This is a genomic window from Actinoplanes sp. NPDC023801, assembly GCF_040639655.1.
Classification (GTDB): Bacteria; Actinomycetota; Actinomycetes; order Mycobacteriales; family Micromonosporaceae; genus Actinoplanes.
In genome coordinates, this window is the sequence record NZ_JBFAAI010000022.1 from 55892 (window position 1) to 112502 (window position 56611).

A 56611-nucleotide genomic window follows, 5' to 3' on the forward strand; every position below is an offset into this window, starting at 1 on the left:
GACCTGGCCGCCGCCGAACCGGCCGCGCCCGCCTGCTGACCTCATGAACGACGATGGGTCGGCCACCCGGTGAAGCCGGGTGGCCGGCCCATCTAGTCGTAGGGCCGACGGGACTCGAACCCGCACTGTCACGGACCTAAACCGTGTGCCTGCTGCCAAAATTGGGCTACGGCCCCTCAGGGAATAAATGTACACATCCTATCGGCCTACTTGTCGAGGCGGGAGCCGTCTGCCTAGTGGAAGCCCGGTCGGAGTGACTGCCTCGTCGTCGTAGACGACCTCGTCATCGTCCTGGCCCCCTGTGCGCCTGCTGTTGGCGTATGTCGCCGTCTGGCTGTGGCAGTTAGGGCAGAGGAAACGCAGGTTGCGCGGGCGATTGTCGAGGAAGTTCCCGTTTATGTGATCGACGTGAAGCGTCAGGGGTCGACCATTCCAGGACGTACCGCATCCGCACTTCTCGCACTGCTCCGGCAGGCCGATCTGAACCAGGGCGACCCGCAGCCGCTTCCCCGGCACCCGGAGTGCGCCCTCTGCGAGCTGAGTGAGGCGCTCCTGTGGAGGCATGTTCCACACACCGCGATCACCCCGGTTGTGGGCCTTGCCGGTGAAGTGCGATGTGTCGATGTGGAAGCGTTTCAGTTGCCGGCTCACATGTGCATGAGAGCCGCCGCTCTGCCGGACGCCTAGAAGCCGCAGGACGCCGGCGATACTGGCGGACTGCTTCGCCGCCGCGGCGAGAACCTCGGCCGTGTACTTGGTTCTACCTGACATGCGAACAGTTTACCCACGACAGTTGTCGCTCAGCAACATGTCACGATCACAGGCCCTGTGATGGGGCGCCGGACGCTGGATCGCCGGACGGTGGTGTTTGCCGTGCTGGAAATCGTGCACGGCGGCCGCCTTGCGGGTTGGTACCGCATGACGACCGCCGTGAGTTCCGGGTTTCGCTGGCCGGGAGGGGTTTGCGAATCGTCCTCACCATCGGCCGGGCTTGCCCGGAGTTAGGGCTTTCCGCTGACTTTTTGAGTCAGCGGGACGGTGTTCAGTCCAGGCCGAGGTCGCGGCGCAGTTTAGCGACGTGTCCGGTGGCCTTGACGTTGTAGAGGGCGTGCTCGATGACGCCGTTCTCGTCGATGACGAAGGTGGAGCGGATGACGCCGGTGACGGTCTTGCCGTACAGCTGCTTCTCGCCGAAGGCGCCGTAGGCGGTGAGGACACTCTTGTCCTCGTCGCTGACCAGGGGGAACGTGATGGCGTCGTGCTCGCGGAACTTGGCGAGCTTGGCCGGCTTGTCGGGGGAGATGCCGACGACCTCGTATCCGGCGGCCTGGAGCGAGGCGAGCGAGTCGCGGAAGTCACATGCCTGTTTGGTGCAGCCGGGCGTCATGGCGGCCGGGTATGCGTACAGCACGACCTTGCGCCCGCGCAGGTCCTTGAGGGTGAGGTCGTCGCCGGTGTCGGTGGGGAGGGTGAAGTCGGGCGCGGCGTCGCCGGCACTGAGACGCACGTTGTCTGTCATGGAACCGACCCTAGTGCGGATCATCCGGCAATTCGTTGGGTGCTCCACAGGCGTCGCGCGGCGGTGAGGTCGCGGGGCCATTCCTCGCCGCGGCGGGTGAAGGTGCGTTCGGTGATCTCGTAGTCGCCGACGAGGCGGTGGAATTCGGCGAGCACGTCTTCTTCGCGGAACGGTTTGCAGGAGAAGATGTTGACGAAGATCTCGCGCAGGTGCGGGTATGTGTGCATGGCGGCGTGGGATTCGGCGAGGATGACGACGGCGGATTTCCCGGCTTTTTCGAGCGGGCCGTTCTCGGTGGCGACGAGGGGGCCGGCGATGACCGTCATGCCGATGCGGGTGACCAGGTCACGCATGAAGTGGGTGAGGGCGGCGTCGTCGTCGAGGAGCCGGGTGTCGGCTATCCCGGACAGCCGGAGTGTGAGTTCGTCACCGTAATGGTCCATCGCTCCTCCTCGAACAATTGCCATAACCGAACGTTAGCAATTGACGACGCTCCGTGGCTATTTCCTTCCGTGCCAATCCTGGAGCGCAGTGGATTCCGTTTCCGGAGCCATTCCCCAACCCACTTTCGGGTACGAGCGTCGCCCGCCCGGAACGGAAACGGCACCATTCAGCAGGGTGTTCTGCGCACCGAGTACCAGCCTCCGCGTGATTCTCCGGACGCCGTACGGGATGGCACAGGTGTGGTGGGCGCCAGTACGCTGCGCGGCACAAGGCTCGAGAGTGGAGATCAGCGCGATGAGCGAGGTTACGGACCCCACGACCCCGGCGGGCACCACCACCGTCTCCAGCGAGGTCGTCGAGAAGATCACCGTCGCGGCCGCGAAGGCCGTGCCCGGTGTCGCGGAACTGGGCGGTGACGTGGCCCGGTTCTTCAACAGCGTTCTCGACAAGGTGGGCCTCGACAAGGTCGGCGACGCGAGCCGTGGCGTGTCCGCGAAGGTGAACGGCAGCGACGTGACGGTGAACGTGGTGCTGGTCCTGGAAGCCGGGCGGGTGGTTGCCGAGGTCACCGCGGCCGTCCAGCAGGCGGTCACCGCGGCCCTGCAGGGGTACGGCCTGAACGTGCTCGCCGTCAACGTGAACGTGGACGACATCGCGGGCGTCTGAGCGTCCGTCACCGGGAGCAGTGGTCCGGGCCGGGGTCACGGGAGCAGGCGTCCGGCGTGATCGGGAGCGGGGCTTCGGGTCCGCGGTCAGGCGCCCTGGGCGCCGGGACGGGTTCGGGCAGGGCGGCGCGCAGGCGCAGGACTCCGGTGACGGCGAGCCCGGCGCCCACGCCGACCGCGACCGCCACGGCGGCCCGGGGGAACCAGCCGGGGCCGGCCGTCGGGACCACGGCGGCGAAGAAGACGTCGGCACCACCGAAACCGGCGAAGGCGGCCAGCACGAAGCCGGCGAGCGTCAGATAGAACGGTGGGTGCCGCCACGCGGCCGCGCAGGCGAGCAGGCCGGCGAGGATCGGCACCCCGGCCCAGCCGGCGCCGTCCAGGGCGCTCGTCACCACGTACGCCAGGGTGGTCAGACCGCCGAAGAGCGCGAGCGGACCGGCGGATCCGGGCCACCGGTGTGCGATGAAGGCCACGGCGAGGCCCAGCAGCGCCGCGCCGGTCCACCAGGCCCAGGCCACCGGGGGTGGCTCGTAGCCGAGGGTGCCCTGGATCTCGAAGGTGCGCACCTGGTCGCGCAGCGGCACGCTCCATTCGCGCAGGCGGTGCGGCCGGTCGGGTGCGGCGGTGACCTCGGCCGGCAGGGTGGCCTCGGTCCATCGGGTGCGCTGGTCGTGCCAGCGGACCTCGGTGTCACCGGAGACCTTGCGCCAGGTGGGCGCGGTGGTCGGGTCGGCGGCGGGTGGGACGGGGGTCTCGCCGGTCAGGGTCTCGTTGAGGTACGTCGCAGGCGAGGCGGTGTTCTCGTAGGTGCCGTCGGGCCGCACTTCGAGGTAGGGCTCGCCGGAGTAGCCGAGGATCTCGACGGCCCGTCCGCTGTCGTTGCGGAGTTCCAGGCGGGCGCCGCCCTCGACGACCCGGACGGTGACGCCGTCCATCGGATTGCTCAGGCCGGTGACGGTGACCCGGTAGTCGCTGACCGAGGTGGTGTCGCCGGCGTGCGCGAACGCGGGGGTGGCCGGCGTGAGGATCGCACCGGCCACCGCGAGGATCGCGCTGAGGAACCGTCTCACCCGGCGACCTTCTTGACGGCCTCGATGACGGCTTCGGTGGTGGGGTTGGTGATCTGTTCCCCGTTCACCACGATCGTGGGGGTGCCGCTGTAGCCCTTCGCGGAGAACTTCTCGGTCGCCTGCACCGCCCATGGCTTGTAGGTTCCCTCGTTGACCGCGTCGACGAAAGTGGCGTCGGTCAACCCGACGGAGGCCGCCAGCTCGATCATCTTGGCGTCGGTGAGGCCGGTGGTGTTCTCCTCGGGCCGGTTCGCGTAGAGCGCGTCGTGGAACTCGGTGAACTTCCCGGCCTGGCCGGCGGCCGCGGAAGCGGCGGCGGCCCGGGTGGAGTACTCGGTGCCCTTCGAGAACCGGTCCAAGATCGCCACCGGGTGGAACCGCAGGGTGATCCGGCCCTCGCCGGCGAGCTGCTTGAGGGCGGGCCCGGTGGCCTCCTCGAAGGTGCCGCAGGCCGGGCACATGAAGTCCTCGTAGACGTCGACGTTGACCGGGCCGCTGCCGACGGCGAAGGCGGTCCCGTCGTCGACCGCCGCGCTCGGTGTGACGAGTTTGCCCTCGTCCTGCCCGCTGAGGGCGGTGTAACCGATCAGCCCGGCGACGAAGAGGACCAGGACCACCGCCACGGAGGTCCAGAGAGTCACGGCGCGGCGCCGTTCGGCCGCCTTCTGACCGGCGACCACCTGACGCGCCATGGCGGCGCGGTCCTTGCCCTTGCTCATCGTTCCCCCAGCAGCAGACCGTCGAGTGAGAACCGGGTCCGGGGCCGCCGGATCAGCAGCCCGGAGAGTGCAACGAACGCCACGTCGCGCAGGATGTCGACGCCGTACGCGGTGCTCTCGCCGGCGCCCAGCTCGCCACCGGCGCTGAAGCAGCCGCAGTCGATCCGCAGGCCCTTGGCCCACGCCCAGGAGATGCCGGCGATGAAGATCACCATGAGAACCGCGGAGATGACGGCGGTCAGCCGGGTCGCGAGGCCGATCAGCAGGAGCAGCCCGAGGGCGATCTCGAGGAACGGCTGGATCGCACCGACCACCTTGGCGGCGTCGTAGGACATCAGCTGGTAGGCGTTGACGGCCCGGGCTGACGCGGCCAGGTCACCGACCTTGAGCCCGCCGGCGATCAGCCAGACCGCGGCCAGGGCCAGCCGGGCCGCCGTGGAGATCCACGGCCAGGCGGCGGCCATCCGGCTCTGCCGTGCGGTTTCCATGGTCACACCTTGATAGTCGGAGTCCGTCGCGCTCCGGTTCCCGGCCATTTTGTCTCGGATGGGCCGGACGGGAGAAAGGCCGGAAGTCCTAACTTGCCCGGGCTTGTGCCACGGCGGTGATGAGCTCGTCGCGGGCGCGGGCGACCCGGGAGCGGATCGTGCCGACCGGAACGTCCTCCACCTCGGCGGCCTCCGCGTACGACAACCCGAGCACCTGGGTCAGCAGGAACGCGGTCCGCCGGTCGTCGCTGAGCCGGCTGAGCAGGTCGGCGCTGCTGAGCCGGTGCGCCGGGTCGGGCACCGGCACCTCGGTGAGGGCCTGCGCGGCGAGCCGGGTGTCGAGCCTTCGCCGGCGTACCACCGAGCGCAGGTGGTCGGCGCAGGTGCGACGGGCGATGCCGAGCAGCCAGGTCCGCACGCTGGACCGGCCGGCGAAGGTGTCGAGGGCCCGGAACGCCCGCAGGAACGTCTCCTGGGTCAGGTCGTCGGCCGAGCCCGGGTCGACCAGTGCGGCGGTGAACCGCCAGACCTCCGTCTGGGTGGCGCGCACGAACGCGGCCTGTGCCGCCCGGTCGCCGTCGCGGGCCGCGAGGGCCAGCGCGGTGGTCTCGTCCGTCTCTCCGTCACCTGCCGTCACGAGGCGTCATGGTACGCGGCCCGCAGTCCTCAGCGCGGATCTGGAACCATGCAGGGATGCCAGTCATGACCGTGGACCGACGCCGGGTGACAACTGTGCTGGTCGGGCTGCTGATCGGAGTCTTCGGGCCGCTGCTGGCGGCGGCTCCGGCCAGTGCCCACGCCGCCCTGACCGCCAGCGACCCGGCCAACGGCTCGGTCGTCCCGGACGCGCCGAACCGGGTGACCCTGACGTTCAGCGAGTCGGTCCAGCTGATCTCCGGCAAGATCCGGGTGCTGGCGCCGGACGGGTCCCGTGCCGACCAGGGCGAGCCGTCGGTGAGCGGCTCCGAGGTGACGATCCCGCTGCGTTCGGGCGGCGGACGGGGGACGTACCTGATCAGTTACCGGGTGACCTCGGCGGACAGCCACCCGGTGGCCGGCACGATCACCTACTCGGTCGGTGCGGCCTCCACGCCGCCGGCCGCGGACGAGGATGCCGACGTCGCGGTCGACCCCGTGGTGAAGGCTCTGATCCCGGTCGCGAAATATCTCGGTTACGCCGGACTCATCCTCCTGGTCGGCCCGGTGCTGGTGCTGGCGCTGCTGTGGCCGCACCGGCTCGATCGCCGCGGACCCGGCCGGCTGATCTGGACGGGCATCGGCCTGGTCGTCGGCAGCACCCTGCTCGGGTTGTGGCTGCAGGCGCCGTACACGCTCGGCGCCGGCCTGTTCGACGTCACGGTGAGTGACATCCGCGAGGTGCTCGGCAGCACCTTCGGCGCCGTCATGCTGGTCCGGCTCGGGGTGGTCACGGCGGCCGCCTTCCTGTTGCGCCCGCTGCTCGTCGGCCCCGGCGGCGGGGAGTCCCGGCTCGACCTGGCGCTGCTCGGCGTCCTCGGGGTGGCGGCCCTGGCCACCTGGCCGTTGACCGGTCACCCGGCGGCTTCCCCGGTGGCCGGTGTGTCGGTGGTGATCGACGCGCTGCACCTGGGCGCGGCGGCCGTCTGGGTGGGCGGTCTGATGATGCTGCTCGGGTTCCTGCTGCCCCGGGCCAACGGCCGCGAACTCGGCGCGATCCTGCCGATCTGGTCACGCTGGGCGATGGCCGCGGTCGGTGCGCTGATCTTTGCGGGAATCGTCCAGTCGCTGATCGAGGTGTCGAAACTCGACGGCCTGCTCAACAGCAACTACGGGCGGATGATCCTGGCCAAGGCCGGTCTCGCGGCCGTGGTGATCGGCATCGCGGTCTTCTCCCGCAAGCTGGTCAACTCGCGGGCGGCCGAGGACTCGCCGGGCCCGCTGCGCCGGATCGTGCTGGCCGAGCTGGCGATCATCGCTGTCATCCTCGGTGTGACGTCGTTCCTGGTCCAGGAGCCGCCGCCGAGGACCGTACAGGCCGCCGAGATCGGTAACACCACCACCAGCACGGTCTCCGAGACGCTGACCGCCAAGGACATGTCGCTCCAGGTGAGCATCTTCCCGGCCAAGGTCGGCAACAATTCGATCCATCTGTACGCCTACACGCTCGACAGCAAGCCGCTGCCGGTCGTCGAGTGGAAGGCGACCGCGTCGCTGCCGGCCAAGGGCATCGAGGCGATCGAGATCCCGCTGCTGCGGATCACCGACTTCCACGCCATCGGTGACATCGCGCTGCCGCAGGCGGGGGAGTGGACGTTGAAGTTCACCGCCCGGACCAGTGAGATCGACCAGAACAACCTGACCATGACCGCCAAGATCTCCTGACGTACGACCGCCTTTCACATCTATCGGGGGCACACGCGCCCATTTGACCACTTTGGGGTTATTTGCATCTGTATGGTCTCCGCAGTACCGCCCGGGAAGGGGGAGACTCAGATGCGGGTGTTCCGCACGATCCTCGGCATGTTGTTACTGACCACCGGACTGCCCGCGTTGCTGGCCGGTGGCGGCCTCTGGGCGGTCATGCAGCACCGCGACCCCGGCGGGGGGTTCAGCGGTGAACTGCAACGGCTCACCGTCCCCGGCTACGCCGTCGTCGTCCCCGACATCGACCGGCTGCTGCGCGACGACGTGCCGTTCGCCCGCATCGGGGACACCCGGCTGCGGCTCTCCGCTGTCACCGTCGACGGCCAGGCCTTCCTCGGCCTCGCACCGTCCGACGAGGTCGCCCGCTACCTGACCGGCGTGCCGCACAGCCAGATCGACGCCATCGACATCGGCACCGGCGCCCTGCCGGTCACCACCACCCGCACCGGCGGCCGCCAGGCTCCGGCGGGGGCGCCCGCCCAGCAGGGCTTCTGGACCGCCAGCGGCACCGGTCAGATCAGTCTCACCCCGGGTGAGCTGGGCGACCGTCCGTACAGCCTGGTCCTGATGAATCCCGGCGGCAACCCCGTCATGCGCATCGCCGCCATCGCCGAGATCCGCCCCGGCTGGCTCAACTCCAGCACCTGGGGCCTGCTCACCCTCGGCACCCTGCTGCTCATGCTGGGCGTCACCGTCCTGGTCTGGCCCGGCCGCCGGCGCGAGGTCGTCTACGTCGTCGAACCCAGCCAGGTCCCCGAACTCATGCACGCCATCGGAGCGCCGCTCCCATTGCCCGGCGGCGTCGCGTACTTCGCCGGCCCACGTTCCGGCGGCGCCCACCGTCCGCGCACCCTCGCCGACTCCCGGCCCAGGCCACCGGCGTTGCCGCAGTTCGACTGGCCGCCGAACGGCCCCGGCACCCCCGAGCTTCCCTCCGGCCGGGCGGTCCCGCTCAACACCGCGACCATCACCAAACCCATCCCCAGCGGTACGCCCACCGGCACCCTGACCGAAACGAGGCCGGCCCCCGCCCGTCCCGACTCGGCACCCGCTCAGGCCCGTCCCGACTCGGCGCCCGCTCAGGCCCGTCCCGACTCGGCACCGCCGGGTCCCACCTCGCCGGTCACCGCCGGCGCGGCCGGGACGCGTCCGGCCCCGGCCGACGGTTCGGCTGCCGGGCCGGCTACCGATTCCGTGTCCGCCTCCGGTCCCGTCACCGGAATCGCCGCGGGTTCCGCCCTCACCGGAGGCACGGCTGCCGGCACCGGAACAGCAGGCGCGCACACCCCGGCCCCGGGCCGGCCGCTGAGCCTGCTGGGCGAGACCCCCGCCCTCTCCGGCCTGCAGCCCGGCACCGTCCCGGCCCGCCGCGGCGAACGCCGGTCCGCCCCCGCCGACGTGCCACAGTTCCAGGCCACCGCGGTCGGCGCCTGGGTGGCCGCGACCGCCCCCGAACGGGCTCGCCAGACCGAGGCCCGGGCCGCCGCCCGCCTCGCCGAGGCCGCCCGCCGCAACGCCGGGAAGTTCGCTCCCGCCCAGCCCGGCAACCGCAACATGCCGTCCAACGCTCGCATCCCGATTGCCCCGCCTCGCCGGGACAACGGCGAGGTCCCGGCCACGGGCCAGCTGGCGCCGGGCAGCCCGGCCCAGCCGCAGACCGCCGAAGGGACACCGGTCCCCGCCACCGAGACGACGGCACTCGGCCTCACCGAAACCGCCGACAAGCCGAAATCGGCGACGGCGCGCGGCCGGGCCGAAACCGCCGGCAAGCCGAAGCCTGTGGCAGCACCGGGACTTGCCGGTACCGCCGACCAGCCGCAGCCGGCGGAGGCTACTGAAGCCGGTGTCCGGGCGGAGGCGGCCGAGACCGCTGGCCAGGCCGGATCGACGGGCCTCACCGGTACCCCCGCCCATGCGGAGAAGACGGTGTCCCCGGCCGCCGCCGACGCGACCTCGGTCGTGAACCCAGCGGACGAGACCGTCGCGGCGCAGACCCCGCGGGGAGAGAAGGCCTCGCGGAAGATGGCCCGGCGGGAAGGGCTCGCCACCGCCCGCCCGGACACAACACCCGATGCGGTACGCCCGGACGCTTCCAAGCCCTCCGCTCTCGACAGCACGACCGCGGATGCTGTCCCGGATGCGAGCCCCGCCGCCTCGACCGAGTCGGTTCCCCAGCGGACCGTCGTGTCACGGATCGCGTTGCGGACAGGTCCGGCGGCCACCGACTGGATCGCCACCGGAATCACCGAGATCGGCCCGGATCGTGTGCCCCGCCCCGGTCCGCACGCGTCTCCGAAATCCGTGGCCGCCGACGGGCCCGCAACTCCGGCCCAGGCCACCGCCGGCCCGCCGCCGGAATGGCCCTTGATCGGTTCGCCCGCAGATGGCGTCACCGCGCCTGCCAGCGGCGTCACCAAGCCCGTGACTGTTCCGGACAGCCGGACCCCGGTCACGAAGTCCGCAGTTCCCTCGGATAAGACCGGCGTGACCCCGGCCGTCGCGCAGGCCCCCGACCCGGCCGTGACCGCCGGTCCGGTCGAGAAAGCGGCGGGAACAGCGCTGATCGACGGCGACACCCGACCCGCGGCGGCCGAGGGCGAGGCGCAGCCGGCTGGGCAGCCCGTCGTTCCGTTCCCGTCCGGCCCGGCATCGTCCGGCCCGGCGATTCACCCGGCGAGCAGCGTGACGACCGGATCCACGCCCACCGCGCGGCCCGGCGGGCCGCGTGCGTCGATGCACGTCGCTGAAGCCGCGTACCCGGCCCCGGACCAGCCCGGACCGGCCGGTGAGCGGGAGGTGACCGCCGCCCCGGCGCCCGGCGACCGGAACGTTTCCGCTGACGAATCGGGAACCACGACCCAGGAGCAGGCAGCCGTGTCTCGCGGCGCGTCCACGACCACTCGGAACCGCCCGCCGGCCGCCGTGCCGGACCCCGCCCGGGTGCGCCCCCGGCCGGGCGGCGATCGCCGATCCGTGCACGCCGTTGAGGCCGACGGCTTGGGAGTGCTGCCGAAGAAGCCGGCTCCAGTTCCTACGCAGGGAGCCACTACTCCCGCACAGACGCGGCCCGGCCCGGCGAATCCGGAGAACGCCGGGACGAAGCCGCTCGCGCCGGAGCTCGAGGCGAAGCCGCCGGTCGAGGAAGACCGTCCGAGACCACGTGGCGAGAGCGGAACAACCGAGGCAAAGCCAGCCGGAGCGACCGCAGCCGCCGCCTCGACAGCCGGCGCCAAGGCGATCGAGGCGATGACGGCCGTGGCGAAGGTGATCGAGGCGACGACAGCCAGGACGACCGCAGCCGCCGCCATGACAGCCGGAGGCAAGCCAGTCGACGCGACGACAGCCGGAGGGAAGCCAGTCGACGCGACGACAGCCGGAGGGAAAGCCGTCGACGCGACGACGGCCGGGATGAAGGCGGTCGAGGTGACGATGGCTGCGGCGAAGGCGGTCGAGGTGACGACGGCTGCGGCGAAGGCGGTCGAAACGATGACGGCCGGGGCGCAGGCAGCCGGGACGGAGACGAGCCGCGCTGACGTGGTCAGGGCCGACGCAGCCGAGGAGATGGCAACCGAGGCGACCGCAGCCGGGACGAAGGCGACCGAGGCGACCACCCAGACCCGCGCGGCTGGGGCGACGGCCGGGACGAAGGCAGCCAAAGCGAAGGGTGCCCGGGCCAAGGCGACCGGAGCGAGGACTGCCGGCCGGAAGGTCGGTGACGATCAGCCGCTGGTCCGGGCTCAAGGGCGTGCCAGCGGGAAGGCCACGACACCACGGCCTGCTCCCGCCGCTCGACGGGTCCCCGCCGCCTGGATCAAGGCTGCCGAGTCGATGGCCGCCCGGACCGGTCAGGCGGACGGTGGGACGGCTCCGGCCGTACCGGAGAAGGCCGGAACCACCGGACATCCAGAACCGGCCGGAGGCGTTGACGGGCAGGCGCGGGCGGGTGATGAGACGGCCCGGCCGCTCAGCTACCGCGAGGAGGCGGCCGAGCTGCTCGGTAGTGGCGAACGCCGGCGGCGCCGGACGGTAGCGGGCCGGAACCGTCTCGGATCCGGCCCGGCCGGCGCCGACACCGAGCGGCCGAAGACCGAGCGGCCGAACACCGAGTCGCCCAAGACCGAGTCGCTCAGGACCGAGTCGCCGAAGACCGAGTCGCCCAAGACCGAGCGGCCCAAGACCGAGCCGCCGAAAACCGAGCTCCCGCGTTGAGCCCGGCTGGCTTTCACCGCTGTCTCAGCGCCCGTGAGACAACGGTGGGAGCCAGCCGGATCTGAGGGTGGAGTGACGCGACCGGAGACTGAAGCAGTAACGACGGCGGGCCGTCCCGAGAGGGGCGGCCCGCCTCTTTGCGGTCATGATGTGGCCGCAAAGTCCCATAGCGTCGCAGGTATGACGGTGCTCTCCACGCGTGTGCTGAATCGGACCTACCTACGACGGCAGCTGCTCGCCGAACGGACCCCACGCCCGGCGGCCGACATCGTCGAGCGTCTCGTGGCCGTGCAGGGGCAGGAATCGGACTCGCCCTATCTGGGACTGTGGGCGCGGTCGTCGGAGTTCCGGCTCGAGGACCTCACCGGGCTGCTGCACGATCGGACCGTGGTGCGCAGCGCGTTGCTCCGCGGCACCCAGCATCTGTGTTCGGCGGCGGACTACCGGTGGTTGCGGCCGACGCTGCAGCCGGCCCTGGAGCGGATGGCCGGGCGGGCCGGGCGGCTGGGCGGTTGCGATCCGGCGGAGTTCGAGAAGGCCGGGCGGGAGATCATGGCCGGCGGGGTGCTGACCCGCCCGGAGATCGCCCGCCGGCTGGCGGCCCGGTTCCCGGAGGCCGGCCTCGGTGAGCTGGCTCTCGTCGTACACCTCAGGTTTGCTCTTCTGCACCCGCCGCCGGCCGGGACGTGGGGGCATCGCGGGAGAATCGGATGTGTTCCCGCGGAGGACTGGCTGGGCCGGCCGCTCGCCCCGGCCGACGCGGAGGCGCTGGTGCTGCGTTATCTGGCGGCGTTCGGGCCGGCTTCGGTCAAGGACGTCCAGGTCTGGTCGGGACTGACGCGCCTGGCGGCGCTGTTCAAAGACCTTCGCCCACGGCTGCGGGTCTTCCGGGACGAGGCGGGCATCGAGTTGTACGACCTGCCGGACGCCCCGATCGAGGACGCGGACCGTCCGGCGCCGGTGGTGTTCCTGCCGGAGTTCGACAACGCGGTGCTGGGTCACGCGGATCGGTCGCGGATCCTGCACCCGGGTGATCGGCCGCTGGTGATGCCAGGCTGGTCGATCGTGCGCCCGACGGTCCTGGTAGACGGATTCGTGGCGGCGACCTGGGAGCGGAAGGGCTCGCGGATCGTGATCACGCCGTTCCGGCCGCCGGCGCGCGCGGACCGTTCGGCGGTGGAGTCGGAGGCGGCCCGGTTGATCGGGTTCGTGGCGCCGGGGAGCGAGCCGGAGATCGTCTGGACATGAACGGGCCCTCCGCGCTGCCGACACGGAGGGCCCATTACCGGGGGGAACGGAGTAACCGAAGGGGGGCTTCGTCCGTTAAGTACACTTTACCCGCCAATCGGCGAAGTGGGAAGTCGGGGTACCAAACCGGACAAACGGCCCGTTGAGCGGGTGCGGCACCGTACGTGGCGAACAACGGCGTCCTGCCGGGCGTAGGCTGTCGGCGTGGCGGATCTTCTGGTGTGGATCGACTGTGAGATGACCGGTCTCGACCTGGGCAAGGACAAGCTCATCGAAGTCGCGGCTCTGGTCACCGATCCGGAGCTGAACGTGTTGGGCGAGGGCGTCGATCTGGTCATCCACGCCGACGACGAGGCGCTGGACGCCATGCCGCCGGTGGTGCGCGACATGCACGCCAAGTCCGGCCTGACCGAGGAGGTCCGCCGGTCGGCGATCACCATGGCCGAGGCTGAGGAGGCCGTCCTGGCCTACATCAAGGAGTATGTGCCGAACCCGCGCACCGCTCCGCTCTGCGGCAACTCGATCGCGACCGACCGTGGCTTCCTGGCCCGTGACATGCCGGCGCTCGACGCGCACCTGCACTACCGGATGATCGACGTCTCCTCGATCAAGGAGCTGTGCCGCCGGTGGTATCCGCGGGTGTATTTCGGCCAGCCCGCCAAGGGCCTGTCGCACCGCGCGCTCGCGGACATCCGGGAGAGCATCCGGGAACTGGAGTACTACCGCCGGACCATCTTCGTGCCGCAGCCGGGCCCGGACGTGGAGACCGCCAAGGCCGTCGCCGCGGGACTGTAGGTAACCCGCTCGACGGGGCCTCGGGGGCGGCCGTTATGATTGGACGGCACCGCGGGGGTTGGTTACCCGTGATGGCATGGTGGTCGTAGCTCAGCTGGTAGAGCACCGGGTTGTGGTCCCGGGGGTCGCGGGTTCGAGTCCCGTCGATCACCCCATGCAAAAGGCTCCGTCTTCGGACGGGGCCTTTTTCGTTGGTCCGGCTCTGTCGATTTGCTCGTGGGCTCGCTCCCATATCCTGGAAAGCCGGAAAATTTATCGCGGTAGCGCGCAACCTTTCGGGGCCGGCGAGCCACAGGGGAGTGGATCAACCGTCGTCCCCAGGAGTCCCCCACATGCTCGCCAAGCGCATCGTCGTGCCGCTCTCGGTGCTGACCCTCGGCAGCGCGGCCGCCTTCGCCGGTGTCATCAACGCCGCCGCCGCCGAGACCGCCGGCGCCGCCGACGCCGCCGAGACCGCCGGCGCCGCCGCCTGCTCGGTCACCTACTCCGTCGCGAGCCAGTGGAACTCCGGCTTCACCGGCGACGTGCGGATCAGGAACACCGGCGGCGCGAACATCGACGGGTGGCAGCTCGGATTCGCCTTCCCGTCCGGGCAGACGATGGCCGGCGGCTGGAACGGCACCTGGACCCAGAACGGCACCCGGGTCACCGTGACGGACGCCGGCTGGAACGGGACCATCGCTCCGGGCGGTCAGGTGACTCTCGGCTTCAACGGCAACTGGAGTGGCAGCAACGCGGTGCCCGCCGTGTTCACCGTCAACGATCTGACCTGCGATGCGACGACCACGGCTCCGGCGTCGCCGTCCCCCGTCCGCACTGTCACGACGGCTCCGGCAGCCACGCCGGCACCTTCCTCGGCAACCCCTTCCCCGGCGGTCTCTTCCCCGGCAGCCCTTCCCTCGGCGACCACGACCAAGGGAGCGGAGAACTGCGCCGACTTCGCGGCCCTGGTCCGCGGCAAGTACTGGGTGAACAACAACGTGTGGGGCAAGGCTGACGGCACCGGCTCCCAGTGCGTGTGGGAGAACGGCGTGAGCGGCGACAACCTGAGCTGGGGCACCCGGTGGTCCTGGGCCGGGGACAACACCAAGGTGAAGTCGTACGCCAGCGCCGTGCTCGGCTGGCACTGGGGCTGGAAGGTGCCGGCCGGAACGGGCCTGCCGGTCCGGCTCAGCGCCGGTAAGGCAGTGAACGCGAGCTGGAACTTCAAGGTCACCGAGAAGACGGCCGGCGCGATGAACGTCGCCTACGACCTGTGGCTGCACGACATGGCGAACCCGGACTGGCAGAACAACCCGACCGACGAGGTGATGGTGTGGCTGTACCGGTCCGGCGGGGCGGGACCGGTCGGCACGAAGCAGGCGACCGTGACGATCGCGGGCACCAGCTGGGACCTCTACCGCGGCAACATCGGCTGGGAGGTCTACTCGTTCGTGCGTACCACCAACACCTCGGTTGCCGGCCTGGACCTCACCGACTTCACCGATGACCTGGTGGCACGCGGTTGGCTCGCCAAGACCAAGTACCTGTCCAGCGTCCAGGCCGGCACCGAGATCTTCACCGGGTCGGGGCAGCTCGACACCAGCGCGTACGCCGTGAAGATCGGCTGATCTCGGCCGCCCCGGGTTCCATCCCCACGGCCCGGGGCGGCCGGCACTCCCCGTATCCCCCGACGGTCAGGAACAGTGAGTTGTCCGACCTTGGCACCGAATACGCCTTCCGGCGGTTCTTCGACGACCATCACACCGACCTGTCCCGGCTCGCCTACCTGGTGACCGGCGACTCGCAGGCCGCCGACGACCTGGCGGCCGACGCGTTCGTGGAGGTGTGGCGGCACTGGGAGCGGGTCCAGGCCGCGGACAGTCCGACCGCGTACGCTCGCGGCATCGTGACGAACCTGGCGCGTCAATGGATCAAGAAACAGACCAGGGAACGGACCGGGCTGCTGCGCCTCGGCCTGCTGCGTCGTGACCGCGGTGAGAGCGACACCCCCGCGGTCCTGGACGTACGTGCGGCCCTGCAGCGACTTCCGCAACGGCGTCGTGAGTGCGTGATCCTGCGGTACGCGTTCGACGTGTCCGAGCGCGAGGTCGCCTCGATCCTCGGGATCTCGGTCGGAGCGGTGAAGAGTCACACCTCGCGGGGCGCGGCCCAGCTGAGTGAGTATCTGCGCGGGATGCCGCTGATGACGGGAGGCCACCATGGCTGAGCACCCCCAGCCCGACCTGGGCACGGTGCTGCGCCACGAGGCCGAGCGGCATGTGGCCGACCGCGACGCGATGCTGACCCGGATCGCCCAGCGACGCACCGAACCGGCCCGCGGACGCTGGGCCCTGACACTGCGTCCGGTGGCGGCGGCCGCCTCGGTGGTCGCGACCCTGGTCGCCGGGTTCGCCGGGATCAGGCTGGCCGGCGACCGGCCGGAACCGGAGCGGAGCCCGGCAGCGACCGAGGGCTCGTCGGCACCCACGCCTCGGGCCACCGCCGTACCGTCCCCGTCGGCGGCCGGCGGAACGCCTGACGACAAGGGCGACGGCGGGACGAAGGAGCCGGATGCGCCGGGCCCGGAGAACACCGCGGTCACCCCGCGGTGGCAGCCGGTGAACGGTTTCCTCAGTTCGGTGGCGGTCATCGACGGACATTCGGTCGGGACCTGGGCGCAGGGCAACATCACGCTCACCACCACGGAGACGATCAGCGCGCTCGAGGTGGTGATCAACGTGGTGAAAACCGAGGGCGTCAAGGACGCCGGCAGGTGGAGCACGGTGCCCGAGACGATGATCACGTCGACGGTGTCCGACGAGAAGAACCTGCTCGTCTACCGCTTCAGCCTCGAGCAGGGCACCCTCGCGCCGGGCAGCTACGTCTTCGCGGCCCAGTACCTGCACGCCGAGGGCGAGCGCGATCCGGCGTCGGACACTTACGGAGCGCTGGCCACCGCGGGAAAGAAGCAGGTCACCGTGACGGGAGCCTTCCCGGCGCGGTGACGGCGAGACCGTCACGGTAAGGACGGGACCGGCGCGGTGGCGACGGGAGCAGTGCAACGAGAAGGGCCCGGTCTCGGGATCGACCGGGCCCTTCTCGTTGTCACGCCGGGGAGGACGTCAGTTCAGGTAGCTGCCCTTCTTGTACTCTTCCCAGCTCATGTTCCAGTCGGTCCAGCCGTTGCCGTTCTTCAGCTTCTCCTCGGTGCCGGAGACCGTGATCACGTCGCCCATGAGGGTCCGGTTGAAGAGCCACTCGCCCAGCGCCTCGGAGACGTTGACGCAGCCGTGCGAGACGTTGCGGCGGCCCTGCACGCCCTCGGACCACGGCGCGGCGTGGATGAACTGGCCGCTGTAGGTGATCCGCTGGGCCCAGTCGATCGGCGTCTTGTAGCCGTTCACCGGGTCCTCGTCGGTGGTGTCGAAGATGGTGTGCGCCGCCTTCTCCATCACGACCATGGTGCCGCTCGACGACGGTGTGCTCTTCTTGCCCAGGCTCACCGGGATCGTCTTGATGACCTTGCCGTCCTGCTTGACGGTCATCTGCTTGTTCTTGTTGTTGACCGTCATGATCAGCTCACGGCCGATGTTCAGGTCGACGGTGAGGTTGGACCGGCCGTACCAGCCGTCGCCCAGCTTCACGCCCTTGAGCTTGACCGCGTAGAAGACCTTCGAGTTGGCCTTCCAGTACACCTTCGGGCGGAAGTGCACCTCGGTGGCGCTGATCCAGCGCCAGGTGCCCTCCTGGGCCGGGGTGGCGGTGACCACCATCCGGCGCTCGACCTCGGCGCGGTACTTCTCCGGGATGGCGCGGCCGAACTTCATGATCAGCGGCATGCCGACGCCGACCTTCTGCCCGTCGGCGAGGAAGCTCGTCACCCGGACCAGGTTCGACGGCTCCTTCATGGTGGTGAAGGAACTGGTGGCGGTGCTGGTCTTGCCGTCCGCCGCGGGCGTGCTGACGTTGACCGTGTACTTGGTGTTCCACGCCAGCGACTCGGTCGGGCGCCACAGCTTCGCGTCCTTGTCGACGGTGCCCTTGATCTCCGCGCCCTTGGCGTTGGTGACGGTGACCTCGGTGTTGGCCGGGTCCTCGCTGTCGTACTTCACCTCGGACCAGAGCTCGACACTTTTCGCGTCAGCCGCGGGGGAGGTCACCGCGACGGTGCTGAGGGCGGGCTCGGGCGCGGCCGACTGCGAGGTCGTGCCGCTCTCGGGGTTGCCGCCGCCGCCCTGCCAGGACGCCTTGTCGCCGTCGCCGCTGCACGCTGCGGTCAGCAGCAGAGTGCCCGCGAGGACCGTGGCCACGGCGAGACGCCACGGACCCCGGCCGCGACGGCCGACCCGAGCGGGACGCTCTGCCGACCGAATTCCATCCATCTCCATGGTCCCCTCACGGCGTCGTTCTCCCCGGCGCCCAATAGTGCTCCGAAAACAGCGTCGCACCAATCCCGGTTTCGTGCCGTGACCGGTGTAACGCCATCGATGTACCCGCCGGGGAGAGACGACACGCGCGAAGGATTACAGGGCGCTACCGGCCTTGAACTTCTCCCAGCTCACGTTCCACGGCGTCCAGCCGTCGCCGTAGTCGAGCTTGTCCTCGGTGCCCTTCACCACGATCGGGTCACCGATCAGGGACTTGCTGAACACCCATCGGGCGTTCGCCGGGGACAGGTTGATGCACCCGTGCGAGACGTTGCGGCGGCCCTGGTCACCGACGGACCAGGGTGCCGAGTGGATGTACTGACCGCTCCACGTCACGCGCTGGGCGTACTCGATGTTCGTGCGGTAACCGTCGGCGCCGTCGGTGTCGGTGGTGTCGAAGACCGTCGCCGCCTTCTTCTCCATCACCACCATGCGCCCACTGACCGACGGGGTGCTCTTCTTGCCCAGGCTCACCGGGAACGTCTTGACCGTCTGACCGTCCTGCAGGACGGTCATCTTCTTGGTGGCGTTGTCGACGTTCATCTCGAACTTGCGGCCGATCTTCACGGTGGCCGAGCGGTCCTGGTCGCCGTAGCGCCCGCCGCCGGTCGGGTGGCCGCCGACTCCGATCCGCACCTTCATCGTCGTGCCGGTCTGCCAGTACTCCGGCCCGCGGTAGTACGCCTGGGTGCCGGTGTCGGTCCACGACCAGACACCCTCCTGCACCGGGGAGGTCTCCACGAACATCCGCTTCTGCACGGCGGCGCGGTCGGCCTTCTTGATGCCCGGGTTGAACTCGACGACGACCGGCATGGCCACGCCGTAGGTGTTGCCGTCGAACAGGTAGAGACCGGTACCGGTCTCCCGGCCGGGCGAACCCATCGTGGTGAACGACGTGGTGGCGGTGGTGCTCCGGCCGTCCGCACCGGTGGCGACGACCTTGGCGGCGTACTTCTGCCGGGTCTTGAGAGGCTTGTCCGGCACCCACGCCGAACCGTCCTCGCGCAGCTTGCCGGAGACCGCCTTGCCCTTGGCGTCGGTGAGCGTGACCGAGGACACCCCGCCCCCGCTGACCTTGACGCCGATCTCGGCGCTGACCGGGACGTTCTTCTTGTTCGCAGCCGGCGTGATGGCCAGCGTGACCGGCCCGGCCGCGGTGGTGCTCTCGGTGATCGGCGCGGACGAGGCGCCGGGGCCGGCGCTGGCGGCGGCGGCCGGGTCGGAGAGGGTCGGCTTTTCGTCGTCGCCACACGCGGCGAGGGGAGCGATCAGGCCAATCGCCATGATCGCCGCCAGTGAGCGGCGGAGGTCAACCATTGTCGGGGGCCCCGTTCTTGAGTTCTCAGCGCAGACATCCTGACGCATGGACGCAAGTAGTGGGTCCCCCTTGCGGTGCCTTCCGGCCGATTTCAAGGATCTTCCCAGACCGTGCTACCGTTTTCCTCGTTGCACGGCAGAGCGCTGCTAGCTCAACTGGCAGAGCAGCGGACTCTTAATCCGCGGGTTGTAGGTTCGAGTCCTACGCGGCGCACTCTTCCTGCTAACACTGACCGGTGTGCTAACGTTTTTCCGGTTGAAACGCGCTGCTAGCTCAACTGGCAGAGCAGCGGACTCTTAATCCGCGGGTTGTAGGTTCGAGTCCTACGCGGCGCACAGCAGATCGAGGCCCTACCTGATTCAGGTGGGGCCTCGATGCTTTTCAGACTCGAATTATGGGTCGCTCGGGGTCATCGGGTCGGATACCGGCCACTCCACCACCCGTCCGGGCCCCCGAAATCGGCCTCCCGGGGTCGTATGGTCGGCGTCATGACCTGCGTCCTGCTGATCTCGGGAAGCACCCGGGAGGGGTCCCTGCAAACCGCGGCGCTGCGCACGGCGGCTCGGTTCGCGCCACCGGAGATCACCGCGATCCTGTACGACGGTCTCCGTGACCTGCCCGCCTTCGTTCCCGGTGAGCAGCCGTCCGGCCCGGTCGCCGCACTACGGGCCCGGGTGGCCGCGGCTGACGCCGTGTTGTTCAGCACACCCGAGTACGCCGGCTCCCTGCCCGGCAGCCTGAAGAATCTGCTCGACTGGCTGGTCGACGGGGGTGAACTCGATCACAAACCGGCCGCCTGGCTGTCCGTGGTCGGCCCCGGCCGGGACGACGGCGCCCGGGCGGCTCTCGAGGCGGTGCTCGGCCACGGCAACGCCCGGCTGCTGCGGCCCGCCTGCATCCGGATCCCGCTGGAGATGGCCGCGGTCGACGCGACCGGCGTCGTCACCGACGAGCGGCTGCTCATGGGCCTGCAGGACGTGCTGCGGGCGCTGGTCCGGGCCGTGGCCGAGACCCGGCCGAGGCCGCAGCCGAACTGGCAGGCGCACTCCAGCGTGTACCCGGTGGTGAACCGGCGGGACATGCCCGGCCAGCAGCCCGTGATCTGGCCGGGTTCGGCGTTCAGCTGACCGTCCTCGAAGCCTTCCAGCAGGCGTCGGCTCCGACACAGGTGGCGAGGCCGCGTACCGCGGTGCGCAGTTCGGCGAGCCGCTCCTCGCTGAGCGTGCCGGCGATGTTGTTGACCATGTACGGGTCCGCCTTGCGGTCGAAGTACTCGACGGCACCGTCCACGTACTCGACGTAGGTGAAGGTGGCGGTGCGCAGCGCGTCGTAGGACGGCGGGATGCTCGCCGAGTCCTTCTGGAAGTCCGGGTCCTTCGGGTCGGTGGCCGGATCGTGGTGCTCGATGAGCGCCGCGGTCCGCCACTCGGCCGGCACGGTGCCGGACAGCAGCGGTCCGAAGCTCTGCCCGTCCGCCTCCTGCGGTGCGGGCAGCCCGGCCCACTCGTTGAACGTGGGCCGCAGGTCGATGTTCTCCACGAGCAGGTCGACCCGGCGTCCGGCGCCGATCCCGGGCCCGGCCACCACCAGGGGCACGTTGACGTCGGTGTCGAAGGCGGTCTGCTTGCCGGCCGGGATCGCGTATTCACCCATGTGGTAACCGTTGTCCGAGCTGAAGACGATCACGGTCTTGTCGGCGACACCGGCCTTGGCCAGGGTGGCCCGCAGTGAGCCGATCATGCGGTCGATCGCCTGTACCGACTGCGCCCTCTTGCGGTGGTCGCCGTCGATCCGGCCGATCTGTTCCCTGGTCAGTTTGGCGGTGGGGGCGATCCACGCCGAGTTCTGCGGCACCCGGTCGTACGCCGGGTTGCGCGGGGCCTTCAGGCCGGGGAAGAGGGCGGCGTCGCGCGGGGCCGGGGTGAACGGGTGGTGCGGCGTGTAGGTCGACACCTCGATCATGAACGGCTGCCCGGTCGCGGCCGTGGTGGTGACGAAGTTGTTCGCCTTGGCCGAGAGGACGTCGGTCAGGTAGTCCTTCGGCTCCGAGCCGTACTTGACGACCGTGCCGTTCTCGTTGAGCGAGTAGTTGAAGTTGCGGTAGTCGTTGCCGCCGGCGAACCACTGGTCCCAGCCCGGCGGGACATACGGCTTGCCGGTACCCATGGTCAGGTGGGGGAAGTACTGGTTCAGGTACTTGCCGAGGAACGCCGTACGGTAGCCGGCCGCCTGCAGATCGGTCGCGAAGGTCGATTTCTCCTGGCCACGGCTGTGGAAGAGCCGGAATCCGCCGTCCGATCCATGGTTCTTCACGATGCCGGTGTTGTGCGGGAACTGGCCCTTGAGGATCGAGGCGCGCGACGGGCAGCACAGCGAATCGGTCACCGTGTAGTTGGTGAACGTCGTGCCCTCCCGCTGCAGTTTCCGCACGTTGGGCATGTACGGCACCAGGCTCATCGACAGGTCGTCGACGAGAACGAACACGATGTTCGGCCGGACGGGTGACACCGATTCGGGGCCGCCCGGGGCGCTTGGGGGTGCGACCGGTGGCAGGGACGAGGCGCTCGCCGAGGGTCGCGTCCCGCTGCGGGGCTCGGGACTCGCGCCGCATCCGGCCGCGGTCAGCAACGACGCGACGACTGTGAGATATCCGAGAGTGCGCAAGGGCATGGCGGCGCGGTTACTCCATCTGCGAGAGGTTCCCAGGAGGGTAATCGGCCGGGATGTCGCACGGATTCGGAGGTTGCTTACCTCTCCCACAGATGATCTTTAAGAAACGCTGAACGAGCGCCGGCCCGCGGCCCGGAGAGCGGATAGTGGACACCTTCCCCGGAGGTGATCAGTACCAGTGGCCGATGCCGAACAGTCCCGGGCGTACGTCGTGATCGTCGTCGCGTCGGCGGATCCGCGACCGCGCCGGCCCCGGCGGCCCGCCGCCCGCCGCCCGTACCTGCCGATCCGTCCGCCCCGCGCCCCACGGGCAGTGTGCCGGCGCCCGTTCTGAGCCACGCGGGGCCGCCCCGAGAAGTATCGACGGGTATCGTCGTAATCCGGTTCCCGGCGGCCCGGAGGGCGCGATGACCCAGGATCTCCAGATCGATTTCACCGACCCGGCGTTCCAGAACGACCCCCATCCGGTGTACGCGCGGATGCGCCGCACCGGACCGGTCCACCGCGTCAGACTCCCCAGCGGCCTGCACGCGTGGCTGGTCACCCGCTACGACGACGCCCGCCGCGCCCTGGCCGACCCGCGGCTGTCCAAGTCGATCCAGGCGGTGGGCTCGGCGAGCGCGGGCCAGCCGAGCATCACCGCGCAGATCTCCCGGCACATGCTCGCCGTCGACCCGCCGGACCACACCCGCCTGCGCCGTCTCGTCTCCGCCGCGTTCACCGCCCGCCGGATCGAAGGGCTGCGCCCGCGGATCGAGGAGATCACCACCGGGCTGCTGGACGCGCTGGACGGGGCGGAGGAGGCCGACCTGATCGACGCGTTCGCGTTCCCCCTGCCGATCCAGGTGATCTGCGAGCTGCTCGGGGTGCCGTCCGCCGACCGGGACGCCTTCCGCGAGTGGTCGAACGTGATCGTCTCCGGTGCGATGGCAGGCGACCGGCTGAACCCGGCGATCAAGGAGATGGTCGGGTACATCGGTACGCTGCTCGCCGACCGGCGCGAGCACGGTGGCGACGACCTGCTCGCCGGGCTCATCCAGGTGCGTGACGAGGGCGACCGGCTCTCCGCCGAGGAACTCTCCTCGATGGTGTTCCTGCTGCTCATCGCCGGCCACGAGACCACCGTCAACCTGATCGGGAACGGTGCCTGGCTGCTGCTGCGCGACCGGGAGCGCTGGGAGCGGTTGCGGGCCGACCGTGACCTGCTGCCGACCGCGATCGAGGAGTTCCTCCGGTTCGAGGGCCCGGTGGAGACCTCGACGTTCCGGATGGCCACCGAGCGGCTGGAGATCGGCGGCGTCACGATCGAGGCCGGCGAACCGGTCGTCGTGGTCCTGCTCTCCGCGAACCGTGACGAGGACCGCTTCCCGGACGCCGGTGACCTGCGGCTGGACCGCACCGGCAACCCGCACCTGGCCTTCGGGCACGGCATCCACTACTGCCTCGGCGCCCCGCTGGCCCGGCTGGAGGCTCAGATCGCGTTCACCGCACTGCTCGACCGATTCCCGGATCTGCGGCTCGCGGCCGACGCCGACGAGCTGCCCTGGCGGCCTGGCACCCTGCTGCGCGGGTTGTACACCCTGCCCGTCCGGCTGTAGTCCGGTCCGCGACACCCCGGCCCGGGCCGCCGATCGGATCCGGGCGGCGCTGCCGCGCGGTTGACCCCTGTCCAGGGATCATCGATCCGGGGATGTCCGCGTCCTTCATCCGCCCGCTCGCACAGGCCAAGCTGTTCCCAGCACGATCGATCGGCGCGCTCGCGCGGGTCAAGCTGTTCCCGGCACGACCGGGAACGCCGGCGGGGACGGGACGATCACGACATGGACAGGGCGCAGCTCGCGGATTTCCTCCGGACCAGGCGCGAGGCGCTCGGACCGGAGGACGTGGGACTTCCGCGCGGCCCTCGACGGCGCACCGGTGGCCTGCGCCGCGAGGAAGTGGCGGCGCTGGCCGGGATGTCGGCCGACTACTACGGACGGATCGAGCAGCAACGCGGCCCGCAGCCGTCCGAGCAGATGCTCGCCGCGATCGCCCGGGCGCTGCACCTGACCCTCGCCGAACGCGACCACCTGTTCACGCTCGGCGGGCACCCGGCTCCGCAGCGGGTCTCCCGTGGCGACCACGTCGGCCCCGGCATGATGCGGATCCTCGACCGGCTCGGCGACACCCCGGCAATGATCATCGGCCGGTACGGCGAGACGCTTCTGCAGACGCCGCCGGCCCGGGCCCTGGTCGGCGACGAGACCCGGTTCACCGGCCTGGCCCGGAGCGCCTGGTACCGCTGGTTCACCGACCCGGCGTCCCGGCGGTTGTACCCGGCCGAGCACCACGAGCGGCAGGGGCGGATCTTCGCGGCGCAGCTGCGGGGCGTCTACGCCGTCGAGCCGGACGGCCGGGCCGGTGAGATCGTCGACGCCCTGCTGACGGCCGGCGACGAGTTCGCCGCGATCTGGGCCGGGCACGAGATCGGCCTGGCACACACCGACCGCAAGACCCTGCTGCATCCCGAGCTCGGCCCGCTCGACCTCTACTGCCAGACCCTGCACGACCCGGACCAGCTCCAGACACTGCTGGTCTTCACCGCGGCGCCCGGCTCACCGAGCCACGAGAAGCTCCAGCTGCTCGCCGCCGTCGGCGCCTGACACCTTCCTCCTCGTACGAAAGAAGGCCGCACCATGTCCAGAATCGCCCTGATCACCGGCGGGAACCGCGGACTCGGCCGGGCCACCGCCCTGGCCCTCGCCGACGCCGGCATCGAGGTGGTCTACACCCACCGGGGCGACCCGGGGGAGAAGATCGACGCGGTCGCACTGCCGCTCCACGTCGGTGACATCGGGTCGTACGACCAGTTCGTCACCGCGCTGCGGCAGGTGCTCGCCGACCGGTTCGGCCGTACCGACTTCGACTTCCTGGTCAACAACGCCGGTGTCGGCCGGGCCGGCTCCATCGCCGAGACCCCGGTCGAGGCCTTCGACGAGATGCTCGACGTGCACTTCCGTGGCGTGTTCTTCCTGACCCAGAAGTTGCTGCCGCTGATCGCCGACGGCGGCCGGATCCTGAACTTCTCGACCGGGCTGGCCCGCTTCACCAGCGACGGCTACGCCGCCTACGCCTCGATGAAGGGCGCCGTCGAGGTCTTCACCCGATACCTCGCCAAGGAGGTCGGCCCGCGCGGCATCACCGCCAACGTGGTGGCGCCGGGGCCGGTCGGCACCGAGTTCGGCGGTGGTCAGCTGCGCGACGACGAGCGGGTCCGCGCCCACCTCGGTGGCCTGACCGCGATGGGCCGGATCGGTGCGCCGTCCGACGTGTCCGGCCTGGTCGCGGCTCTGCTCGGCCCGGGTACCGGCTGGGTCACCGGTCAGCGGATCGAGGCCTCCGGCGGCATGCTGCTCTGAGCCGGGGGTCAGCTCACCTTCAGGTCGGCCATCCGGCGGATCTCGACGTCCTGCTCGATGGCGGTCTCCTTGGCCATCTTGGAGAGCCGCTCGTCGGAGCCGCTCTTGAAGAGGTCGCCGACCATGGTGAGCGCACCGCGGTGGTGTTCGGTCATCATCGCGACGAACCGGCGGTCGAAGTCGGCACCGCGGGCCGCGGTCAGTTCGGCGACGGCCGTGTCGGACTGCATGCCGGGCATGGTCGCGTGATCGTGGGCGGGGTCCGACTCGGGCTGCCCGCGATCGCTCAGCCAGCTGCGCAGGACCGAGATCTCCGGGCCCTGCGCGGCGGTGATCCGGGCCGCGATGTTCTTGACACCCGCCGCCGCCGCCCGGTCGGGTGCAAGATCGGCCATGACCAGTGCCTGCGCGTGGTGGGCGATCATCATCTGGGCATAGGTGACGTCGGCCTTGTTGTACGGCGTGCCGTCCGGTGCCTGCACCTTGTCGGAGTCGGTGACGGTCGCCGATTCCCCCGGTTTACCGGGGACGATGACGCGGGCCGGTGAGGAGGAGGCGGACGGCGCGCTCGCCGGCGCGCTCGCCGGGCGGGGCTCGTCGCCGGACCGGGAGACCACGATCAGCCCGATGGTTCCCAGAAGGACCAGGGTTGCGGCGGTCAGGCCCCATGCGCGTCGGTGTTGCATGTATTTCCTTTCCGGCAGGCGGCCCCCACGATCGGTCCGCGACAGTTATCGTAACGATCGACATCGCTATCACCGGGGGTGCGGGCGACACGACTCGCCGTGCGTCACCGGTGCTGCAGCAAGCCCGAAGCAGCCCGGAAGGAGCTTCATGAGGCACTCTGCCCCACGAGGGCGGTTCATGCGCCTGGCAGCTATCGGAGCAGCGGCGGTTCTGTCCAGTTTCTTGGTTTCCGCCCCGGCTCAGGCCGACCCGGCGGACATCCCAGGTGTGGACGAGATCCGTAGCAGCCCGAACATCAAGCTGATCAACAATGACCCGAAGAACGGGGCGTTTGCTCCGGAGAACGCGTTCAACACCGACCTGGCTTTCCAGGGCAAGTACGCCTATGCGGGCAACTACAACGGTTTCACCGTTTACGACCTGAGCAACCCGCGCGACCCGGTGCAGATCACGCAGCTCCTCTGCCCCGGAGCGCAGAACGACATCTCGATCTACGGCAACCTGCTGTTCCTGGGGACCGACTCGATCCGCAGCGACGACTCGTGCAACAGCACGCCGGTGCCGAGCTCCGCGCCGCCGGAGACGCCGCGGTGGGAGGGCATCAAGGTCTTCGACATCAGCGACCCGCGCAACCCGAAGTACGTGTCGGCCGTCAAGACCGACTGCGGCTCGCACACGCTGACGCTGGTGCCGGGCAAGGGCTGGGACCGCTCGGTGTACGCCTACGTCTCGTCGTACAACCTCGACGTGGTGGACCTGCCGAACTGCAAGCAGCCGCACGACAAGATCTCGATTGTCCGTGTTCCGCTGAAGAAGCCGGCCGAGGCGAAGCTGATCTCAGCTCCGGTCCTCTTCCCGGACGGCGGCTTCCCCGGTGACGCCGACAGCCGTACGACGTCCGGCTGCCACGACATCACCGCGTACCCGGAGAAGAACATCGCGGCCGGCGCCTGCATGGGCGACGGTGTGCTGCTGGACATCTCCAAGCCGTACGCCCCCAAGGTGATCACGACGGTCCGGGACGCGGAGAACTTCGCGTTCTGGCACTCGGCGACGTTCAACAACGACGCCACCAAGGTGGTCTTCACCGACGAGCTCGGTGGCGGCGCCGGCGCTGAGTGCCTGCCGACCATCGGCGACACCAAGGGTGCGGACGCGATCTACGACATCACCGGCAAGGGCAGCAAGCGCAAGCTGGAGTTCCGCAGCTACTTCAAGATTCCGCGCGACAACGCGCCGACCGAGAACTGCGTGGCCCACAACGGCTCGCTGATCCCGGTCAAGGGCCGCGACATCATGGTCCAGGCGTGGTACCAGGGCGGCATCTCGATCTGGGACTTCACCAACTCGCGCAAGCCGGTGGAGATCGCGTACTGGGAGCGGGGCCCGCTGAGCCTCGAGCGCTCGATCCTGGGTGGCTCGTGGTCGGCGTACTGGTACAACGGCTTCATCTACTCCAACGACATCCAGAAGGGCTTCGACGTCCTGGAGGTCAGCGACCGCCGCATCGACCGTGCGGAGCGGAAGCGGACGTGGCAGTTCAACGCCCAGACTCAGACCGATTACCGCAAGTGGTGATCTGAGGATTCTCGGCTGAGGAGCCGGTGTGACCCGCCCGGGTCACACCGGCTTCGTCGTGAGGTGGCGCTGATCCTTGCGTTCGCGCTTGCGCCGGTACATCGCGGCGTCGGCCGCACGGAGCAGGTCGTCACCCGGCGTACCGGCCGAGACACCGACACTGGCGCCGACGGTGAGCAGTTCGCCCCCGATCGGCATCGGTTCGGCGACCACCGCGGCGATCCGCTCGGCCAGCCGTCCGGCCGCCGTCGCCCCGGTTCCCGGCAGCAGTACGGCGAACTCGTCACCACCCAGGCGGGCGGCGAGCTCCCCGGTGCCGAGCATTCCGGTCAGCCGGTGTGCCACCTCCTGCAGGACCAGGTCGCCGGTGTGATGCCCGAGCCGGTCGTTGATCTCCTTGAAGCCGTCCAGGTCGATCAGCAGCATGCTGACCGGCTCGGTGGAGGCGTTCAGCCTCCGGTTCAGCAGCACCCGGTTGGCGAGCCCGGTCAGCGCGTCGTGGGTGGCCTGCCGGTGCAGTTCGTCATGCAGGGCGCGGGCCTCGGTGGCGTCCCGGGCGTTCAGGACGACGCCACCGACGTTCGGGTTGGTGGTCAGGTCGGTGGTGACCACGTCGAGCCATCGGTACGACCCGTCCGCGTGCTGCCACCGCACGTGGGTACTGATGCCGGTGCCGGGCTGGGCGGCCAGCCGCGCGGCCAGCTCGGCCACCACGGCCTCGTCCCCGGGGTGGGTACGGTCGTGCAGCGACGTGCCGACCAATGCGTCGTCGCGCACCCCCAGTACCCTGAAGGCGGCCGGGCTGGCGTACTGGACCGTCCCGTCGTAGGCGACGACCAGGGTCAGGTCGGAGGTGTTCTGCACCAGGGCGCGGAAGCGTTCCGCCTGCCCGTCCAGTTCGGTGAGCAGCCGTTCGTTGTCCCGCAGCGCGGCGACCTGCCGGCCCAGCACCAGTGCGGTGATCACCACGGCGCCGAGGGCCACGCCCCGGACCCGCATGTCGACGTCGTTCTCCAGCAGTGAGACGACGAGCAGGATCTGGGTGGCGACCACGGCGAGGTACGGCAGCCGGCTGGACCGCCCCGTCATGCCGGCCGTCTCCCGGTCGGCGAGCCGCCACACCTGCAGCTGCTGCAGCCGGAAGGCGGCCGACGCGAGCACGCACGGCAGCAACTGGACGACGATCGTGCCGCCGGGACTCAGGTCACCGATCAGGCCGGTGACCAGCGGTGCGGTGAACGCCGTGCCGGTCACGCCCAGCGCCGCGGCGATCCCGGCCGACCGGGTGAACGGCGCCGTCCCGCTGAGGATCAGCTTGAGCAGCCCGAATGTCACGAGCAACATGACCACGGCGGTAGCCGCGGCGCCCCAGCGATCGGCGGCCTGCCGCCCGCTCAGGTCGGTTGCCAGAATGAAGTACCAGAGGAAGACCGCAACGCCGGTGAGCACCGTGGTGGCGTCGAACCAGAGCCGTAGCCGCTGCCGGCCCGCGCCGCCGAGCGGATGCCGCAGCATCGCCCCGACGACGATCGCCATGCCGGTGACGATCAACCCGGTCTGCACCACGCTGATCGTTGTCATGGAGGGGTCGGCGAGCAGCAGGACGGTCTGATAGCCGTCACCTGCCACACAGAAGGCGGATCCGATCACCGCGGCCCACCAGAACCGGCGGCCGGCCGCCGTCATGGCCGGATGGACCGCGGTCCGCCACATGAAGTACATGTTCGCCGCGTCGATGGCGGTCTGGATGACCCAGGAGGCGGTCCGCTCCTCGCCGTGGCGCAGGAACCAGGGCACCAGGAGCACACCGACGGCCACGAGACCCAGGAGTACAGGGTCGGTGGCCACGGATCGCTTCGGCATGGGGGCTCCCGTCGGCGACAGCTCCGGATGGCTTCCGGTCGGAACTTTCCATCGGCCGTCGCCGGTCGGACGTGAGTGATCCGTTCCGGTCAAGGAAACCCTAGGTCAGGAGTAATACCGACCAAACGTGACAGAACGGGGCCTTGATCGGCGGCGCGGTGAAACGGACTTTAGGTGCGATACCTGTACGTTTAGCGACATGACGACAACCCGGCGCAGCGTGCTGTCCCGGTCGTTGCCGGTGCTGTTCGCGCTGTTCCTGGCGCTGTTCTCGCCGCACCGGGCCGTGGTGGCCACTGCACCCGCCCCCAGCCCCGTGACCGTCTCCGCATCGGGGGCCGAGCATGTGGCCCGTACCGCTGAGGCGTCGCCGGCCCGGACCGCCGCCGAACCGGTCGCGGAACCAACCGCCGTGCCCACCGTCCCCGCCGCTCGCGCCACCGCGCTGACCGGCCGGATCGCCGCTGACGCCGCGGGTTCCCGCGCTCCGCCGTTCGCCGCCTGAGACCCCGCCGGCGCTGCCGGGCCGCGCGGGGTCAGGCGTGCCCTGTGTGATTCCTGCGGACGAGCGGACGACCCTGCCATGAACGTTCTCGCCGAGATGCTGCTGAACGAGCCCGCCCCGATGGCCATCTGGGCCGTGTTGATGCTGTTCACCCTGCCCGCGCTCGTTGTTCTGGCGAATCCGGACGGTGTGCGCAACCCACGCATGGCCCTGCTGGAGACGGCGACTTTCGTGCGCCGGCACCGTGAGCGCCGGGAAGTCCGGCGGGCCCGCCGGCAGGCGGAGGTGGCGCAGGCGGTGCGGTACGCCCAGGAGGTCCGGGTCGCGGCGACCCGGGCGGCCGGGGCGGTCGACCGCTGGCAGGAGTTCTGGCAGGCGGCCGCCGATCGGGTGGACGCGACGGGGGCGGCCTGGCGGGAGGCCGGCGCGCGCTGGACGCACAGCCGGGCTGCGGCGCCCTTCGGTACGCCGTGGACACCTCAGGACCCTGCGGAGTACGCGTTCCGCGAGCGTTTCCTGCATGAGGGGGTACGTGCGGCCGTGGCCCGGGGCGAGCTGCCGGCGACCGCGCTGGCGGACGTCCTGGCCGGCTGTGGCGGGTGGGACCCACGGCTGCACCCGGTGGAACAGGAGCTGGTGCTGCAGCGTGCGGCGGCGGCGCATCTGGAGTGGGTGCATCGAGCCGCGGTCGCCGCTGAGCGCGCCGCCTGGCACGACGTGCAGCTGGCTCGCCGTGGCCGGGACAGCCTGCGGCGCGAGGCCGTACTGGCCGAATCGCGAATCTCGTCGCGCACAGTGACTGCTGTCGATGCGGCGCGTGTGGTCAGACTGGCCGATCTTCATCATGGCCGCGCGTAGCCTGCCGAACACCCTCGGGAATGACCGTCACCAACCGTTCAAGGTCGGCTGCGGAAATCGTAGAAAATGAACGTGAGAGCGTTTCCGGGTCCTAATAAAGCGTGATGGCCCGGTCGCTGTTCGCGACCGGGCCGGCCCGTGTCACAGCGCCCCGGTGCCGGGACGCTGTGACACCCTCCGGGTGCACATCGTGAAAGTCGAGCCTCGGATCAGCTCTTCCATCGTTGCGCACCTATCGGTAGGCTCTCACGAAACGATGTCGAATTCGCCGTCCTTGGCAGAGTCCACGAAGGCGGTCCACTCCGCCGATGTGAACATGAGGGCCGGACCTGTTCGGTCCTTGCTGTCACGGACGGCAATTCCCTGATCGAGGAAAGCGACCTCGACACAGTTGTTGCCGCCGCTGCCGTTGCTACGGCTGCCCTTCTTCCAGACAGCACCATCGATCTGGTGCGCGCGCAACTCAAGCACCTCCCTTTCTGAAAAATCTTCGGGAGTGCTAAGCGACGAGCAGACTCTCGATCATCTTTATGGTCGTGCGATGGTCGAGCGCCTTGGCGCTCAATCGCTCGAACTCCTGCCGATACCAGTCAACCATGTCTGGCTGTTCCTCGTACAAGTCTCCCGCAAGGCCTTCCATATAAACAACATCCATATGGGTGGTCTCTCGGAACTCCAATAGGGTGGCCGGGCCGCTGAGGAACAGGTGTTCGCCGGCTGTGAACGGCAGAATTCTCAAGAATACGTTCGGCAATTTCGATGCTTCGATCAAATGCTTGAGTTGCTCGGCCATGACGTCCTCGCCGCCGATTACCCGCCGAACAACGGATTCGTCGATGAATGCGGAGAACTCCAGTGGGCGCTCGCTGCGCAGCCGGCCCTGCCGGGTCAGGCGCAGACTGATCCGCCGGTCGATGTGTTCCTGCGGGTCATCGGGCCGACCGCTTCTCATCAGTGACCGCATGTATGCGGGAGTCTGCAGCAGGCCGGGCACGATCACCGGCTCCCAGGTGCGCACCGCCGAGGCCGCGGCCTCCAGGCCGACGAAGTTGCCCGGGCGCATGATGTCGCGATAGTCCGTCCACCAGGTGCGCTCCCGGGACATCCGGGCCAGTTCGACCAGGGCCTCGCGATAGCTCTGATCCCGCACGTTGTAGAGGGTGAGCAGGTCACGGACGTCCCGCGGGGTGACCGCGACCCGCGCGGTCTCGATGCGGGTGACCTTGGCGGAGTGCCACTCGAAATGACGGGACACGTCCTGTTGAGTGAGGCCGGCTGATTCCCGGCATCGTTTGAGCTCCGCGCCGAGCCGGCGGCGTCGCAGCGTCGGACCCTCGATATCGGACACCTGGACTCCCTATGGTCCTGATGAAGTCGATACTACGACCGCTCCCTCATGCTCCAGTCCGCCTCATTCATGATCGCTTTTGCGTGAGATCAATAAACAGCGAGGACTGAATAAGAAGTCTAGTACTTCTTGTATTGACCTTGGTGTTGGGTACATGATGCTGCGGACATCGAGTTCTGTCTTGTTTCCTACACACATAGGTAAAAGATCATTGGAACTTGCGTCTAAGGGGCGTGGACGGAGTGTTGGCTGACCAGTATTACCTGATCGCACACGAGGACCGGACCGGGCGGTCCCGGCTGCATCCTCGTGCGACCGGCCTGGGGCTGGCTGCCGCATTACTCGCGGAGTTGGTCCTCGAAGGTCGTATCGGCGTCAATGACGGAGACCTGCTCGTACTGGACCGGCGTCCGACCCGCGACGCACTCAACCACGACATCCTCGACCTCCTCAACGCCCAGCCACAGCACCGCGACATCCGGACCTGGCTCGCCTTCCTCTCGCAGGACTCGGCGCTGCGGGTGGCGGAGCGGCTCATGCGGGTCGGCGCGGTCGAGCTGGTGACCAAGCGCAGGATGCTCGGCACCACCCAGACGCTCTACATGCCGAACACCGCCCGGCAACGCAACGCCGCCGCCTGGGCCTCCACCCGGGTCGCGAACATGCTGGTCCGCGGAATGGATCTGAACGTCGCCGACCGGATGCTCGTCGGTCTCGTGGTGGCGACCGGCCTCACCCGTCACGTCATGTACGGATTCGAGGACTACCCGCACATCTACCACGCGCTGCCCAGCATGATCGCCTCCCTTCCCGGCGATCTCCGCGAACTCGTCGAGTGCACGGAGGCGCTGGTCGGATCCGCTCTCGCGGTCGGCCGCCGGTGAGCCCGGGACGCCACCAGCGCCGCCGGGACAACGTCGACCGCTGGGCCGGCACCATGCTGATGGAGCTCAACCGGGAGGCCGCCGCCAAGCGCGGCACCTCCGGGTCGGACATCATCAGCCAGGCGCTGGCCAGCAACCGGCTCGGCGTGCCGTCGGTGGTCTTCTTCGCGGTGGCCGGAGCCGCCCCGCTCACGGTCATCATCGGCGCCGTCACGACGGTCTACGCGGTGGTCGGCAACACCGCGTTGCCGCTGGTCTATCTCGTCGTCGCGGCGATTCTGTCGATCTTCACGGTCGGCTTCGTGGCGATGAGCCGGCACATCGTGAACTCGGGCGCGTTCTACTCGTACATCAGTCATGGTCTCGGGCGGGAACTCGGTGTCGCGGCGGCCTTCGTCGCACTGCCGGCCTACGCGCTGATGCAGATCGGGCTGTTCGGGCTGTTCGGCGTGGTGGCGTCGAGCATCCTCGGCGGGATGGGACTGGTCGTGCCATGGGTGATCTGTGCCCTGGTCGCCTGGGGCCTGATCGCGGTCCTCGGCATGCTGTGGGTGGATCTGAGCGGCAAGGTCCTCGGCGTCCTGCTGATCGCCGAGATCGCCGTCGTCCTGATCTACGACCTGGTGATGGTCGCGAACCCGCGGGACGGCGTGGTCAGCGTGGCCACCCTCGACCCGGCGCAGCTGCTCACGCCCGAGGTCGTCGCGATGATGGTGATCGCGATCGGTGGATTCGCCGGGTTCGAGGCGACGGTGGTGCTCTCCGAGGAGGCCAAGGACCCGAAGCGGACCATCTCCCGCGCCACCCATATCTCGGTGCTGGTCGCCGGACTCATGTGCGCGGTGTCGGCCTGGGCCATGTCGGTCGGCGCGGGTCCGGGACGGATCGTGGCCGACGCCCAGCGTGAGGAGACGAACCTGGTCTTCAGCCTGGTCGGCCCGCACGTTCCGGACGTCATGATCACCATCGGCTATCTGCTCTTCATGACCAGCATCTTCGCTGCGCTGCTGGCGTTCCACGCGGCGGTCTCCCGCTACCAGTTCGCCCTCGGCCGCGAGCGGATGCTGCCCAGCCGGTGGGGCTACACCCACCCGCGCACCGGCGCGCCGGTGGTCGGCTCGGTCACCCAGAGCGTGCTGGCGTTCATCGCGATCCTGGCCTACTGGTTCACCGGAGCGGATCCGCTCGTGGAACTCTTCGGCTATCTCACCGTGGTCGGTGGCCTCGGCGTGCTGATCCTCATGTGGGGTACGTCGGCCGCGGTCATCGCGTTCTTCGTGCAACACCCGCGCCTGGAGAACGTGTTGCGTGGCCGGGTCGCCCCGATCATCGCGTTCTTCCTGCTCAGCATCATCCTGTTCGCGACCGTGGTGGGCCTGGGCGACATCCTCGGACTGGCGCCGGACTCCATCTTCAACTGGGCCTTCGCGGCGGGGTACGCGGTCCTGGCGGTGCTCGGCGCCGGCTGGGCGGCGATCATCCGGTTCACCAAGCCGGACGTGTACGCGGTGATCGGCCGCGGTGTGGAACGCCGGACCGTCTTCGAGTTCCCGGAGCCACCCCGGCCGCACTCACACGCGATGGCCTTCCAGAACCACTATCCGACGACCACCAGCTCAGGTAGGGACTCCCGATGACGTACGCCATCCAGGAACTCGTGATCCGCCATGTCTCGCCGTTCGACACCGAGGAGATCACCGACCTCGTGGCCGAGGCGATGTGGGACGGACCGGTGGCCCGATGGCTGCACCCGGACGCCTCCGAGCGCCGGCGCCTGTCACCCGGCTACTTCGAGATCTTCGTCGAGTACGCCCTGCAGTACGGCGAGGTCTACAGCACCGCGGACGCCGACGACGGCCGGATGTGCGGAGTCGCCCTCTGGTTCCCGCTCACCTCGATGATCCCGCCGCCGCGCGACTACGAGCGCCGCGTCAAGGAGGTCACCGAGTCGGCCTTCGACCGGGTGCAGCAACTCGACGCGGCGCTCGAGGCGGAGCATCCCCTGGAGCCCCATCACTACCTGGCGTTCCTGGCGGTCCGGCCGGGCCGGCAGAACGAGGGGATCGGCAGCGCGCTGCTCGATCGCCATCACTCTCGCCTGGACCGGGCCGGGCTGCCGGCCTACCTGGAGGCGAACGACCCCCGCAACCGTGACCTTTACCTCCGGCACGGATACCGGGTCCGGTCCGTGATCGACCTTCCCGACGGGCCGCCGCTTTGGAGCATGTGGAGGGCGGGCGCCTATGGGGTCTAGCTGAGAAGAGGTCAGGCGGCTGCCGGGAACTCGTAGACCCAGAACGACTGCTGGTCAAGGCATTCGGCACGCATCGCCCCGCCGGACAACCGGCGCAGCATCAGCCGGACCACCCGGCCGAAATTGCGCTCGTCGTCGTTGTAGCGGCAGTAGTCGATGCCGATCATCCCGTTCCGGGCCGCGGCCGTCTGTTGCATGGCCTGGACGAGTTCCGCGAAGGCCCGCGTGTCCCTGGCCTCGGTCCCGACCGCGGCGAATCCGACGTACCAGATGCGTTTCTGGTGATACATCTCCGGCCAGCGGCGCTCGAAGTACTCGGGTGCGATCAGGGGAACCGCGTAGAGGTCATTGGTGAAGGTGGACAGTCCGCAGAGCTTGCCGTCGTCATTGACGCAGAGGTACTTGTCGACCCTGGGGTCGCGCATGACCTCTTCGAACTCTGACCGATACATCAGGTGACGTTGCACGGCGAGGGAGCGGAGGTCGCGGAACGCGCCTTCATACAGTTCCCAGGCTGCCTTGTGCATCTCATCGTCGGTGATCTGGTCGATGATCTTGACAAGCATGGCTGCTCCCCGCTTCATCGTACTCAAGGCGATCGATGATGTTGCGCTTTAGAGTACGAAGATTCTTGACGCCGCGACAATATGCGGTCGCGGAAAAAATGTGCCAATCCTGATTGGAGGTTGCCGTTCGAACCCACTTGCATGCAACTTGCGTAGTTGCAGGTAGAGGGCCGTGTCCTACCCGTTCGAACCCTTGTCGCAGCATTTCGCCTAAGGCTTGGAAACGGTTTGCCTGAAGCGCATGATTCGGTGAGTCAGCCTTTTTGTGGAATACACCGAGTACTAGCCTTCGTGCACTCGGCGCCGTGTGTTCGCCTTTCTGCGAAATGGCAGATGCGCGATGAGGGGACACCCTTCGACGACGCAGCGGGTGGTCGGCGCGGCCGCGCGGGACGGGTCGTCCCGGCGGGAAGCGCATCCCCCTGCTCGCCGGGCGGCCCGTTCATCGATTGACATAGTTTGACGTCCAAACATAGTCTGCCGAGATCAGATGGGGAGCGCTCCCACTCCGCCACCCCTCCCGCGTGTCCTCCCTAGGAGCGTCATGTCGCGACTACTCGGCAGGTTGCTCGCCCTCGCCCTGCTCGCCACCTTCTTCACCGCCGGCCCGGCGAGTGCCCGGGAAGCCGTCCGTACCCCCGCGCAGGCAGTCGCCGCCATGCAGCCGGGCTGGAACCTGGGCAACACCCTCGACGCCACCGGCGCCGACGAGACCTCGTGGGGCAACCCGCGGGTCACCCGCGAACTGCTGGCCGGCATCCGGAACCAGGGCTTCAACAGCATCCGCATCCCGGTCACCTGGGGCCAGCACCAGTCCGCCGACCACACCATCGAGCCGGCCTACCTGGCCCGTGTCCAGGAAGTCGTGGGCTGGGCGCTGGACGAGGGCCTCTACGTGATGATCAACATTCATCACGACTCGTGGCAGTGGATCAACACGATGCCCGCCGACCACGACAACGTGCTGGCCCGCTACAACGCCATCTGGACCCAGGTCGCCGGCGCCTTCCGGGACGCCTCACCCCGCCTGGTGCTGGAGAGCGTCAACGAACCGCAGTTCGCCGGCAGCTCCGGCGACACCGAGAACTACGCCCTGCTCGCCGAGCTGAACGCGTCCTTCCACCGGATCGTGCGCGGAACCGGCGGCGGCAACGCCACCCGGCTGCTCGTCCTGCCGACCCTGCACACCAACGCCGACCAGGGCCGCCTCGACGCCCTCCGCGCCGAGTTCACCGCCCTGAACGACCCCAACCTGGTCGCGACCGTGCACTACTACGGCTACTGGCCGTTCAGTGTCAACGTGGCCGGCGGCTACCGGTTCGACGCGACCGCTCAGGCCGACCTGCTCGGCACCTTCCAGCGGCTGCGAGACTCCCTGATCAGCAAGGGCATCCCGGTCATCCTCGGCGAATACGGCCTGCTCGGCTTCGACCGGCACACCGGCACCATCGAACAGGGCGAAAAGCTCAAGTTCTTCGAACTCTTCGGCCACCAGGCCCGGATCAGCGGAGTCACCACGATGCTGTGGGACAACGGGCAGCACTTCGACCGTACGGCCGGGGTGTGGCGCGACACCGAACTGTTCCGTCAGATCTCCTCCAGCTGGCGCACCCGTTCCGGCACGGCGGCGAGTGACCTGGTCTTCGTCCGGCGCGCCGCACCGGTCACCGCGCAGACCGTCACCCTCCACCCCAACGGCACCGGCTTCACCCACGTCCGGCTCGGCAACACCACACTGCGCCGGGGACCCGACTACCAGATCTCCGGCGATCAGCTCACGCTCACCGCCGAGTTGCTGCAAAGACTTACCGAAGCCGATGGATACGGGGTGAAGGCGTCCCTGACACTGCGGTTCTCGCGGGGCGTACCGTGGCGGCTCGATGTCGTCTCGTACGACGTACCGCAACTCTCCGCGGCCGGCGGGACCACGGCGGCGTTCGCCATCCCGGCCGCGTTCAACGGTGACCGGCTCGCCACGCTAAAGGCCACCTACGCCGACGGCAGCAACGCCGGACCGCACGGCTGGACGCCCTTCAAGGAGTTCGACCGGGCCTTCGCCCCCGACTACGCGGCCGGCACCGTCAAGCTGACGCCGGAGTTCTTCGCCGAGGTCAGCGATGGCGCCCCGGTGACCCTGGAGTTCGTCTTCTGGAGCGGCGCGACCGTCACGTACCACGTCACCCGCAACGGAACCGCCGTCACCGGCGCACCCGCCTGATTGGTCCGGGCGGCGGAACGGGAGGGCCACCGTCCCGCCGCCCGGCCCCAACCCGGCTGGCACTCACCGATGTCTCGGGCCGCTTGAGACAGCGGCAGCGCACAGCTGTGCAGTCAGGCGGCGCCGGCGCGGGGAATCCCGGCGTCGCGAACCCCGAGGACAAAGGGCGGCTGGGCCGCCGTCGACGCTGTCGACGGCGGCCCAGCCGGGTGTCAGTTCGAGAAGGAAAGGGTGGCCAGGGTTGTGGCGGGGGTGTCGAAAAGGACGAATACGGCGTGGGTCCCGGTCAGCTGAGGGATCGGGGCGGTCACCTCGGTCAGGGCGCCGGCCGTCGGCGGGATCGTTAGGGTGGCCACGACCGGGCCGCCGAGCGGGTCGTCCAGGCGGATGACGATGGTGGACGCGACGTCGGCGGAGCCCGCCAGGGCGCGGACACGGGACGCCGCGCCGTCGAAGGCCACGTCGTCGAAGACGGCCCAGGCACCGGGCTCGTCACTGCGCAGAGCCTCCCGGGGGGACTCGGCGATCGCCACGGGGGTCGTTTGCGCGTACCCATCGTTGTCGATCATCCTGAGCCCGGACCGCGGTGACCGGGCCGGAATGCGTTCGCCGTGGACGCGTAGCGTCGCCGTGAGGCGCCAATCGGTGCTTGACGCGCCGACCGCGACCGTGTGCGTGGCGTCCTCGACCACCCAGCGGGAGCGGGTGACGTCCCAGAACGCCAGTTCGGCGGCCGGGAGCAGCAGTTCCACGGTGGCCCGTTCGCCGGGTCCGAGCCGGACATGCCGGTATCCGCGTAGGCGGCGCAACGGCTGCTTCACCCGGGAGCGCTGCTGGCGGGTGTAGAGCTGGACGACCTCGACACCGGGGCGGTCGCCGGTGTTGACCACGTCGACGGTGACGGTGACCTCGCCGCCGGCGTCCACCGAATCCGCGCTGACCCGCAGGTTCTCGTAGGCGAAGCGGGTGTACGACAGACCGTGCCCGAACGGGAAGAGCGGGACGCCACGGTAGTAGAGGTACGTCGCGTCGGACGCGATGATGTCGTAGTCGAGCAGGTCCGGCAGGTCGCCGGCGTCGGTGTACCAGGTCTGGGTGAGCCGTCCGGACGGGTCCACCGGCAGCCCGGTGCGGTCGCTGCCGAACAGCACGTCGGCCAGGGCGGTGCCGTGTTCCTGACCGCCGTGCGCGGACCAGACCACGGCCGGCAGGTTGTCCCTGGCCCAGCCGATCGCGTACGGATAGCTGCTGGTCAGCACGAGCACGGTACGCGGGTTGGCGGCGTGCACGGCGCGGGCCAGCGCGTCCTGGGTGCCGGGCAGGTCGAGGTCGCGGCGGTCCTCGGTCTCGCGGCCGGCCACCAGCGGATGGTTGCCGAGGGCCAGCAGCACCACGTCGGCTCCGGCGGCCAGCCCGGCGGCCGCGGCAACCCCGTCGACCAGCAGGTCCACGGTGAACACGGTCGCGTCGGCGGCGGTCACGGCGGCGGTCCGGACCAGCCCGTCCTCGCCGGCGACCAGGTAGCGACGGCTCTGCACGTGTCGCAGCACCAGACCGTCACCGGCCGGTTCGAAGCGGAACGTCTCGCGGACCTCCCAGCCGTTCGGGCCGGGCCGGTCGTCGACGAGCAGGTGCGAGTCAGGACCGAGACCGTCCGCGCCGACGAACCGGCCGCTCGCCACGCTGCGCAGCGAGACGGTCTCCTCGCCCCAGTCGAGCACGTCGAACAGGGCGGTGTCCGGGACCTCGTCGGACGCGGTCACCCGTACGGGGCCGTCGCCGGTGCTCAGATATCCGGCCGGGCTGCGCAGCGCCATCCGGTCGACGCCCTCGTGGTGGACGACCTCCGCACCCCGTCCGGTGATCGCGTCGAGCAGGGTCCGCCGGTACGGGGGAGTGCCGCTGTACCAGTCGTCGAACGTCGTGGCCGCGAGCGGGCCGATGACCGCGATCCGCCGGGTGGCGGCCGGGTCGAGCGGGAGGATGCCGTCGTTGCCGAGCAGCACGATCGACGCGCGGGCGGCCTCCCGGGCCAGCGCGCGATGCTCCGGGCAGTCGATCACCCCCGGCGGGGTGTCCCGGTACGGGTCGGCCCCGGGGTTGAACTCGCCGAGGCGGATCCGGACCGAAAGGATGTGCCGCACCGCGGCGTCCACGTCGGACTCGGTGATGAGCCCGCGGTCCAGTGCCGTGGTGAACGACGCCTCGGACAGCGGCCCCGGCTCGGTCACGCAGTCGATGCCGGCCCGTAGTGCGGCCGCGAACCCGGCGGGGTGGTCCTCGGTGATCTTCTGGTCGCCGGCCAGGTTCTGCACGGCGTAGGCGTCGCCGACAACCATCACGTCGTCCTCGGCCCAGCCCCGGAGCACCTCGTTGATCAGCGGGCTGAGATGGGTGGCCCGGCCGTTCACCAGGTTGTAGGAGGCCATCACAGCGACCGCGGCCCCGGCGGTGATGGCCGGCCGGAACGCGGGCAGCTCATATTCGTGCAGCACCCGCGGCGGCATGTTGCTGGAGGTGAGACACCGGTCGGTCTCGTTGTTGTAGGCGAGGAAGTGCTTCAGGGTCGGCGCGGTCCGCAACCACCGGGGGTCGTCGCCGCGCAGGCCACCGGAGTACGCCGTGCTCAGCACACCGGTGAGCCACGGGTCCTCGGCGTAGCCCTCCTCGTTGCGGCCCCACCGCGGATCGCGCAGCGGGTTGACCACCGGCGCCCAGACGTTGAGGCCGACGTTGTCCGGGTCCCGGTGATGCATGGCGCGCACCTCGGTGCCGACGGCCGTGCCGACACGTCGCAGCAGGTCCGGGTCCCAGCTGGAGGCGAGACCGACGGCCTGGGGGAAAGCGCTTGCCACGCCGAGCCAGGCTACGCCGTGCAGCGCTTCGGTTCCGGTGCGGAACGACCCGATGCCGAGCCGGGGGACGGCGGCCTGGTGCTGATGCAGGAGGGCGATCTTCTCCGCCAGGTCGAGCCGGCTCAGGAGGTCGGAAACCCGCGCGGCGAGCTTCTGCTGCGGGTCGCGAAAGACGATGCGAGAGGAGGATTCGGTCACAACGTATTCCTTCGGGACAAGCCGGTCGTCGAAGCGCTTCGACAGCGTGGCGGAAGAAGCCTCCGCGAGTGGTTTCGCGAATGTTTCGGTCGGAGTTCCCTGAGGCTCGCACCACAGTTACGGCTTGGTCAAGGCGCTACGGGCATGTTTGGTCATCGATTGTTACCCGCTCTGCGCCTCCAATGTGGTGACCAGTGGTCCGATCCGGACCGCGGCTCACCACGCCGAGGGCCGCCGCGGCGCCCGTGGTGACCTGCTCCCCACACGGGCGGGGTGGCGGTGTGCGTGGTGACTTGCGCCCACGGGCGGACCGTAGGTGACCACGCGGGTTACGGCGTCGGGGGCAGGGTCCCGGTGTCGACGCGGTCCAGGTGGGACACTGCCCCGCCCAGGGCCGCAGCGTGCAGGCCCAGCGACGAGACGGTCAGCCGCGCACCCCCGGCGGCCGGTGCGAGGGTGTTGCGCGCGAGCTCGGCCTCCGCTGCCGGCAGGATCCACTCGGCCAGCGCCGCGTAATGGTCGCCCAGCACGATCACCTCGGGGTTGACCAGGTTCGTCAGCAGGGCCAGTCCTTGCCCGAGGTGACATGCGGTGTCCCGCAGCGCCGCGAGTACGTCCGGCTCCCCGGCCCGGGCCAGGATGGCCACCTGCTCGACCGCGGGTGTCAGGTCGGTCAGTGACTCCGGGTCGAAACCGGGCAGTGCCCGCCGGACCAGTGGCTCGACGCCGGCCAGGTCGGTCAGGGTGGGGGAGCCGGCCGGTCCGAGCGAGAACCGTCCGATCTGGCCGGTGAATCCGCGCGAGCCGTGCAGGAGCCGGCCGTCGGCCACGATCCCGGCCTCGACACCGGCCGCGCCGGTGATGTAGGTGAGATCGAGTTCAGCCGGGTGGCCACCCTGCCGCAGTTCGGCGACGGCGGCCAGGCCGGCGTGGTTGGCGACGGCGACGTCGAGGCCGGGCTGCCGCAGGGAGCCGGAGAGCAGGCCGCGCAGGTCGACGTCGGACCAGCCGAGCGGCGGCGAGAGCCGCACCGTTCCGCTCTGCTCGACGAGTCCCGGCACCGCCACGGTGAGCCCCAGAACCTGCCGGCCCTGTTGACGCACCCGGCTGGCGGCGCGCTGGGCGAGTGCGGTCACCTCGCTGACCGCGCGGCCGGGGCCGGTGGTGGCCGGGCCGCCGTCGAACCGCCGGTGCCAGAGCAGCAGCTGGTCGCCGGCGAAGTCGACGGCGAGCGCGGTGAGCCGGTCGGCCGCGACCTGCAGGCCGATCGCGGCATAGGCGGAGCCGTCGAGGGCCAGGGCGGTGCTGGGCCGTCCGATCCGGTTGCCGCTGAGGCCGGTTTCGCGGAGGAGCCGCTGCTCGATCAGGCTGCCGGTGAGGCTGGAGACGGTGGCCTTGTTGAGGCCGGTGGACGCGGCGATCGAGGCGCGGGAGCTGGGCCCGTTGGCGCGCAGGTGCCGCAGCACCACGGCCAGATTCGTGGCGCGCACGTCGGTGAAGTCGGCCGGTTGTGGGTCGGCCCGGGTGGTCTTCACATCAAGCTCCGTCTCGGCCGGGCGCGTGCTGTCCGCCTGGTCATCTTGCCGCATCAGCGCGGTCCGTCGTCTCCCTTGACCGGTGCCCGCGCCGGTGGGTGCGCTCCCATTCGACGCTTGTCGGGTCGGCACCATGTCAGTTAGCTTGTCTTCGATGTACTTAGTTTAGACGCTAACCAAACTAAACCCATAACGGAAGGGTGGTGCGCCGTGCGGAGAGCAGTGGAAGGCGCGTCGACGAACAGGCGGAGCTTCCTCGGGCTGGTCGGCCTCGGCGCGGCCGCGGTGGCCAGCGGCGGCACGCTCGCGGGTTGCAGCAAGGACCCCAGCTCCAAGGGCTCCGCCACCACCGCCGAGCAGGCCGCCGGCGTGGTTCCCAACTTCAAGGACTCCACCCTGGTTCCGCCGGACGTCAAGGGCGTGCGGCCGATGGCCGACGGCTACCTGAAGTACCCGGCGTCACTTGCCGACGCGGTCTCCGAGAAGGCGATCACCAGCGGCAAGCCGGTCACCGCGACGACACCGTGGTGGGGTCCCGCGCCGCCGGCCGCCAACAAGCTGGTCGAGGCGGTCGGCGCCGACATGGGCGGTGCGATCAACTTCAGCATCCAGGACGGCAACACCTACGGCGACAAGCTCAACACCATGCTCGGTGCGCGGGACGTGCCCGAGCTGACCTGCATCCCGGGCTGGGAGATCGCCAAGCTGGCCCGGTTCAGCGACGGTGTGCACGCCCTGTTCGAGGACCTGACGCCCTACCTGGCCGGCGACAAGGTCAACGCGTACCCGCTGCTCGCCGGCCTCGACACCCGCGCCTGGCAGGACTCGGTGTGGGGCGGCAAGCTGATGGGCGTCCCGTTCCCGACCGACGCGCCCTTCCCGTCGGTGCTGTTCGTCCGCAAGGACGTCACCGAGCAGCGCGGCATCGCGGACCCCACCTCGCTGGACGAGCTGTACCAGTTCGGCAAGAGCCTCACCAACGCCGACAAGGGCGAGTGGGCGTTCGGCGACATCTGGCTCGAGGTGCAGCAGATCTGCGGTGCCGGCGGCTCGGAGAACGGCTGGATGAAGACGGCCGACGGCAAGGTCGTGCACCGCATGGAGACGCCCGAGTACAAGCGGGCCGTCGAGTTCATGGCCCGGCTCTACGCCGAGAAGCTGATCCACCCCGACATCGCCTCCAGCAAGGGCGGCGACACCCAGGCCCTCTTCAAGGGCGGCAAGATGTTCATGTACGGCACGGGCGGCGGCTCCTGGAAGGAGGTGTGGCGTCCGGCCGTACAGATCAACCCGAAGTTCAACATGCAGGCCGTGAAGGTGTTCGGCGCCGACAAGGGCAAGCCGCCGGTGCGCTGGCAGACCCGCTCGGCGATCATCTGGACGTTCATCAAGAAGGGCGTCGGCCAGGACCGGGTGCAGGAACTGCTGCGGGTGCTCAACTACACCGCGGCGCCGTTCGGCACCAAGGAGTGGGAGCTGCAGAACTACGGCGTCGAGGGCACCCACTTCAAGCGGGATGCCAGCGGTACGCCGGTCACCAACGACCTGTGGGTCAAGGAGTTCGCGAACCAGTTCATCTTCCTCGGCGGCCGCCCGCCGGTGGTGGTGGGCGGTCCGGACATCCCCACCTACGCGGCGGACTTCGTGAACTGGGGGAACGACGCGACCCAGTACCTCGAGAAGAACCCCTGGGACGGCATCAAGGTGGAGACGCCGACCCAGATGGCGGCCATCGCGCAGCCGACCGAAGACAAGATCACCGACATCCTGCGTGGGCGTACGCCGGTGGCTGATCTTGAGAAGGTCGTCTCGGAATGGCGGGCCGGCGGCGGCGACGCGGGCCGCGACTTCTACGCCAAGGTCCTGGCTGACAACGGACGATGAGCGCGCCACCGGTCGCCGCCGAACCGCAGGCCGCGGTGAAGAAGGCGAAGAAGAACGTCAAGGCCGTCCCGCGGCAGCAGCTCTCCTTCGGGAAGCGGCTGCGGCGGGACTGGCCGCTGCTGCTCATGTGCCTTCCCGCGATGGCGTTGCTGCTGGTGTTCCACTATGTGCCGTCGCTCGGCAACATCATCGCCTTCCAGGACTACAACCCGTTCGTCGGGGACGACCCGCTGGAGGCGTTCCTCTACAGCGAGTGGATCGGGTTCGGTAATTTCGAGTACCTGTTCGGGACGCCGGCGTTCTGGGACTCGGTGGTCACCACCCTGTCGATCACCGCGTTCCAGCTGGTCTTCTACTTCCCGATCCCGATCCTGCTGGCGATCCTGCTGAACAGCATCATCTCGCCGAGGATCCGCTCGCTGGTGCAGAGCGTCGTGTACCTGCCGCACTTCTTCAGCTGGGTGCTGGTGGTCTCGCTGTTCCAGATGATGCTCGGTGGCGCCGGCCTGCTCGCGCAGACCCTGCGGCAAGCCGGATACACGCCGCCGGAGATCATGACCAACCCGGACACGTTCATGTTCCTGATCACCTCGCAGGCGCTCTGGAAGGACGCCGGCTGGGGCATGATCGTCTTCTTGGCGGCACTGGCGGCCATCGATCCCGCGCTGTACGAGGCGGCCGCCGCCGACGGGGCCGGCCGGTGGCGCCGGATGTGGCACATCACCCTGCCCGGCTTGCGGTCGGTGATCGTGCTGCTGCTGATCCTGCGCCTCGGTGACGCGCTGAACGTCGGCTTCGAGCAGTTCATCCTGCAACGCGAGATGGTCGGCCGAGAGGCGGCCGAGGTGGTCGACACCTACGTGTACTACCAGGGCATCGCGGTGCAGCAGTGGGGTGTCGGCGCGGCCGCCGGGCTGTTCAAGGCCGTGATCGGAATCCTCCTGATCGTTGGCGCCAACAAGCTGGCACACCGGTTCGGCGAGCAAGGGATCTATTCGAAATCATGAGCGCAGACACGGTCGTCCGGCCCCGCCGCAAATCGCTACGCCCGGTGTGGGAGGAGAAACCCACACTGCTCGGCCAGTTCGGCAAGGGCACGATCCTCACCGCGGTGGTGGCGATCGTGCTGGTGCCGCTCTGGGTCGTCGTGGTCACCAGCCTCTCGTCCGAGAAGACGATCAACGACGCCGGCGGGTACGTCTTTCTCCCGCGCGAGTTCGATCCCCGCGCCTACGTGGTGATCTTCTCGGGCGGCCAGGTCACCGACGCGATCCTGGTCAGCACGATCGTCACCCTCGCCGGTACGGCCCTGAGCCTGGTCGTCACGGTGCTCGCCGCGTACGGCCTGTCCCGGCCCGGCACGCTGGGACACCGGTCGATCCTGTTCTATTTCCTGCTGACATTCCTGATCTACCCGGGCATGATCCCCAGCTATCTGGTGGTGACCGGTCTGGGGCTGAAGGACAACCTGCTCTCGCTCATCCTGCCGACCGCGATCAGCGCGTTCAACCTGGTGGTGCTCCGGGCATTCTTCATGAGTATCCCGGGCGAGCTGTACGACAGCGCGCGCATCGACGGCGCCGGTGAGCTGCGCATCCTCACCCGGATCGTGCTGCCGTTGTCGAAGGCGGTGACCGCCGTGGTCGGACTGTTCTACGCGGTCGGCTACTGGAACGCGTTCTTCAACGCGATCCTCTACATCGACCGCAACGATCTCCAGCCGATCCAGCGGGTGCTGCAGCAGTTCATCCTGGCCGGGCAGTCCCCGTCGACGTCGGGTGCGGCGGTCGCCATCCCCGGCCTGGGTTCGTCCGTGCCGCCCAGCCTGGCGATCAAGATGGCCGTCGTGGTGGTGACGATCGTGCCGGCGCTCATCATCTATCCGTTCATCCAGCGCCACTTCACCAAGGGCGTCATCATCGGCGCCGTGAAGGGCTGAGCTGGCTGTGTTTTCTGGCTTCGCTTCGCTCCGCGGCAAAACGCCTTGTAACCGGTGACGAGGCAGGCGATTTCCCGCCCACCCAGCAAACCCCGCTGGGCGTCGGCAAACCGACTGCCTCGTCACCGGCGGCGTTTTGCGGGTCGTAACCTGGCTACGACCTCGCGTCGACTACGTGGTGGGGGCGACCCGCGCTCATGGTGACCGTGTCGGTTCTGCCGGATGGGAGTCCGAGGCGGAGCGTGCGGTCGGTGGGTGAGGTCAAGGTTGCACTGAGTTGGGTGGGGGACCAGGTCAGGTCTACGGTCACCGGGCCTCGGGCGATCAGGCCGTGGACTGAACCCGTGGGCCAGGCTTTGGGGAGGGCGGGGAGCAGGTCGATTTTGGCCACGCCGTCGGCGCCGACGTCCCGGCTGCGCAGCAGCATCGCCACGACCAGGGCCGGCAGGGCGCCGGCCAGGTCCACGTTGAACATGTGATCCCGATTGTGGGTGGGCACCAGGCTGGGCCGCCAGTACGCCTCGGAGATCCTCGTCAGGGCCGCGTACGCCTCCTCGGCCAGCCCGAGGTGCGCGGCGGCCACACCGAGGAGCGCGAGACCGTACCCCATCTCGTCGGAGGCCTCGCTCAGCCACCAGCGCAGGCGGGCCCGCACCGCCCGTACCGCCGCGGTGTGCAGTGCCTGGTCCTCGTCGAACGCCGGATCCCCGCCGTAGTAGAACGGGTAAAGGTGGCTGCAGTGACGGTGCTCGTGGTTGTCCGGGAACCGTGGGTCGACCCATTCGGCCAGCTCACCGGCGTCGTTGACGCGCATCTGGGGCAGCGCCGCGAGCAGCTGCCGCCAGCGGAGCGCGTCGGGATCGTCCAGGCCCAGGACCTCGGTGGCGGTCAGCAGGCCACGCAGCAGGGCGGCCACCGCCTGCACGTCCAGGGTGGCGTCGACCGAGGCCTGCGCGCCCGAGCCGCCGGGATCGTTCTCGGGGGAGTACGACGGGCTGAACCGCGCCCGTCCGCCGGAGATCGTTGCGAAATGCAGGTGGAACTCGGCGGCCTCGCGCAGGAACGGCAGCGCGCGCTCCCGCAGGAACACGAGGTCACCGGTGTGCTGCCAGTGCTCCAGGTAGAGCCGGGCCAGCCAGGCGGCGCCGGCGGTCCAGAAGGTCAGGCACCAGATCGGGCCGAAGTGGTTCTGCCGGCCGTGCGTGCCGAGGTGGGCGGGCGCGAACAGGCCGGGCAGCCCGTAGAGGCGCCGGGCGTTCTCCCGGAAGTCGTCGCGCAGCTCGTCGAGCAGGTCGAACAGCGGGGGCATCAGTTCCGGCGTGCCGGTCGGGTGAACGGCGAGCAGTGCGGCCTGCAGGTTGCCGTCGATGGTCCAGCCGCTGCGCCACGGCGGCGACCAGGTGCCGCTCCACACGCCCTGCAGGGTCGGCGGCCGGGTGCCGGTGCTGCTGATGATCGCGTACCGGCCGGCGTCGAAGAGCTGCTGCGCACGATGCCCGCCGAGGTCGAGTTCCACCCGGCCGAACAGGTCGCGATGGACGGCGGTGTGCTCCTCGAGGAGGTCGCCGAAGCCGCCTTCCGGCAGTTCGGCGAGGGCGTCGGCCGGCGTTCGTGTTCCGGTCACGGTCCGGGCGACGATCAAGATCCCCTCTTCGGTACGCCGTACGCGTACCGCCAAGGTCCAGCCGTCGAGGGCTCCCGCCCAGTGTGGTCCGCCGAATCGCCCGGTGAGGACGAGATCGTCACCGGACCGGTCGAGCGTGTACTCGATCGGCTGCTCGGGCTCGCCGTCGATCGGTGCGGCGGTCACCGTCCCGCCGGTACCGGTGACCAGCACGACGAGCACGTCCGCGGCCCGGGACACGAACGCGTCCACGGTCACCCCGGCCCACTCCTGCCGTACCACTCCGGTGGTGAAGTCGGTGCCGCGGAGATAGCCGTCCCCCGTGCGGTCCGGCGTGAACGTCAGCGTCCCGGCTCCGATCAGCGGGTCGATCCAGCGTGTCTCGGCGTACCCGGGATGTTCCCGTACGGCCAGGTCGCAGACCTCGCGAGCCGCGTCACGGAACCGGTCAGCGGCGAGAAGTTCGCGCAGGCGGGGAAGCGCGGGGGCGGTGTGCGGCGCCGGGAGCGGCTCGGTGACCGGCTGAAAAAGGTCCTCGTGGGCGAGGGTGAATCGCAGCGCTGCCGGCGAGCCGTAGCAGAGCACGCCCTGCCGCCCGTTACCGCTGATCAGCGCGCGTTCCCAGTCCTCGGTGGCCACGGCGTCACGGAACGACGGATTGACGTTGTTCTGCACGGCTCATATTTTGTTTAGAGTTCAAACTAATAGCAAGGGTGGGTTTGCGGATGCTCTTCTTCGGCGGCGACTACAACCCGGAGCAGTGGCCGGAGGAGGTCTGGGCGGAGGACGTCGCGCTGATGCGGCGGGCCGGGGTCAACATCGCCACGGTCGGCGTCTTCTCCTGGTCGAACCTCGAGCCGGAGCGGGGCCGCTACGAGTTCGGCTGGCTCGACCGGGTGCTGGACCTGCTGCACGCGGGCGGCATCAAGGTCGCACTGGCCACCCCGACCGCCTCGCCGCCGCCCTGGTTCAGTCTCGCCCACCCCGAGGCGCTGCCGGTCAACGCCGACGGCGTCCGGCTCACCCACGGCAGCCGGGACACCTACTGCGTGTCGTCGCCGGCCTACCGTGCGGCCGCCCGGGAGATCGCCGGCCGGCTCGCCGAGCGGTACGCCCACCACCCGGCGCTGGCGATGTGGCATGTGCACAACGAGTACGGCACCGACTGCCGCTGCGATGTCACCGCGGCCGCGTTCCGGACCTGGCTGCGTAAGAAACACGGCGACCTCGACGCCCTCAACGAGGCGTGGACCACGGCATTCTGGAGCCAGCGCTACTCCGCCTGGGAACAGATCATGCCGCCGCGCACCACCCAGTACCTGTCCAACCCGGCCCACGCGCTCGACTTCCGCCGTTTCCTCTCCGACGAACTGCTCGGCGGCTTCGTCGAGCAGCGTGATCTGCTGCGCGCCGCCAACCCGGAGGTGCCGGTCACCACCAACTTCGTACAGGGCGGCTGGGTCAGCGTGGACCATGCCCGCTGGGCCGAGGAGGTCGACATCGTCGCGGTCGACCACTACCCCGACGACGCCGGGCCGGGCGCCGAGGAGGAGACGGCGTTCGCCGCCGACCTGGCGCGTGGCTGGGGCGGCGGATCGTGGCTGCTCATGGAGACGGGACCCAACCTGATCTACACGCGCGGCCGGATGCACGCCAAGGAACCGGGACGGCTGACCGCGCACAGCCTGAGCTATGTGGCCCGGGGGTCGAGCGGGGCGATGTACTTCCAGTGGCGGCAGCCGCGCGGCGGGGCCGAACTGTTCCACTCGGCGCTGGTGCCGCACGCCGGGCCGGACACTCCGGTGTTCCGCGAGGCGGTGGCGCTGGGGCGTACCCTCCGGAATCTCTCCGAAGTGGCCACGGCCGACCCGCCCGCCGCGAGCGTCGCGGTGACCTGGGACGCGCCCTCCTGGTGGGCGCTGCAGGCGCCCGGACTGCCGTCGAAGGACATCGACTACCTCGGCGCGGTACGCCAGGCGCACCGCGCGCTGTTCCGGGCCAAGCTGCAGACCGACTTCGTCTTCCCCGGTGTCGCCACCGGGTTCGGCGACTACGCGATGATCGTCGTGCCGCATCTATACCTGGTGTCCGACGAGGCGGCCGCCGCCTTCCGTGACTACGTGGCGGCCGGCGGGCACCTGGTGGTGACCTATCTGAGCGGGATCGCCGAACCCGACACCCGGATCCGGCTCGGCGGTTATCCCGGTGCCTTCCGCGAGATCCTGGGGGTACGGGTGGTCGAGTGGCACCCGCAGCCCTCCGGCACCACGATCACCCTTGACGACGGCCTGACCGCGGACCGCTGGATCGAACGGGTCGAGACCGCCGGCGCCGAGACGATCAGCCTCTATGCCGGCGGGCCGCTGGCCGGAGCCCCCGCGGTTACCCGGAACCGGTACGGCTCGGGCAGCGCCTGGTACGTGTCGACCGGCCTGACCGACGACTCCCTCCAGACCCTGCTGAGCCGGGTCGCGCGGGAGGCCGGGGCCGAGCCGGTGCTGACCGGGCTGCCACCGGAGGTCGAGGCGGTACGCCGTGGTGATCTGCTCTTCCTCTTCAACCACGGCAGTGTGCCGGCCGATGTCGGTGACGTCGTGGTGCCGGCCGGCGGGGTACGGATCCGGTCAGCCGTGGAAGGCCCGGCGGTAGGCCGAGGGTGACGTGCGCATGACCTGTCCGAAGTGGTGCCGGTAGGTGACCGTGCTCTCGAAGCCGACCGCGGCGGCCACCTCCTCGATCGGTGTGCCGGACGCCTCCAGCAGGGCGAGGCTGGCCTGCACCCGCTGGTTGATCAGCCAGCGGATCGGGGTGGTCCCGGTGGCCCGCGCGAAGTGCCGCAGATAGGTGCGCTCGGACATGTGCGCACGCCGGGCCAGCACCTCGGCGGTGATCGGCTCGGTCAGGTTGCCGAGCGCCCACTCCATGCTGCGGGACAACCGGTCGTCGTCCGGTTCGCCGGGCATCGGCGCCTCGATGAACTGGGCCTGACCGCCGTCCCGGTGCGGCTGCACCACCAAGCGACGGGCCACCATGTTCGCCACCTTCGGGCCGTGATCGCAACGGATCACGTGCAGGCACAGGTCGAGGCCCGCCGCACTGCCCGCGCTGGTCAGCACGTCGCCGTGGTCGATGTAGAGCACGTCGGCGTCGACGAGGACGTCCGGGTGGCGGTGGCGCAGGGTCTCCGCGTACCGCCAATGGGTGGTGGCCCGCCGGCCGTCCAGCAGGCCGGCCCCGGCCAGCGCGAACGCCCCCGAGCAGATGGACATGATCCGTGCACCGCGGCGGTGGGCGTGCCGCAGGGCGGCCACCAGCTCGGGCGACGGGCCGACACGGACGTCCGGCACTCCGGGAACGATCAGCGTGTCCGCGGCCGCGAAGGTGTCCAGGCCGTGCTCGGTGTGCATCGCGGCGCCACCGACCAGGCGGACCGGCCCGCGTGTCTCGGCGCAGATCGTCAGCTCGTACCAGGGGAAGTCGAACTCGGGGCGGGGCAGCCCGAACACCTCGGTGACGATGCCGGTCTCGAAGACGGACATCCCCTGATAGGCGAGAACAGCCACGCGGCGCATGGCGGGATCTTAGCGGTAGGTGGCGCCGCCGCCACTGGGCCGGCGCCCTCGCGGGCGGCACGATCTATTCCATGACCAGCGCGATCGAATACTTCAGCAACCGCCTCCGCTTCGAGACCGACGTCAGCGACGTCCACCACGATCTCGAGGCGGGTACGCCCGGCGTGGTGGTCGTCGACACCCGCAGTACCGAGTCGTGGGACCAGGGCCGCATCCCGGAGGCGATCCACCTGCCCACCCGGGAGATCGCCGCCCGCGCCGCCGACCTGGTCCCGGCCGGCAGCGAGGTGGTCACCTACTGCTGGAGCCCCGGCTGCAACGGGGCCACCAAGGCCGCACTGGAGTTCGCCCGGCTCGGATACCGGGTCAAGGAGATGATCGGCGGATACGAGTACTGGGTGCGCGAGGGCTTCCCGGTCGACACCGCCGAGGGACGGATCGCCCGGCCCGCCGACCAGCTCACCGCCCCGGCCGGGGTGGCCTGCGGCTGCTGAGTCAGGCCACCTCGTCCGCTGCCACCCGGGCCCGGCGACCGACCGTCACTGTCTCCACCACGTTGATTGCCACCAGCACCAGGACCAGCAAGGACAGTGCCACCACCGCGGGTAGCAGCACAGCCAGCGGCAGAAGCGCCAGCGAAGCCAGAGCGGCCGCACCCCGGCCGTACGCCGGGGTGCGGAACATCCGCCAGCGGGTGTAGACGAAAGTGCCCAGGTAGAGGGCCGTGCCGCCGAAGAGCAGGGCGGCCGCGTCCATGTGCAGGTGGCCGCCCGGGTGCGCGACCACCTCCGCCAGGCCCACGGCGACGGCGATCACGGCGGCGATCAGGAACAGATGGCCGTACGCCAGGACGGTGCGGATCACGTCGGTCTGCACCGTCGCGGTGGCCAGCGCATGACGGATGCCGTCCGCCGCATACGAGAAGTAGACCCACCAGAGGCCGCAGACCAGCGCGAACGCGGCCGCCACGGCGAGCAGGCGGGCCGCGGTCAGCGACTCGCCCGCGGCCACCCCACCGACCGCCACCACCGACTCGCCGAGCGCGATGATCTGGAACAGGCCGAACCGCTCGGGCAGATGATGTGTGTCGAACTTGATCAGGGCCAGCCGGCGGCGGACCAGACGCGGGACGAGCAGGTCGATCGCCGCGGCCGCCGCCCACAGCCCGATCCGCGCCCAGCCGTCGAGCAGGCCGCCGGCCAGCATCATCGGTCCGGTGACGACGACCGAGACGCTGAACGTGTTGACCGGGATGTTGCGCCAGCCGCGGAAGACCAGCGCCGCCAGGATCAGCCGTGCCGCCCAGTACGCCGCGCCGAGCAGGACACCGCGATCCTCATAGGCGTAGGGCACGGCGAGCGCCATGAACAGGCTCGCCAGCCCGACCCCGAAGACACCCAGCCGATCGACCGGGTTGTCCACGTCGTGGGTGTTGCCGTGGATCGACGTGCCGACCCACGCCCAGTAGATCGGCACGAAGACGATCAGCGCCCGGCCGACACCACCCCATGAGTGGTCGTCGTGCAGCAGGTGCGACACCTGCGTGACGGCGAAGACGAAGACCAGGTCGAAGAAGAGCTCAGCCCAGGTGACCCGTTTTTCCACGGGACACAACCTAGCGCAACAGTGTGTCCAGATAGGGGTTACCGAACGTCCCCTGTGGATCAAAACGATCGACAAGTGCGACGAAGTCGTCGAAGCGTTCGTAGGACTCGCGCAGCCCGGCCGGAGCCGTCGTGAAGATCTTGCCCCAGTGCGGGCGGGCGTCGAGCGGTGCGAGCGCCTTCTCCAGGTCGGCGACCACCGGCAGGACGGCCTCGGTGTCGGCGATCCAGGTGAAGTGCAGGGCCAGGCTGTCCCGGCCGTGGTTCGGGCTCAGCCACAGGTCGTCGGCGGCGATCGTACGGATCTCGCAGACCTGAAGAACCGCCGCGACCCGCTCCCGGAGCCCGGCCACCGCCCCGATCGCGGACAGTGCCTCGCTGCGGGGCACGTGCCACTCCGACTGCAGTTCCTCGCCGCTGCTCGGGGTGAACTCCATCCGGAAGTGCGGCAGCCGCTCGTGCCAGGGGCCGGGCACGCCACCCTGCTCGGTGCAGTTGACGGTGGGCATGCCGGGCACCGGGTGCCGCGGGCCGTCGGCCGGGCGGGCGCCGAAGAGGTCGCCGGAGAGCTCCTCCGCGCGTTTGAGCCACACCTGGTCGATGCCGGCGCCGGTCCAGCGGGTGAAGAGGCTGACGCTGTAGCCGGCCGACAGGATCTCCTCGAGATGCCCGGGCAGGGACGCCTCGGGCAGGTTCTCGTAGACGTACTGCCGCAGCTCGAAGGCGGGGACGACATCAAGGGTCAGCGCCGTGACGACGCCGAGTGCTCCGAGGCCGACGACCGCTCCGGCGAAACTCGGGTCGGACCGGTCGAGGACCGTCACCGAGCCGTCGGCACGGAGGATCTCCAGGCCGGAGACCGCGGTGGCCAGGTTGCCGTGTCGCACACCGGAGCCGTGGGTGGCGGTGGCGACCGCCCCGGCCACCGAGATGTGCGGCAGTGACGCCATGTTGTGCACGGCCAGGCCCTCGGCGGCGAGGTGGGCGGCGAGCTCGCCGTACCGGATGCCGCCGTCGACCCGGACCGAGGTGCGGTCGGCGCTGATCTCGACGGTGCGTGGCAGAGCGGCCAGGGACACCAGGTCACCGTCGGTGTCGGCGAGCCGGTTGAACGAGTGCCCGCTACCGAGGACCCGCACGCGTTCCGAACCGGAGACCACCTCACGCAGCTCGTCGAGGGTGCGCGGCCGGTGCAGCCGTCGCGCGCCGAATTCGATGTTCCCGGCCCAGTTGGTCAGACGTTCCCGCATCACCCCACCCTAATCCGGCTCCCGATCTTCGAGGTATTGCCTGTTCACGGGTGCGGCATCAGCGGAGCGGGTTAGGGTCGGTCGACCCGTGGTGAGAGCGAGGGGGATACGGGATGGCGTCGATCTTGGTAGCGGAGGACGACACCGACATCGCGCAACTTCTCGCCACCGTGCTGAGCAATGCGGGGCATACCGTTCACACCGCGCCGACCGGCCCGGCCGCCCTCGACATGATCGGTGAGACCGGCCCGGACCTGGTCATCCTGGACCATCACATGCCGGGCATGAGCGGTCTGGACGTGGCCGGGCGGCTGCGCGGCGACACGGCCACCGCCTCGATCCCGTTGATCATGCTGTCCGCTGCGGCACCGGCCGCCGCCCGCGGGCTCTGCGATGTGACCATCTCCAAGCCGGTGCGCCCGAAGCACGTGGTGGAGGCGGCAAACGAACTGCTCGCCGCGCGCCGCAACGGGGAGACGCCGGAGCAGCACGACGCCGCTCATCAGCTCGTCGACGTCGAGCGGCTGCTCGCGGTCTCCGACTTCCTGACCCGGCCGGCGCACGCCGACGCCCTGGACGCGTTCGCCGAGCGGCTCACCGAGCTGACGGGGGTGCCGGCCGCCGCCATCACCCTGGTCCTCAACGACAGTGTGGTGGTGGCCGGATCGCACGGCATGCCGCGCTGGGTCCGCGAGGCCGGGGGTGTGCCGGCCGAGTGGTCGCCGGACACCATCGTGGTGGCCGAGGACGTGCCGGTGCTGATCAGCGACAGTGCCGCCGACGAGGAGTACGCCACGTCTCCGCTCTTCTCGGTGAGTGGGGTGCGGTCCTATGCGAGCGTGCCGTTGCACTCGCCCCAGGGGCACGTGGTGGGAACCCTGTGCGTGATGGACGAGACGCCGGGCACCTGTACCGAGGACACCGTGCAGATCCTGCATTCCCAGCGTGCGCAGGCGTTGCTCCTGCTGGCTCGCGCCGGGTGATCCCTAGTTTTATGAGGATTTCTCCGGTGTTACCGAAAGTTATTTCAGGCGTCACAATTCCTGTGTGATCACTGTGTCACCTTCTGTGGTGATATGCAGTCTTAAGTGCGACTAACCGCCCCGTCTCACGTTTGGCGTGATCCAAATCGAGATGCTGTGCACGTTCTCTCGTAACGAAACCTGCGTCACAATCAGTCACGCCCATGGCGTTGGTGCGGGCAGTATGCAGCCCGGCGGAATCGCGAACGAGAGGAACAGCGCGAGATGGCGCAGATCCATCATTTCGAGTACGGGGCGCTGACCCCAACAGTCAGCTACATCCTCTCCGTACTCGGATCACTACTCGGTCTCACCAGCGCTGTCCGGCTCCGGTCTGCCAAGACCAGCGGCGAGCGGTTCTGGTGGCTGGCCCTTGCCGCGGTCGCCATCGGCGCGACGGGCATCTGGAGCATGCACTTCGTGGCCATGATGGGCTTCGACGTGGACGGCACGCCGATCCGTTACGACATCCCCCTCACCGTCGCGAGTGCCGTCATCGCGCTGGTCTCGGTCGGTGTCGGCCTGGCCATCGCGCTGCTCGGGCAGACCGCTTCCAAGATCCGGATCCTGATCGGTGGCGTCCTGGCCGGACTCGGCGTCGCGGCCATGCACTACACCGGAATGGCCGCCATGCAGCTGCGTGGCGAGATCCACTACTCCGGTCGTGAGGTGATCGCATCGATCGCGATCGCCGTGGTCGCGGCGACCGTCGCGCTCTGGCTCACCCTGGTCGTCACCAAGCCGATCGCCATCTTCATCTCCGCTCTGGTGATGGGCATCGCGGTCAACGGCATGCACTTCACGGGCATGCTCGCCATGTCGGTGGTGCCGCAGAGCGAGTTCGGCTCGGTCGAGGGCGCTACCGCGGCCGGCCTGCTGGTACCGGTCGGTGCCGCGGTGGTCTTCGCCATCATCGGCATGGGGTACGCCCTCGTCTCGGCCCCCACCGAGGAGGACCGGGCGGCCGCCGAGTACCTGCGGGCGCGCATCGACACCCGGCACGCCCAGG

48 protein-coding genes and 4 tRNA genes (2 of these 52 cut by a window edge) are annotated in these 56611 nt (G+C 69.6%); 30 read left to right on the plus strand and 22 right to left on the minus strand.

The features are described 5' to 3' along the window. On the plus strand, nt 1–39 hold the final stretch of the coding sequence (locus AB0G04_RS31395; protein ID WP_360990004.1) for an expansin EXLX1 family cellulose-binding protein. Its footprint begins 906 nt before the window's first position; the window shows 39 of its 945 coding nt (coding positions 907–945); its start codon lies off the left edge, out of view; its stop codon occupies nt 37–39. Between the two features lie 60 nt (nt 40–99). Here AB0G04_RS31395 and AB0G04_RS31400 read toward each other — a convergent pair. The 4 genes from AB0G04_RS31400 to AB0G04_RS31415 form a co-directional block, all read right to left on the minus strand. Then, nucleotides 100–176, minus strand: a tRNA-Leu gene (locus tag AB0G04_RS31400). A gap of 22 nt (nt 177–198) precedes the next feature. After that, nucleotides 199–771, minus strand: a complete 573-nt coding sequence (locus AB0G04_RS31405) for an HNH endonuclease signature motif containing protein (RefSeq protein ID WP_360990006.1) — start codon at nt 769–771, stop codon at nt 199–201. Nucleotides 772–1042: 271 nt separating this feature from the next. Continuing rightward, nucleotides 1043–1519, minus strand: a complete 477-nt coding sequence (gene bcp / locus AB0G04_RS31410; RefSeq protein ID WP_360990009.1) for a thioredoxin-dependent thiol peroxidase — start codon at nt 1517–1519, stop codon at nt 1043–1045. Between the two features lie 20 nt (nt 1520–1539). Next, complete coding sequence (locus AB0G04_RS31415) at nt 1540–1962, minus strand: S-adenosylmethionine decarboxylase (RefSeq protein ID WP_360990012.1); 423 nt, start codon at nt 1960–1962, stop codon at nt 1540–1542. Nucleotides 1963–2257: 295 nt separating this feature from the next. Here AB0G04_RS31415 and AB0G04_RS31420 point away from each other — a divergent pair, with 295 nt between their 5' ends. Continuing rightward, the gene (locus AB0G04_RS31420; protein ID WP_360990015.1) at nt 2258–2629 is read left to right on the plus strand and encodes an Asp23/Gls24 family envelope stress response protein; all 372 of its coding nucleotides are present in this window, start codon (nt 2258–2260) and stop codon (nt 2627–2629) included. A gap of 7 nt (nt 2630–2636) precedes the next feature. On the opposite strand, the gene AB0G04_RS31425 is transcribed toward AB0G04_RS31420, so the two are convergent. The 4 genes from AB0G04_RS31425 to AB0G04_RS31440 form a co-directional block, all read right to left on the minus strand. Beyond that, nucleotides 2637–3701: a hypothetical protein gene (locus AB0G04_RS31425; protein WP_360990018.1), complete on the minus strand. Its 1065-nt coding sequence runs from the start codon at nt 3699–3701 to the stop codon at nt 2637–2639. Then, entirely contained in the window at nt 3698–4420 is a 723-nt protein-coding gene (locus tag AB0G04_RS31430) for a thioredoxin domain-containing protein (protein WP_360990021.1), read from the minus strand. Before AB0G04_RS31430 ends, AB0G04_RS31425 begins: the two co-directional genes overlap by 4 nt. Then, nucleotides 4417–4908 carry a MauE/DoxX family redox-associated membrane protein gene (locus tag AB0G04_RS31435; protein WP_360990024.1) on the minus strand — a complete coding sequence of 164 codons (492 nt, stop codon included), beginning with the start codon at nt 4906–4908 and terminating at the stop codon, nt 4417–4419. Before AB0G04_RS31435 ends, AB0G04_RS31430 begins: the two co-directional genes overlap by 4 nt. An 88-nt stretch (nt 4909–4996) precedes the next feature. Then, nucleotides 4997–5545, minus strand: coding sequence for a sigma-70 family RNA polymerase sigma factor (locus tag AB0G04_RS31440; RefSeq protein ID WP_360990027.1), 549 nt, complete (start codon nt 5543–5545; stop codon nt 4997–4999). 56 nt (nt 5546–5601) lie between these two features. Here AB0G04_RS31440 and AB0G04_RS31445 point away from each other — a divergent pair, with 56 nt between their 5' ends. The 8 genes from AB0G04_RS31445 (at nt 5602) to AB0G04_RS31480 (ending at nt 16550) form a co-directional block, all read left to right on the plus strand. After that, entirely contained in the window at nt 5602–7269 is a 1668-nt protein-coding gene (locus AB0G04_RS31445; protein ID WP_360990030.1) for a copper resistance protein CopC, read from the plus strand. A 111-nt stretch (nt 7270–7380) separates the two neighbouring features. Next, nucleotides 7381–11520 carry a hypothetical protein gene (locus AB0G04_RS31450; protein WP_360990033.1) on the plus strand — a complete coding sequence of 1380 codons (4140 nt, stop codon included), beginning with the start codon at nt 7381–7383 and terminating at the stop codon, nt 11518–11520. A 180-nt stretch (nt 11521–11700) separates the two neighbouring features. Further along, nucleotides 11701–12768, plus strand: a complete 1068-nt coding sequence (locus tag AB0G04_RS31455) for a winged helix DNA-binding domain-containing protein (protein WP_360990035.1) — start codon at nt 11701–11703, stop codon at nt 12766–12768. Nucleotides 12769–12972: 204 nt separating this feature from the next. After that, a complete protein-coding gene (gene orn, locus AB0G04_RS31460) occupies nt 12973–13563 on the plus strand; it encodes an oligoribonuclease (protein ID WP_360990038.1) in 591 nt (196 codons plus the stop codon). Nucleotides 13564–13642: 79 nt separating this feature from the next. Next, a tRNA-His gene (locus AB0G04_RS31465) sits at nt 13643–13718 on the plus strand. Between the two features lie 177 nt (nt 13719–13895). After that, nucleotides 13896–15173, plus strand: a complete 1278-nt coding sequence (locus AB0G04_RS31470) for a cellulose binding domain-containing protein (RefSeq protein WP_360990041.1) — start codon at nt 13896–13898, stop codon at nt 15171–15173. Between the two features lie 80 nt (nt 15174–15253). Beyond that, a complete protein-coding gene (locus tag AB0G04_RS31475) occupies nt 15254–15772 on the plus strand; it encodes a SigE family RNA polymerase sigma factor (RefSeq protein ID WP_360990044.1) in 519 nt (172 codons plus the stop codon). Further along, nucleotides 15765–16550, plus strand: a complete 786-nt coding sequence (locus tag AB0G04_RS31480) for a hypothetical protein (protein WP_360990047.1) — start codon at nt 15765–15767, stop codon at nt 16548–16550. The genes AB0G04_RS31475 and AB0G04_RS31480 overlap by 8 nt, the downstream gene beginning before the upstream one ends. A gap of 117 nt (nt 16551–16667) precedes the next feature. Here AB0G04_RS31480 and AB0G04_RS31485 read toward each other — a convergent pair whose 3' ends face one another. Continuing rightward, nucleotides 16668–17855 (minus strand): Ig-like domain-containing protein, encoded by a 1188-nt coding sequence (locus tag AB0G04_RS31485; RefSeq protein WP_360990049.1) that lies wholly within the window; start codon nt 17853–17855, stop codon nt 16668–16670. A gap of 213 nt (nt 17856–18068) precedes the next feature. Continuing rightward, nucleotides 18069–19289 (minus strand): Ig-like domain-containing protein, encoded by a 1221-nt coding sequence (locus AB0G04_RS31490; RefSeq protein WP_360990052.1) that lies wholly within the window; start codon nt 19287–19289, stop codon nt 18069–18071. 141 nt (nt 19290–19430) lie between these two features. Between AB0G04_RS31490 and AB0G04_RS31495 the strand changes: the two genes are divergently transcribed. The 3 genes from AB0G04_RS31495 (at nt 19431) to AB0G04_RS31505 (ending at nt 20417) form a co-directional block, all read left to right on the plus strand. Continuing rightward, nucleotides 19431–19503: transfer RNA gene (locus tag AB0G04_RS31495), tRNA-Lys, on the plus strand. Between the two features lie 49 nt (nt 19504–19552). Beyond that, nucleotides 19553–19625, plus strand: a tRNA-Lys gene (locus tag AB0G04_RS31500). 153 nt (nt 19626–19778) lie between these two features. Further along, nucleotides 19779–20417 carry an NAD(P)H-dependent oxidoreductase gene (locus AB0G04_RS31505; protein WP_360990055.1) on the plus strand — a complete coding sequence of 213 codons (639 nt, stop codon included), beginning with the start codon at nt 19779–19781 and terminating at the stop codon, nt 20415–20417. Here the strand turns inward: AB0G04_RS31505 and AB0G04_RS31510 are convergent. After that, nucleotides 20410–21960, minus strand: coding sequence for a sulfatase (locus AB0G04_RS31510; RefSeq protein WP_360990058.1), 1551 nt, complete (start codon nt 21958–21960; stop codon nt 20410–20412). The genes AB0G04_RS31505 and AB0G04_RS31510 overlap by 8 nt on opposite strands. Before the next feature lie 407 nt (nt 21961–22367). On the opposite strand from AB0G04_RS31510, the gene AB0G04_RS31515 reads away from it, so the two are divergent. From AB0G04_RS31515 to AB0G04_RS31525, 3 genes are all read left to right on the plus strand, one after another. Next, entirely contained in the window at nt 22368–23558 is a 1191-nt protein-coding gene (locus tag AB0G04_RS31515; RefSeq protein ID WP_360990061.1) for a cytochrome P450, read from the plus strand. Nucleotides 23559–23780: 222 nt separating this feature from the next. Beyond that, nucleotides 23781–24602, plus strand: coding sequence for a helix-turn-helix transcriptional regulator (locus AB0G04_RS31520; RefSeq protein WP_360990064.1), 822 nt, complete (start codon nt 23781–23783; stop codon nt 24600–24602). A 33-nt stretch (nt 24603–24635) separates the two neighbouring features. Beyond that, nucleotides 24636–25358: an SDR family oxidoreductase gene (locus AB0G04_RS31525; protein ID WP_360990067.1), complete on the plus strand. Its 723-nt coding sequence runs from the start codon at nt 24636–24638 to the stop codon at nt 25356–25358. A gap of 8 nt (nt 25359–25366) precedes the next feature. Here the strand turns inward: AB0G04_RS31525 and AB0G04_RS31530 are convergent, their stop codons facing one another. After that, nucleotides 25367–26044, minus strand: coding sequence for a DUF305 domain-containing protein (locus AB0G04_RS31530; RefSeq protein ID WP_360990070.1), 678 nt, complete (start codon nt 26042–26044; stop codon nt 25367–25369). Nucleotides 26045–26192: 148 nt separating this feature from the next. On the opposite strand from AB0G04_RS31530, the gene AB0G04_RS31535 reads away from it, so the two are divergent. Continuing rightward, nucleotides 26193–27623 (plus strand): hypothetical protein, encoded by a 1431-nt coding sequence (locus tag AB0G04_RS31535; protein WP_360990073.1) that lies wholly within the window; start codon nt 26193–26195, stop codon nt 27621–27623. Between the two features lie 42 nt (nt 27624–27665). On the opposite strand, the gene AB0G04_RS31540 is transcribed toward AB0G04_RS31535, so the two are convergent. Beyond that, nucleotides 27666–29486, minus strand: a complete 1821-nt coding sequence (locus tag AB0G04_RS31540) for a sensor domain-containing diguanylate cyclase (protein ID WP_360990076.1) — start codon at nt 29484–29486, stop codon at nt 27666–27668. Between the two features lie 199 nt (nt 29487–29685). Here AB0G04_RS31540 and AB0G04_RS31545 point away from each other — a divergent pair, with 199 nt between their 5' ends. Both AB0G04_RS31545 and AB0G04_RS31550 read left to right on the plus strand, forming a co-directional pair. Further along, nucleotides 29686–29991: a hypothetical protein gene (locus tag AB0G04_RS31545; RefSeq protein WP_360990079.1), complete on the plus strand. Its 306-nt coding sequence runs from the start codon at nt 29686–29688 to the stop codon at nt 29989–29991. A 78-nt stretch (nt 29992–30069) separates the two neighbouring features. Beyond that, nucleotides 30070–30849: a hypothetical protein gene (locus AB0G04_RS31550; RefSeq protein ID WP_360990081.1), complete on the plus strand. Its 780-nt coding sequence runs from the start codon at nt 30070–30072 to the stop codon at nt 30847–30849. A gap of 246 nt (nt 30850–31095) precedes the next feature. Here the strand turns inward: AB0G04_RS31550 and AB0G04_RS31555 are convergent, their stop codons facing one another. Then, nucleotides 31096–31311 carry a DUF397 domain-containing protein gene (locus AB0G04_RS31555; RefSeq protein ID WP_106315195.1) on the minus strand — a complete coding sequence of 72 codons (216 nt, stop codon included), beginning with the start codon at nt 31309–31311 and terminating at the stop codon, nt 31096–31098. Nucleotides 31312–31348: 37 nt separating this feature from the next. Next, nucleotides 31349–32197: a helix-turn-helix transcriptional regulator gene (locus AB0G04_RS31560; RefSeq protein ID WP_360990084.1), complete on the minus strand. Its 849-nt coding sequence runs from the start codon at nt 32195–32197 to the stop codon at nt 31349–31351. A gap of 242 nt (nt 32198–32439) precedes the next feature. Between AB0G04_RS31560 and AB0G04_RS31565 the strand changes: the two genes are divergently transcribed. Genes AB0G04_RS31565 through AB0G04_RS31575 form a run of 3 tightly spaced genes read left to right on the plus strand, consistent with a single transcriptional unit; the run spans nt 32440 to nt 35335 of the window. After that, nucleotides 32440–33081: a GPP34 family phosphoprotein gene (locus AB0G04_RS31565; protein ID WP_360990087.1), complete on the plus strand. Its 642-nt coding sequence runs from the start codon at nt 32440–32442 to the stop codon at nt 33079–33081. Beyond that, nucleotides 33078–34718: an APC family permease gene (locus AB0G04_RS31570; RefSeq protein WP_360990090.1), complete on the plus strand. Its 1641-nt coding sequence runs from the start codon at nt 33078–33080 to the stop codon at nt 34716–34718. The genes AB0G04_RS31565 and AB0G04_RS31570 overlap by 4 nt, the downstream gene beginning before the upstream one ends. Beyond that, entirely contained in the window at nt 34715–35335 is a 621-nt protein-coding gene (locus AB0G04_RS31575; protein ID WP_360990094.1) for a GNAT family N-acetyltransferase, read from the plus strand. The genes AB0G04_RS31570 and AB0G04_RS31575 overlap by 4 nt, the downstream gene beginning before the upstream one ends. An 11-nt stretch (nt 35336–35346) precedes the next feature. Here the strand turns inward: AB0G04_RS31575 and AB0G04_RS31580 are convergent, their stop codons facing one another. Beyond that, complete coding sequence (locus tag AB0G04_RS31580) at nt 35347–35901, minus strand: hypothetical protein (protein ID WP_360990097.1); 555 nt, start codon at nt 35899–35901, stop codon at nt 35347–35349. Between the two features lie 544 nt (nt 35902–36445). On the opposite strand from AB0G04_RS31580, the gene AB0G04_RS31585 reads away from it, so the two are divergent. Further along, on the plus strand, nt 36446–38119 hold the full coding sequence (locus AB0G04_RS31585) for a cellulase family glycosylhydrolase (protein ID WP_360990099.1): 1674 nt from the start codon (nt 36446–36448) through the stop codon (nt 38117–38119). 212 nt (nt 38120–38331) lie between these two features. Here the strand turns inward: AB0G04_RS31585 and AB0G04_RS31590 are convergent, their stop codons facing one another. Both AB0G04_RS31590 and AB0G04_RS31595 read right to left on the minus strand, forming a co-directional pair. Continuing rightward, a complete protein-coding gene (locus tag AB0G04_RS31590) occupies nt 38332–41172 on the minus strand; it encodes a glycoside hydrolase family 3 C-terminal domain-containing protein (RefSeq protein WP_360990102.1) in 2841 nt (946 codons plus the stop codon). A 329-nt stretch (nt 41173–41501) separates the two neighbouring features. Continuing rightward, entirely contained in the window at nt 41502–42707 is a 1206-nt protein-coding gene (locus AB0G04_RS31595; RefSeq protein WP_360990104.1) for an ROK family protein, read from the minus strand. Nucleotides 42708–42917: 210 nt separating this feature from the next. Between AB0G04_RS31595 and AB0G04_RS31600 the strand changes: the two genes are divergently transcribed. The 3 genes from AB0G04_RS31600 to AB0G04_RS31610 are packed head-to-tail and all read left to right on the plus strand — an operon-like array spanning nt 42918 to nt 46530. Next, nucleotides 42918–44591 (plus strand): extracellular solute-binding protein, encoded by a 1674-nt coding sequence (locus AB0G04_RS31600; RefSeq protein WP_360990106.1) that lies wholly within the window; start codon nt 42918–42920, stop codon nt 44589–44591. Then, entirely contained in the window at nt 44588–45598 is a 1011-nt protein-coding gene (locus AB0G04_RS31605) for an ABC transporter permease subunit (RefSeq protein WP_360990109.1), read from the plus strand. The genes AB0G04_RS31600 and AB0G04_RS31605 overlap by 4 nt, the downstream gene beginning before the upstream one ends. Next, nucleotides 45595–46530, plus strand: coding sequence for a carbohydrate ABC transporter permease (locus tag AB0G04_RS31610; RefSeq protein WP_360990112.1), 936 nt, complete (start codon nt 45595–45597; stop codon nt 46528–46530). Before AB0G04_RS31605 ends, AB0G04_RS31610 begins: the two co-directional genes overlap by 4 nt. 154 nt (nt 46531–46684) lie before the next feature. Here AB0G04_RS31610 and AB0G04_RS31615 read toward each other — a convergent pair whose 3' ends face one another. Next, a complete protein-coding gene (locus AB0G04_RS31615) occupies nt 46685–48829 on the minus strand; it encodes a glycoside hydrolase family 95-like protein (protein WP_360990115.1) in 2145 nt (714 codons plus the stop codon). Between the two features lie 50 nt (nt 48830–48879). Here AB0G04_RS31615 and AB0G04_RS31620 point away from each other — a divergent pair, with 50 nt between their 5' ends. Beyond that, nucleotides 48880–50814: a beta-galactosidase gene (locus AB0G04_RS31620; protein WP_360990118.1), complete on the plus strand. Its 1935-nt coding sequence runs from the start codon at nt 48880–48882 to the stop codon at nt 50812–50814. On the opposite strand, the gene AB0G04_RS31625 is transcribed toward AB0G04_RS31620, so the two are convergent. Then, a complete protein-coding gene (locus AB0G04_RS31625; protein ID WP_360990121.1) occupies nt 50779–51726 on the minus strand; it encodes a helix-turn-helix domain-containing protein in 948 nt (315 codons plus the stop codon). The two genes, AB0G04_RS31620 and AB0G04_RS31625, sit on opposite strands and share 36 nt — an antisense overlap. A gap of 71 nt (nt 51727–51797) precedes the next feature. Between AB0G04_RS31625 and AB0G04_RS31630 the strand changes: the two genes are divergently transcribed. Beyond that, nucleotides 51798–52220 carry a rhodanese-like domain-containing protein gene (locus tag AB0G04_RS31630; protein ID WP_360990124.1) on the plus strand — a complete coding sequence of 141 codons (423 nt, stop codon included), beginning with the start codon at nt 51798–51800 and terminating at the stop codon, nt 52218–52220. A gap of 1 nt (nt 52221) precedes the next feature. Here the strand turns inward: AB0G04_RS31630 and AB0G04_RS31635 are convergent, their stop codons facing one another. Both AB0G04_RS31635 and AB0G04_RS31640 read right to left on the minus strand, forming a co-directional pair. Further along, nucleotides 52222–53331 (minus strand): low temperature requirement protein A, encoded by a 1110-nt coding sequence (locus AB0G04_RS31635; protein WP_360990127.1) that lies wholly within the window; start codon nt 53329–53331, stop codon nt 52222–52224. Between the two features lie 10 nt (nt 53332–53341). Next, entirely contained in the window at nt 53342–54580 is a 1239-nt protein-coding gene (locus AB0G04_RS31640; protein WP_360990130.1) for a D-arabinono-1,4-lactone oxidase, read from the minus strand. A gap of 113 nt (nt 54581–54693) precedes the next feature. On the opposite strand from AB0G04_RS31640, the gene AB0G04_RS31645 reads away from it, so the two are divergent. Together AB0G04_RS31645 and AB0G04_RS31650 are read left to right on the plus strand one after the other, a co-directional pair. Next, nucleotides 54694–55563, plus strand: coding sequence for a response regulator (locus tag AB0G04_RS31645; protein WP_360990133.1), 870 nt, complete (start codon nt 54694–54696; stop codon nt 55561–55563). Nucleotides 55564–55827: 264 nt separating this feature from the next. Continuing rightward, a protein-coding gene (locus tag AB0G04_RS31650) for an MHYT domain-containing protein (protein WP_360990135.1) crosses the window boundary here: on the plus strand, nt 55828–56611 show its 5' portion. Its footprint extends 146 nt past the window's final position; 784 of the gene's 930 nt are visible here — the first part of the coding sequence; its start codon is at nt 55828–55830; the stop codon falls past the right edge of the window.

What these genes read in the sequence shown, in the direction of transcription:
- AB0G04_RS31510 (WP_360990058.1), bottom strand. Translation starts at nt 21,960, where the DNA reads ATGCCCTTGCGCACTCTCGGATATCTCACAGTCGTCGCGTCGTTGCTG.
- AB0G04_RS31640 (WP_360990130.1), bottom strand. Translation starts at nt 54,580, where the DNA reads ATGCGGGAACGTCTGACCAACTGGGCCGGGAACATCGAATTCGGCGCG.
- AB0G04_RS31610 (WP_360990112.1), top strand. Translation starts at nt 45,595, where the DNA reads ATGAGCGCAGACACGGTCGTCCGGCCCCGCCGCAAATCGCTACGCCCG.
- AB0G04_RS31445 (WP_360990030.1), top strand. Translation starts at nt 5,602, where the DNA reads ATGCCAGTCATGACCGTGGACCGACGCCGGGTGACAACTGTGCTGGTC.
- AB0G04_RS31470 (WP_360990041.1), top strand. Translation starts at nt 13,896, where the DNA reads ATGCTCGCCAAGCGCATCGTCGTGCCGCTCTCGGTGCTGACCCTCGGC.
- AB0G04_RS31520 (WP_360990064.1), top strand. Translation starts at nt 23,781, where the DNA reads ATGGACAGGGCGCAGCTCGCGGATTTCCTCCGGACCAGGCGCGAGGCG.
- AB0G04_RS31490 (WP_360990052.1), bottom strand. Translation starts at nt 19,289, where the DNA reads ATGGTTGACCTCCGCCGCTCACTGGCGGCGATCATGGCGATTGGCCTG.
- AB0G04_RS31575 (WP_360990094.1), top strand. Translation starts at nt 34,715, where the DNA reads ATGACGTACGCCATCCAGGAACTCGTGATCCGCCATGTCTCGCCGTTC.
- AB0G04_RS31430 (WP_360990021.1), bottom strand. Translation starts at nt 4,420, where the DNA reads ATGAGCAAGGGCAAGGACCGCGCCGCCATGGCGCGTCAGGTGGTCGCC.
- AB0G04_RS31550 (WP_360990081.1), top strand. Translation starts at nt 30,070, where the DNA reads ATGAACGTTCTCGCCGAGATGCTGCTGAACGAGCCCGCCCCGATGGCC.
- AB0G04_RS31535 (WP_360990073.1), top strand. Translation starts at nt 26,193, where the DNA reads ATGAGGCACTCTGCCCCACGAGGGCGGTTCATGCGCCTGGCAGCTATC.
- AB0G04_RS31515 (WP_360990061.1), top strand. Translation starts at nt 22,368, where the DNA reads ATGACCCAGGATCTCCAGATCGATTTCACCGACCCGGCGTTCCAGAAC.
- AB0G04_RS31585 (WP_360990099.1), top strand. Translation starts at nt 36,446, where the DNA reads ATGTCGCGACTACTCGGCAGGTTGCTCGCCCTCGCCCTGCTCGCCACC.
- AB0G04_RS31605 (WP_360990109.1), top strand. Translation starts at nt 44,588, where the DNA reads ATGAGCGCGCCACCGGTCGCCGCCGAACCGCAGGCCGCGGTGAAGAAG.
- AB0G04_RS31450 (WP_360990033.1), top strand. Translation starts at nt 7,381, where the DNA reads ATGCGGGTGTTCCGCACGATCCTCGGCATGTTGTTACTGACCACCGGA.
- AB0G04_RS31415 (WP_360990012.1), bottom strand. Translation starts at nt 1,962, where the DNA reads ATGGACCATTACGGTGACGAACTCACACTCCGGCTGTCCGGGATAGCC.
- AB0G04_RS31505 (WP_360990055.1), top strand. Translation starts at nt 19,779, where the DNA reads ATGACCTGCGTCCTGCTGATCTCGGGAAGCACCCGGGAGGGGTCCCTG.
- bcp (WP_360990009.1), bottom strand. Translation starts at nt 1,519, where the DNA reads ATGACAGACAACGTGCGTCTCAGTGCCGGCGACGCCGCGCCCGACTTC.
- AB0G04_RS31580 (WP_360990097.1), bottom strand. Translation starts at nt 35,901, where the DNA reads ATGCTTGTCAAGATCATCGACCAGATCACCGACGATGAGATGCACAAG.
- AB0G04_RS31540 (WP_360990076.1), bottom strand. Translation starts at nt 29,486, where the DNA reads ATGCCGAAGCGATCCGTGGCCACCGACCCTGTACTCCTGGGTCTCGTG.
- AB0G04_RS31530 (WP_360990070.1), bottom strand. Translation starts at nt 26,044, where the DNA reads ATGCAACACCGACGCGCATGGGGCCTGACCGCCGCAACCCTGGTCCTT.
- AB0G04_RS31455 (WP_360990035.1), top strand. Translation starts at nt 11,701, where the DNA reads ATGACGGTGCTCTCCACGCGTGTGCTGAATCGGACCTACCTACGACGG.
- AB0G04_RS31625 (WP_360990121.1), bottom strand. Translation starts at nt 51,726, where the DNA reads ATGCGCCGCGTGGCTGTTCTCGCCTATCAGGGGATGTCCGTCTTCGAG.
- AB0G04_RS31420 (WP_360990015.1), top strand. Translation starts at nt 2,258, where the DNA reads ATGAGCGAGGTTACGGACCCCACGACCCCGGCGGGCACCACCACCGTC.
- AB0G04_RS31480 (WP_360990047.1), top strand. Translation starts at nt 15,765, where the DNA reads ATGGCTGAGCACCCCCAGCCCGACCTGGGCACGGTGCTGCGCCACGAG.
- AB0G04_RS31405 (WP_360990006.1), bottom strand. Translation starts at nt 771, where the DNA reads ATGTCAGGTAGAACCAAGTACACGGCCGAGGTTCTCGCCGCGGCGGCG.
- AB0G04_RS31630 (WP_360990124.1), top strand. Translation starts at nt 51,798, where the DNA reads ATGACCAGCGCGATCGAATACTTCAGCAACCGCCTCCGCTTCGAGACC.
- AB0G04_RS31545 (WP_360990079.1), top strand. Translation starts at nt 29,686, where the DNA reads ATGACGACAACCCGGCGCAGCGTGCTGTCCCGGTCGTTGCCGGTGCTG.
- AB0G04_RS31620 (WP_360990118.1), top strand. Translation starts at nt 48,880, where the DNA reads ATGCTCTTCTTCGGCGGCGACTACAACCCGGAGCAGTGGCCGGAGGAG.
- AB0G04_RS31525 (WP_360990067.1), top strand. Translation starts at nt 24,636, where the DNA reads ATGTCCAGAATCGCCCTGATCACCGGCGGGAACCGCGGACTCGGCCGG.
- AB0G04_RS31645 (WP_360990133.1), top strand. Translation starts at nt 54,694, where the DNA reads ATGGCGTCGATCTTGGTAGCGGAGGACGACACCGACATCGCGCAACTT.
- AB0G04_RS31435 (WP_360990024.1), bottom strand. Translation starts at nt 4,908, where the DNA reads ATGGAAACCGCACGGCAGAGCCGGATGGCCGCCGCCTGGCCGTGGATC.